Annotated in this window: 46 protein-coding genes; 31 read left to right on the forward strand and 15 right to left on the reverse strand. The window is 73.3% G+C overall.

Going from position 1 to position 57,671, the window contains the following annotated elements; all coding sequences use genetic code 11:
* Window positions 1–179: 179 nt before the first annotated feature.
* Together ACFOWE_RS27710 and ACFOWE_RS27715 are read right to left on the reverse strand one after the other, a co-directional pair.
* A complete protein-coding gene (locus ACFOWE_RS27710) occupies window positions 180–1,040 on the reverse strand; it encodes a class I SAM-dependent methyltransferase (protein WP_377292896.1) in 861 nt (286 codons plus the stop codon).
* 178 nt (window positions 1,041–1,218) lie between these two features.
* A complete protein-coding gene (locus tag ACFOWE_RS27715) occupies window positions 1,219–1,698 on the reverse strand; it encodes a peptide deformylase (protein ID WP_377292898.1) in 480 nt (159 codons plus the stop codon).
* 240 nt (window positions 1,699–1,938) lie between these two features.
* Here ACFOWE_RS27715 and ACFOWE_RS27720 point away from each other — a divergent pair, with 240 nt between their 5' ends.
* The 7 genes from ACFOWE_RS27720 (at window position 1,939) to ACFOWE_RS27750 (ending at window position 11,880) form a co-directional block, all read left to right on the forward strand.
* Complete coding sequence (locus tag ACFOWE_RS27720) at window positions 1,939–3,264, forward strand: MFS transporter (protein ID WP_377292900.1); 1,326 nt, start codon at window positions 1,939–1,941, stop codon at window positions 3,262–3,264.
* A 133-nt stretch (window positions 3,265–3,397) separates the two neighbouring features.
* Window positions 3,398–5,506 carry a molybdopterin oxidoreductase family protein gene (locus ACFOWE_RS27725; RefSeq protein WP_377292902.1) on the forward strand — a complete coding sequence of 703 codons (2,109 nt, stop codon included), beginning with the start codon at window positions 3,398–3,400 and terminating at the stop codon, window positions 5,504–5,506.
* Window positions 5,503–6,906, forward strand: a complete 1,404-nt coding sequence (locus ACFOWE_RS27730) for an FAD-dependent oxidoreductase (protein WP_377292904.1) — start codon at window positions 5,503–5,505, stop codon at window positions 6,904–6,906. The genes ACFOWE_RS27725 and ACFOWE_RS27730 overlap by 4 nt, the downstream gene beginning before the upstream one ends.
* Before the next feature lie 143 nt (window positions 6,907–7,049).
* Complete coding sequence (nirB, locus tag ACFOWE_RS27735) at window positions 7,050–9,497, forward strand: nitrite reductase large subunit NirB (RefSeq protein ID WP_377293173.1); 2,448 nt, start codon at window positions 7,050–7,052, stop codon at window positions 9,495–9,497.
* A 90-nt stretch (window positions 9,498–9,587) separates the two neighbouring features.
* Complete coding sequence (gene nirD / locus ACFOWE_RS27740) at window positions 9,588–9,953, forward strand: nitrite reductase small subunit NirD (RefSeq protein WP_377292906.1); 366 nt, start codon at window positions 9,588–9,590, stop codon at window positions 9,951–9,953.
* A 2-nt stretch (window positions 9,954–9,955) separates the two neighbouring features.
* A complete protein-coding gene (locus ACFOWE_RS27745) occupies window positions 9,956–11,131 on the forward strand; it encodes a uroporphyrinogen-III synthase (protein ID WP_377293175.1) in 1,176 nt (391 codons plus the stop codon).
* Window positions 11,128–11,880: a sirohydrochlorin chelatase gene (locus ACFOWE_RS27750; RefSeq protein WP_377292908.1), complete on the forward strand. Its 753-nt coding sequence runs from the start codon at window positions 11,128–11,130 to the stop codon at window positions 11,878–11,880. Before ACFOWE_RS27745 ends, ACFOWE_RS27750 begins: the two co-directional genes overlap by 4 nt.
* Here the strand turns inward: ACFOWE_RS27750 and ACFOWE_RS27755 are convergent.
* From ACFOWE_RS27755 to ACFOWE_RS27765, 3 genes are all read right to left on the reverse strand, one after another.
* A complete protein-coding gene (locus ACFOWE_RS27755) occupies window positions 11,784–12,404 on the reverse strand; it encodes a hypothetical protein (RefSeq protein WP_377292910.1) in 621 nt (206 codons plus the stop codon). The genes ACFOWE_RS27750 and ACFOWE_RS27755 overlap by 97 nt on opposite strands.
* Window positions 12,405–12,625: 221 nt before the next feature.
* On the reverse strand, window positions 12,626–13,270 hold the full coding sequence (locus tag ACFOWE_RS27760; RefSeq protein WP_377292912.1) for a response regulator: 645 nt from the start codon (window positions 13,268–13,270) through the stop codon (window positions 12,626–12,628).
* A 67-nt stretch (window positions 13,271–13,337) separates the two neighbouring features.
* Complete coding sequence (locus ACFOWE_RS27765; RefSeq protein WP_377292914.1) at window positions 13,338–14,417, reverse strand: sensor histidine kinase; 1,080 nt, start codon at window positions 14,415–14,417, stop codon at window positions 13,338–13,340.
* Window positions 14,418–14,637: 220 nt separating this feature from the next.
* Here ACFOWE_RS27765 and ACFOWE_RS27770 point away from each other — a divergent pair, with 220 nt between their 5' ends.
* Window positions 14,638–15,744, forward strand: coding sequence for a hypothetical protein (locus ACFOWE_RS27770; protein ID WP_377292915.1), 1,107 nt, complete (start codon window positions 14,638–14,640; stop codon window positions 15,742–15,744).
* Between the two features lie 73 nt (window positions 15,745–15,817).
* Here the strand turns inward: ACFOWE_RS27770 and ACFOWE_RS27775 are convergent, their stop codons facing one another.
* Together ACFOWE_RS27775 and ACFOWE_RS27780 are read right to left on the reverse strand one after the other, a co-directional pair.
* Window positions 15,818–16,672: a PAC2 family protein gene (locus ACFOWE_RS27775; RefSeq protein ID WP_377292916.1), complete on the reverse strand. Its 855-nt coding sequence runs from the start codon at window positions 16,670–16,672 to the stop codon at window positions 15,818–15,820.
* 68 nt (window positions 16,673–16,740) lie between these two features.
* Window positions 16,741–17,196, reverse strand: coding sequence for a universal stress protein (locus ACFOWE_RS27780; protein ID WP_377292917.1), 456 nt, complete (start codon window positions 17,194–17,196; stop codon window positions 16,741–16,743).
* Between the two features lie 93 nt (window positions 17,197–17,289).
* Between ACFOWE_RS27780 and metH the strand changes: the two genes are divergently transcribed.
* The 13 genes from metH (at window position 17,290) to ACFOWE_RS27845 (ending at window position 34,719) form a co-directional block, all read left to right on the forward strand.
* Window positions 17,290–20,754 carry a methionine synthase gene (metH, locus tag ACFOWE_RS27785; protein ID WP_377292919.1) on the forward strand — a complete coding sequence of 1,155 codons (3,465 nt, stop codon included), beginning with the start codon at window positions 17,290–17,292 and terminating at the stop codon, window positions 20,752–20,754.
* Window positions 20,755–20,819: 65 nt separating this feature from the next.
* The gene (locus ACFOWE_RS27790) at window positions 20,820–21,473 is read left to right on the forward strand and encodes an HAD family hydrolase (RefSeq protein ID WP_377292921.1); all 654 of its coding nucleotides are present in this window, start codon (window positions 20,820–20,822) and stop codon (window positions 21,471–21,473) included.
* A gap of 190 nt (window positions 21,474–21,663) precedes the next feature.
* Entirely contained in the window at window positions 21,664–22,212 is a 549-nt protein-coding gene (locus tag ACFOWE_RS27795) for a cellulose synthase (RefSeq protein ID WP_377292923.1), read from the forward strand.
* Between the two features lie 266 nt (window positions 22,213–22,478).
* Window positions 22,479–23,489, forward strand: coding sequence for an ABC transporter permease (locus ACFOWE_RS27800; protein WP_377292925.1), 1,011 nt, complete (start codon window positions 22,479–22,481; stop codon window positions 23,487–23,489).
* Between the two features lie 61 nt (window positions 23,490–23,550).
* Window positions 23,551–25,323, forward strand: a complete 1,773-nt coding sequence (locus tag ACFOWE_RS27805) for an ABC transporter substrate-binding protein (RefSeq protein ID WP_377292927.1) — start codon at window positions 23,551–23,553, stop codon at window positions 25,321–25,323.
* 80 nt (window positions 25,324–25,403) lie between these two features.
* A complete protein-coding gene (locus ACFOWE_RS27810) occupies window positions 25,404–26,417 on the forward strand; it encodes an ABC transporter permease (RefSeq protein ID WP_377292929.1) in 1,014 nt (337 codons plus the stop codon).
* On the forward strand, window positions 26,414–27,469 hold the full coding sequence (locus tag ACFOWE_RS27815; protein ID WP_377292931.1) for an ABC transporter ATP-binding protein: 1,056 nt from the start codon (window positions 26,414–26,416) through the stop codon (window positions 27,467–27,469). The genes ACFOWE_RS27810 and ACFOWE_RS27815 overlap by 4 nt, the downstream gene beginning before the upstream one ends.
* A complete protein-coding gene (locus ACFOWE_RS27820; protein ID WP_377292933.1) occupies window positions 27,466–28,578 on the forward strand; it encodes an ABC transporter ATP-binding protein in 1,113 nt (370 codons plus the stop codon). Before ACFOWE_RS27815 ends, ACFOWE_RS27820 begins: the two co-directional genes overlap by 4 nt.
* A 377-nt stretch (window positions 28,579–28,955) precedes the next feature.
* Window positions 28,956–30,632, forward strand: a complete 1,677-nt coding sequence (locus ACFOWE_RS27825) for an ABC transporter substrate-binding protein (RefSeq protein ID WP_377292935.1) — start codon at window positions 28,956–28,958, stop codon at window positions 30,630–30,632.
* Between the two features lie 4 nt (window positions 30,633–30,636).
* A complete protein-coding gene (locus tag ACFOWE_RS27830; protein ID WP_377292937.1) occupies window positions 30,637–31,641 on the forward strand; it encodes an ABC transporter permease in 1,005 nt (334 codons plus the stop codon).
* Between the two features lie 31 nt (window positions 31,642–31,672).
* Window positions 31,673–32,569 carry an ABC transporter permease gene (locus ACFOWE_RS27835; protein ID WP_377292939.1) on the forward strand — a complete coding sequence of 299 codons (897 nt, stop codon included), beginning with the start codon at window positions 31,673–31,675 and terminating at the stop codon, window positions 32,567–32,569.
* Between the two features lie 3 nt (window positions 32,570–32,572).
* Window positions 32,573–33,553, forward strand: coding sequence for an ABC transporter ATP-binding protein (locus tag ACFOWE_RS27840; protein WP_377292941.1), 981 nt, complete (start codon window positions 32,573–32,575; stop codon window positions 33,551–33,553).
* Window positions 33,550–34,719, forward strand: a complete 1,170-nt coding sequence (locus ACFOWE_RS27845; RefSeq protein WP_377292943.1) for an ABC transporter ATP-binding protein — start codon at window positions 33,550–33,552, stop codon at window positions 34,717–34,719. Before ACFOWE_RS27840 ends, ACFOWE_RS27845 begins: the two co-directional genes overlap by 4 nt.
* Before the next feature lies 1 nt (window position 34,720).
* Here ACFOWE_RS27845 and ACFOWE_RS27850 read toward each other — a convergent pair whose 3' ends face one another.
* Window positions 34,721–36,616: a GGDEF domain-containing protein gene (locus ACFOWE_RS27850; RefSeq protein ID WP_377292945.1), complete on the reverse strand. Its 1,896-nt coding sequence runs from the start codon at window positions 36,614–36,616 to the stop codon at window positions 34,721–34,723.
* A gap of 129 nt (window positions 36,617–36,745) precedes the next feature.
* Window positions 36,746–37,564 carry a GNAT family N-acetyltransferase gene (locus ACFOWE_RS27855; protein ID WP_377292947.1) on the reverse strand — a complete coding sequence of 273 codons (819 nt, stop codon included), beginning with the start codon at window positions 37,562–37,564 and terminating at the stop codon, window positions 36,746–36,748.
* Between the two features lie 82 nt (window positions 37,565–37,646).
* Between ACFOWE_RS27855 and ACFOWE_RS27860 the strand changes: the two genes are divergently transcribed.
* Entirely contained in the window at window positions 37,647–38,501 is an 855-nt protein-coding gene (locus tag ACFOWE_RS27860) for a LysR family transcriptional regulator (RefSeq protein WP_377292949.1), read from the forward strand.
* Between the two features lie 156 nt (window positions 38,502–38,657).
* On the opposite strand, the gene ACFOWE_RS27865 is transcribed toward ACFOWE_RS27860, so the two are convergent.
* The 3 genes from ACFOWE_RS27865 to ACFOWE_RS27875 form a co-directional block, all read right to left on the reverse strand.
* On the reverse strand, window positions 38,658–39,341 hold the full coding sequence (locus ACFOWE_RS27865; protein ID WP_377292951.1) for a response regulator: 684 nt from the start codon (window positions 39,339–39,341) through the stop codon (window positions 38,658–38,660).
* Window positions 39,341–40,693 carry a sensor histidine kinase gene (locus ACFOWE_RS27870; protein ID WP_377292953.1) on the reverse strand — a complete coding sequence of 451 codons (1,353 nt, stop codon included), beginning with the start codon at window positions 40,691–40,693 and terminating at the stop codon, window positions 39,341–39,343. Before ACFOWE_RS27870 ends, ACFOWE_RS27865 begins: the two co-directional genes overlap by 1 nt.
* A gap of 253 nt (window positions 40,694–40,946) precedes the next feature.
* Window positions 40,947–41,816, reverse strand: a complete 870-nt coding sequence (locus ACFOWE_RS27875; protein WP_377292955.1) for a RecB family exonuclease — start codon at window positions 41,814–41,816, stop codon at window positions 40,947–40,949.
* Between the two features lie 245 nt (window positions 41,817–42,061).
* On the opposite strand from ACFOWE_RS27875, the gene ACFOWE_RS27880 reads away from it, so the two are divergent.
* From ACFOWE_RS27880 to ACFOWE_RS27895, 4 genes are all read left to right on the forward strand, one after another.
* Window positions 42,062–43,153, forward strand: coding sequence for a site-2 protease family protein (locus ACFOWE_RS27880; protein ID WP_377293177.1), 1,092 nt, complete (start codon window positions 42,062–42,064; stop codon window positions 43,151–43,153).
* A 157-nt stretch (window positions 43,154–43,310) separates the two neighbouring features.
* Window positions 43,311–44,846 carry a hypothetical protein gene (locus tag ACFOWE_RS27885; RefSeq protein WP_377292957.1) on the forward strand — a complete coding sequence of 512 codons (1,536 nt, stop codon included), beginning with the start codon at window positions 43,311–43,313 and terminating at the stop codon, window positions 44,844–44,846.
* Window positions 44,847–44,857: 11 nt separating this feature from the next.
* Window positions 44,858–45,295, forward strand: a complete 438-nt coding sequence (locus ACFOWE_RS27890) for a hypothetical protein (protein ID WP_377292959.1) — start codon at window positions 44,858–44,860, stop codon at window positions 45,293–45,295.
* The gene (locus ACFOWE_RS27895) at window positions 45,292–46,887 is read left to right on the forward strand and encodes an FHA domain-containing protein (RefSeq protein WP_377292961.1); all 1,596 of its coding nucleotides are present in this window, start codon (window positions 45,292–45,294) and stop codon (window positions 46,885–46,887) included. Before ACFOWE_RS27890 ends, ACFOWE_RS27895 begins: the two co-directional genes overlap by 4 nt.
* Before the next feature lie 157 nt (window positions 46,888–47,044).
* On the opposite strand, the gene ACFOWE_RS27900 is transcribed toward ACFOWE_RS27895, so the two are convergent.
* The gene (locus tag ACFOWE_RS27900; RefSeq protein ID WP_377292963.1) at window positions 47,045–49,087 is read right to left on the reverse strand and encodes a cation:proton antiporter; all 2,043 of its coding nucleotides are present in this window, start codon (window positions 49,085–49,087) and stop codon (window positions 47,045–47,047) included.
* Between the two features lie 128 nt (window positions 49,088–49,215).
* Between ACFOWE_RS27900 and ACFOWE_RS27905 the strand changes: the two genes are divergently transcribed.
* The 3 genes from ACFOWE_RS27905 (at window position 49,216) to ACFOWE_RS27915 (ending at window position 52,475) form a co-directional block, all read left to right on the forward strand.
* Entirely contained in the window at window positions 49,216–50,019 is an 804-nt protein-coding gene (locus tag ACFOWE_RS27905) for a serine/threonine-protein kinase (RefSeq protein WP_377292965.1), read from the forward strand.
* A 197-nt stretch (window positions 50,020–50,216) separates the two neighbouring features.
* Window positions 50,217–51,137, forward strand: a complete 921-nt coding sequence (locus ACFOWE_RS27910) for a carbohydrate kinase family protein (RefSeq protein ID WP_377292967.1) — start codon at window positions 50,217–50,219, stop codon at window positions 51,135–51,137.
* A 102-nt stretch (window positions 51,138–51,239) separates the two neighbouring features.
* Window positions 51,240–52,475, forward strand: a complete 1,236-nt coding sequence (locus ACFOWE_RS27915) for an aminotransferase class III-fold pyridoxal phosphate-dependent enzyme (protein ID WP_377292969.1) — start codon at window positions 51,240–51,242, stop codon at window positions 52,473–52,475.
* Between the two features lie 6 nt (window positions 52,476–52,481).
* On the opposite strand, the gene ACFOWE_RS27920 is transcribed toward ACFOWE_RS27915, so the two are convergent.
* Both ACFOWE_RS27920 and ACFOWE_RS27925 read right to left on the reverse strand, forming a co-directional pair.
* Window positions 52,482–53,123, reverse strand: a complete 642-nt coding sequence (locus tag ACFOWE_RS27920; protein WP_377292971.1) for a hypothetical protein — start codon at window positions 53,121–53,123, stop codon at window positions 52,482–52,484.
* Between the two features lie 232 nt (window positions 53,124–53,355).
* Entirely contained in the window at window positions 53,356–54,453 is a 1,098-nt protein-coding gene (locus tag ACFOWE_RS27925) for a GNAT family N-acetyltransferase (protein WP_377292973.1), read from the reverse strand.
* Window positions 54,454–54,629: 176 nt separating this feature from the next.
* Between ACFOWE_RS27925 and ACFOWE_RS27930 the strand changes: the two genes are divergently transcribed.
* Together ACFOWE_RS27930 and arc are read left to right on the forward strand one after the other, a co-directional pair.
* Entirely contained in the window at window positions 54,630–55,496 is an 867-nt protein-coding gene (locus ACFOWE_RS27930; protein WP_377292975.1) for a tRNA (adenine-N1)-methyltransferase, read from the forward strand.
* Between the two features lie 226 nt (window positions 55,497–55,722).
* Window positions 55,723–57,486, forward strand: a complete 1,764-nt coding sequence (gene arc / locus ACFOWE_RS27935) for a proteasome ATPase (RefSeq protein ID WP_377292977.1) — start codon at window positions 55,723–55,725, stop codon at window positions 57,484–57,486.
* Window positions 57,487–57,671: the final 185 nt, after the last annotated feature.

Consider the following 57,671-nt stretch of genomic DNA (forward strand, 5'->3'; position numbering starts at 1 on the left):
GGTCGTCGACGCCTGGGCCGAGCGGGCGCTCTCCGAGGGCGGCACCGATCCACAGGCGCCCGCCCTCGTCCGGGACGTCGTGGACGCGCTGCTCGGCGTCACGCTCTGACCGCTCCGCCTCAGCGGACGGCTCCGGGCCTCAGCGGACGGCTCCGGGCCTCAGCGGACTGCGTCGGGCCTCAGCGGACGGGCACGGCCGCGCGGACCAGGCGGCACAGGTCCGCGGGGCGCAGCACGTCGGAGCGGCGCCACAGCGAGGGGTCGACGCAGTCCGCCTGCCGCACGTGCCCGGCCGTCTCGAGACCGTGCCGCTCCAGCGCGTCCGACAGCTCGCCGGGGGTGAAGAAGGTCAGCCAGGGCTCGCCGCGCTCGGCGGCGGCGGGCAGGGCGAAGCCCGCGTAGGCGTCGCCCTGCTCGTCCCGGAGGCCGGGCGGCAGGGCGTACTCCATGACCAGCTCCGTGCCGGGGGCCAGGCGGCCGACGGCGGCGAGGACGGCGTCGACCGCCTCCCGTGTGAGGTACATGGACACCCCGAGCCAGCTCACCAGGGCCGGTCTGGACGGGTCGAACCCCGCGGCGGCCAGGCGGGCCGGCAGGTCGTCGGTCTCGAGGTCCGCGGGCACGAGGACCGGCCCGTCCGGGCGGGCGATGCCCGCGGCCGCGAGCAGGCCGCGCTTCCACCGCTGCGTGGCGGGGTGGTCCACCTCGAAGACCCTGACCGGGGCGGCCGGCTCCGGGCGGTGGGCGAAGGTGTCGAGACCCGCGCCGAGGACCACGTACTGCTCCAGGCCGTTCCGGGCCAGTTCGGCCAGGCGGCGTTCGGTGTAGTGGCTGCGTGCCGTCACCTGGGCGCGGGTGCCCGCCAGGATGAGATGGTCACCGTAGGCCCGGTGGTAGCCGATGAGCTCCTCGGCGCGCTCGCCGAGCAGGGCCGCGGCCACGGTGTCGCGGAAGATGAAGGGCTCACGGTCCACCACGAGGTGGGCCGCGCGGGCGGCCGCAGCCATCATCGCGGTCTGGCTCGGCTGTTCTCCGTGCATGAGACGTCGTTCCTTCCTGAGTGCGGGGAACGACAATGCTAAATGCGAGAACGCGCCATTTCTTACATCATATCATTTACAAATAAATTCCCGATAACGGGCTGATGAATGTCCTGTCGCGAGAATGTCCGCGAGGTTCCGGCGGCGTCCGCACCGACGTCCGGCCGTGTCCCGGAGGTCAGGACGGGACGCTTCTCAAGAAACGCTCCCGTTCCGGGCCGGGGAGGCGGTCGGGGAGCAGCACGCCGTCGAGGTGGTCGGCCTCGTGCTGCAGGACGCGGGCGAGCATGCCGATCGCGCGGACGGTGACGGGCCCGCCGTACATGTCGCGTCCCCGGGCGGTGACCATGTAGGAGCGCTCCAGTGGCCACCAGAGGCCCGGGGCGGACAGGCAGGCCTCGTCGGCGGTGATCTTCCGCTCGGACGGCTCCAGCCGCGGGTTGACGAGATGGCCCGCCCTGCCGTCGAGCTCGTAGACGAGCACCCGGAGGGGGACGCCGATCTGCGGGGCGGCCAGCCCGGCGCGGCCCGCGCCCGCGCGCAGGGTGGCCCGGAGGGACTTGACCAGGCCGCGCAGCTCGCGGTCGAAGGCGGCGACCGGCTCGGCCACGGTCCGTAGCACGGGGTCGTTGAGCGGACGGATCGGCTGGACGGCCACGCGCACTCCCCGAAGTGGGCGGATCCTGACAGGCGTAACGATTCCCCACGTCGGGGAAGCCCAATCCCAACCGGGAATCCGGTCATGTTTCCTCCATGTTGCGGACGTGCGGCGTGTGCATCGCGTATTTCAGCGGTTAGACACACGTAACCGGTGCACCATCACAGAACGTGAATGTGCGTAACGCCCTCCTCCTAGCTTTCGGTACCGGACCCCCCGAGAACCGCAGCAGGAGGAAGAATGACGGCCCAGCGCTGGATCACCGACTGGCGGCCCGACGACGCCGCCTTCTGGGAGGGCGGCGGGAGGAAGGTCGCCCGGAGGAACCTGGTCTTCTCCATCTTCGCCGAGCACCTCGGCTTCACGCTCTGGACGGTCTGGAGCATCGTGGCCGTCAAACTCGGCGACTACGAGTTCTCCACCGACCAGCTCTTCTGGATCGTGTCCGTGCCGAACCTCGTCGGCTCGGCGCTGCGCATCCCCTACACCTTCGGGCCGGCGAGGTTCGGCGGCCGGAACTTCACGGTGGCCAGCGCCCTGCTCCTGCTCGTCCCGGCGGTGCTGCTGGCCGTCGCGGTGAGCGACCCCGCCACGCCGTACTGGGTCTTCCTGGCGATCGCGGCCACCGCCGGCCTGGGCGGCGGGAACTTCGCCTCCAGCATGGCCAACATCACCTACTTCTACCCGCAGAGCAAGCAGGGCGCGGCGCTCGGCCTCAACGCCGCGGGCGGCAACATCGGCGTCAGCTCCGTCCAGCTCGTCATGCCGCTGATCATCGGCGCCTTCGGGCTGGCCGCCGCCGGGCTGTTCTGGATCCCGTTCATCCTGGCCGCCGCCCTGGGCGCGTTCTTCTTCATGGACAACCTGACCACGGCCAAGGCCGACCCGAAGGAGCAGCTGAAGATCGCCGGGCGGGCCCAGACGTGGATCATGTCGGTCCTCTACATCGGCACCTTCGGCTCCTTCATCGGCTACTCCACCGCCTTCCCCCTGCTGATCAACAGCCAGTTCCCCGAGTCGGCCTCCCTGGTCTCGCTGGCCTTCCTCGGCCCGCTGTTGGGCTCGCTGATCCGCCCGGCCGGCGGCTGGCTCGCGGACAGGATCGGCGGCGCCCGGGTGACGCTCGTCAACTTCGGCGCGATGGCCGGCGCGGTGGCGCTGGTCTGGCAGGGGCTCGCCCAGCACTCCTTCGCCCTGTTCTTCGGCGCCTACATGCTCCTGATCGCCACCACGGGCATCGGCAACGGCTCCACCTACCGGATGATCCCGGCGATCTTCCGGGCCAAGGCCACCGCCGGGGTCCCGGCCGGCACGCCCGCCTACGAGGCCGCGCTCGCCACCGGCAAGCGCGACGCCTCGGCCGCGATCGGGATCATCTCCGCCGTCGGCGCCTTCGGCGGCTTCTTCATCAACCGCGGCTTCGGCAGCTCCATCGCCGCGACCGGCGGCGCGGGCGCCGCGCTGGCCGCCTTCGCCGGCTTCTACGCGCTCTGCGCGGTCGTGACGTGGGCCTGCTACCTGCGGACCGCCGGATCGGCGCCGAGCCTGGCGGCCGCCCGCGTCTGAGACGGCCGGGCCGTCCGCCCCGCCGGGGGCTCACACCCGGGTGGAGGCGAACGTGAACGCGGTTAGCGGCTTGTAGCACAGCGGTAACAGGAGGGACCCAGCGGTGAAACCGCCTGAAAGCACCATCGGACCCATGCCGATCTCACTTCCCGCCCGGGAGCCTGTGAAGGCCCCCGCGGCGACCCACTGCCCCTACTGCGCCCTGCAGTGCGGCATGAACGTCGCCGCCGGGACCGGCGGGACCGGTGCGGTGGAGATCACCCCGCGGCTGGACGTCCCGGCCAACTCCGGGGGACTCTGCCAGAAGGGCTGGACCGCCGGGGAGCTCCTGACCGGCGGCGCGCGGCTCACCACCCCGCTCCTGCACGGCGAGCCGGTCGGCTGGGACGAGGCGCTGGACTTCGTCGCGGACCGGATCCGCGCGCTGCAGGCAGAGCACGGCCCCGACGGCGTGGCCGTGTTCGGCGGGGGTGGCCTCACCAACGAGAAGGCCTACCTGCTGGGCAAGTTCGCCCGGGTGGTGCTGGGGACGAGCCAGATCGACTACAACGGCCGGTTCTGCATGTCGTCGGCGGCCGCGGCGTCGAACCGAGCCTTCGGCCTGGACCGCGGGCTGCCCTTCCCGATCACCGACCTGGCCGAGGCCGGAGCGGTGCTGCTGGCGGGAGGCAACATGGCCGAGACCATGCCGCCGTTCGTCCGCCACCTGACCGAGATGCGCCGGCGGGGTGGCCGGCTGGTCGTCGTCGACCCCCGCCTCACCGCCACCGCCCGCCTGGCCGACCTCCACCTGCAGCCCACCCCGGGCACGGACCTGGCGCTCGCCCTCGGCCTGCTCCACCTGGCGGTCGCCGAGGGCCACGTGGACGCCGCCTACGTGGCCGGGCGGACCAACGGCTTCGAGGCGGTCGCCACCTCGGTGGCGGCCTGGTGGCCCGAGCGGGTCGAGCGCGTCACCGGCGTGCCGGTCGCGCAGATGCGCCTGGCCGTGGAGATCCTCGGCGCGGCGGACCGGGCGGTGATCCTCACCGGGCGCGGCGCCGAGCAGCACGCCAAGGGCACCGACACGGTGACCGCCTTCATCAACCTGGCCCTGGCGCTGGGACTGCCCGGCCGGCCGGGCTCCGGCTACGGCTGCGTGACCGGCCAGGGCAACGGGCAGGGCGGCCGCGAGCACGGCCAGAAGGCCGACCAGCTCCCCGGCTACCGGAAGATCGACGACCCGGCCGCGCGCGAGCACGTCGCGAAGGTCTGGGGGATCGACCCCGCCGAGATCCCGGGCCCCGGGCGCTCGGCCTACGAGCTGCTCGACGCCCTCGGCACGCCGTCCGGGCCGCGCGCTCTGCTGCTGTTCGGCTCCAACCCGGTGGTCTCCGCCCCGCGCGCCGGGCACGTCACCGACCGGCTGCGCTCCCTGGACCTGCTGGTGGTCTCCGACCTCGTGCTGTCGGAGACCGCCGCCCTGGCCGACGTCGTCCTCCCCACCGCGCAGTGGGCCGAGGAGGAGGGCACCATGACCAACCTGGAGGGCCGGGTCCTGCTCCGCCGCCGGGCGCTGGACCCGCCGCCGGGGGTCCGCACCGACCTGGAGATCATCCAGGGCCTGGCCGTACGGCTGGGCGACGGGACCGGCGGGCCGAGGGGGGCCGGCGGCTTCCCCGCGGAGGCGCGCGCGGTCTTCGACGAGCTCCGCCGCGCCAGCGCCGGCGGGACCGCCGACTACTCCGGCATCACCTACGAGCGGATCGCCGCCGAGACGGGCGTCTTCTGGCCCTGCCCGGGCACCGGCCACCCCGGCACGCCCCGCCCCTTCCTGGACGGCTTCGCCACCCCCGACGGGCGCGCCAACTTCGTACCGGTCGAGCACCGCCCGCCGGAGGAGGACGCCGACGCCGACTACCCGCTGTACCTGACGACCGGCCGGGTGCTGGCCCACTACCAGAGCGGCGCCCAGACCCGCCGGATCGCCGCCCTCAACGCGGTCGTCTCCGAGGCGTTCGTGGAGGTCCACCCCGACCTGGCCGAGCGCCTCGGCGTGTCGGCCGGGCAGCGGCTGAGAGTGGTCAGCCGCCGGGGCGAGACCGAGGGCGTGGCCCGGGTGAACCCGGCGATCCGGGCCGACACGGTGTTCATGCCGTTCCACTGGGCCGGAGCCAACCTGCTGACCAACCCCGCACTCGACCCGGTGTCCCGGATGCCGGAGTTCAAGGTGTGCGCCGTGAGACTGGAGCGTGTCGGATGACCCGGCTGGTGGTTGTGGGCAACGGGATGGCGGGCGCCCGCCTGGTGAGCGAGGTCCGCGCCCGTGACAAGGACATGAAGGTGACCGTCTTCGGCGCCGAGAGCTGGCAGCCGTACAACCGGGTGCTGCTGTCGAACGTGGTGGCCGGGAGCATGGTCCCGGACCAGGTCCGGCTGCTGGACCCCGCCTGGTACGCCGACCACGGGGTGACGGCCATGCCGGGCGTCACGGTCACCGCGATCGACCGGGAGACGCAGGCCGTGGTCACCGCCGACGGCGGGCGCGAGCCGTACGACGTGCTCGTGCTGGCGACCGGGAGCGAGGCCGTGGTGCCGCCGGTGCCCGGCGCGGAGCGGGCCGTCACGTTCCGCACGCTGGACGACTGCCAGGCGATCCTCGCCGCGGCGCGGACGGCGCGCGGCGCGGTGGTGGTCGGCGGCGGGCTGCTCGGCGTCGAGGCGGCCCGCGGGCTGGCCGGGCGCGGCCTGCCGGTGACCCTCCTCCACCTGGCCGGGCACCTGATGGAGCGCCAGCTCGACCCCGAGGCGGGGCTGGTGCTCGCCGAGACCCTGACGGATCTGGGCGTGCGCACCCGCACCGGCGTCGTGGTCGAGGAGATCGGCGAGCACGGCGTACGGCTGGCCGGCGGCGAGGAGATCGACGGCGACCTGGTGGTGCTCGCCTGCGGGGTCCGCCCGGTGACGGGCCTGGCCGCCGCGGCCGGCCTGGAGGTGGAGCGCGGCGTCGTCGTGGACGACGAGATGCGCACCGACGATCCGGCGGTCTTCGCGATCGGCGAGTGCGCCCAGCACCGGGGCACGGTCTACGGGCTGGTCGCCCCGGCCTGGGAGCAGGCGGCCGTGGTCGCCGACCTGGTCACCGGCGCCGACAAGACCGCCCGCTACCGCGGGTCGCGGCTGGTGACCCGGCTGAAGGCCGCCAGCGTCGAACTGGCCGCGATGGGCGAGACCCATCTGACGGAGGACGACGCCGAGGTGGTCCGGTTCAGCCACCGGGCCCGCGGCACCTACCGCAAGCTCGTCATCCGCGACGGCCGCCTCGTCGGGGCGATCCTGCTCGGCGAGACGGCCGCGGTGGGCACCCTCACCCAGCTGTTCGACCGGGGGGCGCCGGTGCCCGGTGACCGGGCCGGCCTGCTCTTCCCGGGCCTGGCCGCCGCGCCGGTGGCCGACAGCCCGGTCCGGATGCCGGACGCGGCGAAGGTCTGCCAGTGCAACAACGTGACGAAGGGCCAGATCCGGGCGTGCTGGGAGTCCGGCGCCCGGGACGTGGAGGCCGTGGCGGCCGCCACGCGGGCCACGACCGGCTGCGGCGGCTGCCGCGACGCGGTCGAGGGCATCGTCGGCTGGCTGTGCGAGCAGGAAGGGGTCTCGGCGTGAGCGGGGCGGCGGGCGGCGCGCCGGGCAGGGCGCCGGGCGGCACGGCGGACGGTGCGCTGGACGGCGCGGCGGGCGGCGTGGCGGACGGTGCGGTGAACAGGGACGGCACGGCCGCGGGAAGGGCCGCGGGGGCGGAGGAGAGCATGAGAAGGCTTGTCGTGGTGGGGCACGGGCCGACGGCGTACCGGCTGGTCGAGACGCTGACCGATCGCGGGTTCGACGGGCGGATCACGATCCTGGGGGAGGAGCCCCGGCCCGCCTACGACCGGGTGGCGCTCACCTCCTACCTGGCGGGCAAGAGCGCCGAGGACCTCACCTACCCGGTGCCCGAGGGCGTCGTGCTCCGGCTCGGCTCCGCGGTCACCGCGATCGACCGGGAGCGCCGGACGGTGACGACGGCCGACGGGCACGCCGAGCCGTACGACGTGCTCGTGCTCGCCACCGGCTCCAGCCCGTTCGTGCCGCCGGTGCCGGGCCGGGAGCTGGACGGCTGCTTCGTCTACCGCACCCTCGACGACCTGGACGCGATCCGCGAGGCCTCGCGGGGCGCCGCGGCCGGCGTGGTGATCGGCGGCGGGCTGCTCGGCCTGGAGGCCGCCGACGCGCTGCGCGGACTGGGCCTGGACACCCACGTGGTGGAGATGGGCGGCTGGCTCATGCCCCGCCAGGTCGACGAGGGCGGCGGATCGGTGCTGCGCGGCCACATCGAGGCGCTGGGCCTGCACGTGCACACCGGGGCCGGGGCCGCCGAGATCGCCGCCGGCCCGGACGGCCGCGTCGCCGGCCTCGTCAAGCCGGACGGCGAGACGATCGAGGCGCAGGTCGTGGTCTTCTCCGCGGGCGTGCGTCCCCGTGACGAGCTGGCCCGCGCCAGTGGCCTCGCGGTCGGCGAGCGCGGCGGCGTCGCGGTCGACGACGGCATGCGCACCAGCGACCCGGCGATCTACGCCGTCGGCGAGTGCGCCCTGCACGACGGCGTGGTCTACGGCCTCGTCGGCCCGTGCTTCACCATGGCCGAGGTGGCCGCCGACCGCATCATGGGCGGCGAGGCGGTCTTCACCCGCGCCGACCTGTCCACCAAGCTCAAGCTGCTCGGCGTGGAGGTCGCCCAGTTCGGCGCGATGGACGGCGCGCTCGACGTGACCTTCATGGACCCGGTCACCGGCGTCTACCAGAAGCTGTTCGTCAGCGACGACGCCCGCACCCTGCTGGGCGGCATCTGCGTCGGCGACGCCGCGCCGTACAACACGCTCAAGCCCTTCGTCGGCCGCGAGCTGCCGGCCGCCCCGGGCGAGCTGCTGTTCACCGGCGGCCCGGCGAACATGGACCTGCCCGACGACGCGCAGGTCTGCTCCTGCAACAACGTCACCCACGGCGAGATCTGCACCGCCATCGCCGACAAGGGCCTGACCGACGTCGCGGAGATCAAGGCCTGCACCCGCGCCGGCACCACCTGCGGCAGCTGCGTGCCGATGCTCAAGCAGATCCTCGTCAAGTCGGGCGTCGAGGTCTCCAAGGCCCTGTGCGAGCACTTCGCGCACAGCCGGGCCGAGCTGTTCGACATCGTCCGGGTCCGCGGCATCACGACGTTCTCCCAGCTGATCGCCGAGCACGGCACCGGGCGCGGCTGCGACATCTGCAAGCCCGTCGTCGCCTCCATCCTGGCCTCGCTCGGCACCGGCCACATCCTCGACGGCGAGCAGGCCGCGCTGCAGGACACCAACGACCGCTACCTGGCCAACATCCAGCGCAACGGCACCTACTCGGTGGTGCCGCGCATCCCCGGCGGGGAGATCACCCCCGACAAGCTCATCGTGATCGGCGAGGTCGCCCGCGACTTCGGCCTCTACACGAAGATCACCGGCGGGCAGCGCATCGACCTGTTCGGCGCGCGCGTCGAGCAGCTCCCGCTGATCTGGAAGCGCCTGGTCGACGCCGGCTTCGAGTCCGGCCACGCGTACGGCAAGGCGCTGCGCACGGTCAAGTCCTGCGTCGGCTCCACCTGGTGCCGGTACGGCGTGCAGGACTCGGTGGGCCTGGCCATCGCGCTGGAGCTGCGCTACCGGGGCCTGCGCTCGCCGCACAAGCTGAAGTCGGCCGTCTCCGGGTGCGCCCGCGAGTGCGCCGAGGCCCGCGGCAAGGACTTCGGCGTCATCGCCACGGAGCAGGGCTGGAACCTCTACGTCGGCGGCAACGGCGGCTTCACCCCCCGGCACGCGGACCTGTTCGCCTCCGACCTGTCCACCGACGAGCTGATCCGCGTCATCGACCGGTTCCTGATGTTCTACATCCGCACCGCCGACCGGCTCCAGCGCACCTCGGTCTGGCTGGAGAACCAGGGCCTCGACTACGTCAAGCAGGTCGTCCTGGAGGACTCGCTGGGCATCTGCGCCGAGCTGGAGGCGCAGATGGAGCGGCACGTCGCCGGCTACGCCGACGAGTGGCGCGCCGTCCTGGAGGACCCCGACCGGCTGCGGCGCTTCGTCTCCTTCGTCAACGCGCCCGGCACCCCGGACCCGTCGATCGCCTTCGAGACCGAGCGCGACCAGGTCAAGCCGGTCCTGATCCCGCTGGAGGCGGTCCGCTCCTGACCCGCCCCACCGACCTCGCACCGACCTCGCACCGACCTCGCACTGATCTCGCACCGACCTCGCACCGACCGGAAAAGGAGGGGTTTCCCGATGACCATCCTGCGTGAGGGCCCGGCCACGGGCACGGAGACCGGCGGCTGGACCGCCGTCTGCTCCTACACCGACCTGATGCCCGAGGAGGGCGTCTGCGTCCTGGTGGACGGGCACCAGGTCGCGGTGTTCCGCACCTTCGACGGCGCCCTGTACGCGATCGGCAACCACGACCCGTTCAGCGGGGCCTGCGTCCTGTCCCGCGGCATCGTCGGCACCCGCGGCCCGGAGCCGACCGTGGCCTCCCCCATGCACAAGCAGGTCTTCTCGCTGGTGACCGGGGTCTGCCTGGACGATCCGGCGGTGGCCGTACCGACCTATCCGGTCCGCCGCGGCGGCGGCGCGGTGGAAGTGAGAGTCCCTTGAGCATGCCGGCGTCCCCGGCCCCGTCCGTGCCCCCGGAGACCTCCCCGGAGACCGAGCCGGACGCGCTGGCCGGCTTCACCATCGGGGTGACCGCGACCCGGCGGCGCGAGGAGTTCTCCGCGCTGCTGGAGCGGCGGGGCGCGCGGGTGGTGCAGGCCCCGGCGATCCGGCTGGTGCCCCTGGCCGAGGACGCGGACCTGTTGACGGCGACCAGGGAGGTCCTGGCGGGGCCGGTCGACGACGTGGTGATCACCACGGGGGTGGGCTTCCGCGGGTGGACGGCCGCGGCGGAGGGATGGGGCCTGTCGGGCGAGCTGGCGGCGCACCTGACCGGGGCCCGCCTGCTCACCCGGGGGCCGAAGGCCCGCGGCGCGGTCCGCGCGGCGGGCCTGAACGACCACTGGACGCCGGCCACCGAGTCGTGCGAGGAGGTCAAGCAGTACCTGCTCGCCCAGGACCTGCGCGGGCGCCGGATCGTCGTGCAGCTGCACGGGGAGCCGCTGACCGGCTTCGTGACCGCGCTGCGCGAGGCGGGAGCCGAGGTCATCGAGGTGCCGGTCTACCGGTGGCTGCCCTACCGGGACCCCTCGCCGCTGCGCCGGCTGATCAGCCAGACGGTCTCCGGAGCGGTGGACGCGGTCGCCTTCACCAGCGCGCCCGCGGTGCTGGCGATGCTGGGCGCGGCCCGCGCCGACGGGCTGGAGGAGGCGCTGCTGGCGGCCTTCGCCGGGCCGGTCGTCGCCGCCTGCGTGGGCCCGGTCACCGCGGCGCCGCTGACGGCGCGCGGGGTGCCCGTGGTGCAGCCCGAGCGCTCCCGGCTCGGCGCGCTAGCCCGCACCCTCGCCCGGCACCTGCCCGCCCACAGCGTCACCCGGCTGGTCGCGGGCGGGCACACCCTGGAGATCCGCGGCCACGCCGTCGTGGTGGACGGCGAGCTCAAGCCGCTGCCGCCGGCCCCGATGGCGGTGCTCAAGCGCCTGGCGGACAAGCCCGGCCACGTGGTGGCCCGCGCGGAGCTGCGGACCGTCCTGCCCGGCGGCCCGTCCCGCGACTCGGCCGAGCACGCCGTCGAGATGGCGATCACCCGGCTCCGCCGGGCCCTCGGCCCGGCGGGGATCGTCGAGACGGTGGTCAAGCGCGGCTACCGCCTGGCCTGCGAACGCGGCGAGGTCGCGTGACGACGCTCGTCCTGGCCGCGCACGGCACGCGCAGCGCCGCGGGGGAGGAGACGCTCGCCGGCCTGCGGGACGCGGTACGGCGGGCCCGCCCCGGGCGGCGGGTGGAACTGGCCTACTTGGAGATCAGCTCGCCCCTGCTGGCCGACGTGCTGCCCGCGCTGCCCGGTCCCGCGGTGGTGGTCCCCCTGCTGCTGGCCGGCGGCTACCACGTCCACCTCGACCTGCCGGCCGTGGTCGCCGCCGCGCGGCCGGACGCGACGGTGGCGCCCCCGCTCGGGCCGCACCCGCTGCTGACCGCGGTGCTCGCCCGGAGGCTGGCCGCCGCGGGCCTGCGGCACACCGACGCGGTGGTCCTGGGCGCGGCCGGCTCCTCCGACCCCGCGGCGCTGGACGACGTGCGGGCGGCGGCCAGGCTGCTGGCGGCGCGGCTCTCCCGCCCGGTGACGGCCGCGTTCGCCTCGGCGGGCAGCCCGCCGGTGGCGGGGGCGATCCGGGCGCTGCGGGCCACTCCGGCGCCCCGGATCGCGCTGGCCTCCTATCTGCTGGCCCCGGGGTTCTTCCAGGGGAGGATGGAGGGCTCGGGCGCCGACCTGGTCAGCGCCCCCCTGGGCGTGGACCCCGACCTGGCCGAGCTGGTCTGGCGGCGTTTCGATCAGGCGGCGTGGGGCTCCAGCCTCAGCTCCCGGATGATCTCCTCTGCGCTGTCGTCGCGCGAGGGGACGGACCCGGCGCCGACGAGGAGCTCGTAGTAGGCGTGCCGGAAGCATCCGGCGAGCAGGAGGCGGGCGCTGGCGGACGGGTCCACCCGGGCGGCCACGCGGCCCCGGCTCTGTTCGGCCGCGAGGTAGCCGGCCAGGGGGCCGACCTCCGGGGTCGGGCCGAGCAGGCTGTCCTTCACGGCCTCGCGGAACCTGACGGTGACCGCCGGGGAGGTGAAGGCGGGCAGCGCCGCGGACTGGACCTCCGCGTAGTAGTCGATGCCCGCCCGGGCGATGGGCAGCAGGTTGTCGGCGACGGTCCCCTTGCCGACGAGGTGCATCAGGTCGTCGAGGATCTTCAGCCAGACGGGGAGCCTGTCCTGCAGCAGGGCGAGGAAGAGGTCGACCGCGGGCCCGGAGGCGGCCGGCCCCCGCAGCGCCGCCGGGAGCCCGCCCTCCTCGCCGTCCTGGCGTTTCATGAGCACGGCCATCTCGAGAACGCTGCGGCGTGTGTCCTGTGCTCTCCGGTGCGGGTCGAGTTCTCGCTGGTACGGGTCGAGCTGGGGAGTCGCCATGGTTGCCCTAACGTGCGCAGTCACATGGACAGGGTTTCGGTCTGGGGGTGGCGCCGTCGGCGGGGTTTGCCGAGCCGTGTTTCTCCTGGTGGTGCAATCGTTGCGGACTCGCGACCCCGGCCGGGTGCGTTCCGGCCGGAATCCGGTGAGCACTGATTATCACCCGGAAGTGGCAAAAACTGGGGTAAATGTTGATAACGGGGTGCCGCGTGTCCTCCGGCTCACCCGGTCGGCCCGCCCATGTGGCCGCCGCTCCAGGCCCAGGCCGCGATGCCGACGCGGTTGGCCGCGCGGGTCTTGCGCTGGATGTTGGCGATGTGCGTCTTGACCGTACCGGGACTGATCATCAGTTCGGCGGCGATGCCGGCGTTCGTCCTCCCGTGCGCCACGAGCCGGGCGATCTCCAGCTCCCGGTCCGTCAGCGGCTCGGCGGGCGGCCGTCCAGGCTCCGCGGGGACGCCCAGGCGGCGCAGGAGGCGGACGGTGACCTGCGGGCTGATCAGCGTGTCACCGGCCATGGCCGCCCGGACCGCCTCGACGAGCAGCGCCGGCCCCGACCGTTTCAGCAGGAACCCGCAGGCGCCGTTGCGCAGCGCCGCATGGACGTATTCGTCCAGGTCGAAGGTGGTCACCACGATCACCCGCGTCTCGGGCGCCAGCAGCCTGGTGACCTCCAGCCCGTCCAGGCGCGGCATGCGGATGTCGGCGAGCACCACGTCGGGGCGCAGGTGGCGGGCCTGCTCGAGCGCGCTGCGCCCGTCGGCGGCCTCGGCCACGACGGTCATGTCGGGCTGGGAGTCGAGGATGAGCCGGAAGCCGATCCGCACGTCCTCCTGGTCGTCGGCGATGAGGATCCGCGTGGTCATGCCGTCTCCGCGCCGGCCGGGACCGGTCCGCCCGTACCGCTCCGGGGGAGGACGGGGCCCGGCGCCGTCATGCCGTCGCCTCCGCGGGCGGCAGGGCCCGTGCGGGCAGCACGGCGGTGACGTGCCAGCCGTTCCGGGTGGGACCCGCCGACAGCGAGCCGCCCAGCATGCCGACCCGCTCGGTGAGACCGGCCAGCCCGAACCCTCCTCTGCCGGCGGACGCTCCGGGACCGCCGGCGGAGGCGGCCCCGGAGCGTCCGCCCCCGTCGTCGGAGATCCGCACCCGCACCGATGACCCCTGCGCGCCGACCTCGACCTCGACGCGGCCCGCCTCCCCGGCGTGCCGGCGCACGTTGGTCAGCGCCTCGCTCACCACGCGGTAGACCGTGGCGGACGCCTCGCGGGACAGGCCGAGACCGGCGGCGACCGTGAGCCTCACCGGCGGGGAGAACCCGTCGACCAGCCCCTCCAGGGCTTCGACGCCCGGCAGGTGACGGTCGTGGCCGCCGCCCGGCCGCTCATGGAGCATCTCCACCATCCTGTCCATGGACGTCAGCGCCCGCAGGCCGGCCTCCTCGATTCGCCGCAGCGCGTCCGCCACCGCGGGGGGCAGCGGGCCGGGCACCGAGCGGGCGGCCTGGGCCTGCACGAGCATCCCGTTGACGTCGTGGGCGACGTAGTCGTGCAGGTCGCGGGCGATCGCCAGGCGCTGCGCCCGCCTGGCCCCGGCCACCGCGCGACGGCGGGCCGCGTCCAGCGAACGCGCGTACAGGCCCATCGCCGCGGCCGCGACGGCCGGCAGGGACCAGCCCGCGCATCCGGCGGCCATGAGCGACGGCTCGCCCGGCCACAGGACACGCAGGAGCGTCAGGGCGACCGCGGCTCCCGGCAGTCCTGCCGCCGCCACAACGCGGCGGCCCGGCGCGTACCGGGCCGCCAGCACGACCAGTACGAGCAGGGCGAGCACCTCGGCCAGCATCCACGGCACGGAGGCCTCCCGCCGCCCCAGCAGGGGATGGGCGGCGGTGACCGCGAGCGAGACGGCGCCGGCCGCCCCCGCCGCCAGGGCGGCGGACACCCTCGGCACGAAGGCGCAGCCCAGCGCGGCCAGCGCCGCGAGAGCCGCGAGAGCCGCCATCACATCCATGGGACCGACCCTAAAGGGGATCACCGGCGGGCGGATCCGCCGAACGGCCGATCAGCGGAGGCGGCGGGCGCACCGGATCCGCCGAACGGCGGATGGGCCGCGTGCCCGGTCCCGGCGCAGGCTGGACGGCATGGACGCAACGGACGCAACGGACGCGACAGACGCGACAGGCACGACGGATACAACGGGCACGGCAGGCGCGACGGACACGGCAGGCGCGATGGCCACGACGGACACGACGGACACGACAGGTGTGACGGACGCGACGGGCACGACGGCCGGCCGGGCGGCGGCGCGCTGGATCCGGTGGGCGGCGCCCGCGGCGGGCCTGTGGTCGCTCGGGTACGGCGGGCTCGGGCTGTGGTGGTCGCTCGGCGGATCGGGCTTCCCCTTCGGCGAGGGCGACGTCCCGGACGCGCGCGCCGAATCACTCCTCGGCTCGGCGACGGCGGCGGGGACCGCTCCCGTCATCGCGGTGCTCGGGGCCGCGGGCGCGCTGCTGGCGCTCGTCCTCGTTCGGGCGCGGCCGCGCGGCGTCTCCCGCGCCGCGGTGCTCGTCCCCGCGTGGGCGTCCACCCTCACTCTCGTCGCGCTCATCCCCGACGGGCGGGTCCTGCTGGCGCTGGCCTACGCGCCGATCGCCCTCATCGGGGCGTCCTGGGACTGGCCCGGCGTGGACTACTTCGCGGTCGCGTTGCCCTGGCCGGTGGTGAACATGCTGATCTGCCTGGCCGGCGGACTGCTGTGGGCGGCGGCGGCACTGGCCTTCCAGCGGCGTACCCGCGGCGCCTGCGGAAGCTGCGGCCGCATCGACGGACGGGCCGCCGGGTGGGCGCGTCCCGCCGCGGCGGCGCGGTGGGGCCGCCGGGCGGCGTACGCCGCCTTCGCCGTGCCGCTGCTGTACGCCGCGGTGCGATGGGCGTGGGCGCTGGGGATCCCGCTGCTGATCTCCGGACGGGAACTCGAGGAGCTCCACCGCAGCGGGCTGGTCTGGGGAGGAGCGGCGCTGGCGACGCTGGCGACGCTCGGCGGGATCCTCTCACTCGGGCTGACGCAGCGCTGGGGGGAGGTCTGGCCGCGCTGGGTGGTGGGCCTGGCCGGCAGGCGGGTGCCCGCGGCCGTTCCCGTCGTCTCCGCCTCGCTGGCCACGGCCGTGCTGGCGTCGGCCGGCGCCATGATGGTGCGCATCACGGACTGGGGCGACCCGGCCGCCTGGCTGCCCGACCCGATGGCGTATTGGCCCGTGTGGGCCGTCGCGCTCGGTGCCGCCACGCTGGGGTACCACCTGCGCAGGCGGGGCGGGTGCCGCCGCTGCGGAGCGGCGTGAGGGGGCTCACGGCCGCCCCGCGCGACGGCCGGGAAGTCCGCGGGAACGATGGCCGGGAACCCGGAGGAACGGCTCAGCCGTCCGTGTCGCGGTCCCGCCGGCGCAGGTAGCGCTCGAACTCCGCGGCGATGGCGTCGCCGCTGGCCTCGGGGAGCTCGGAGGCGTCCTTGCGCTCCTCCAGCTCGCGGACGTACTCGGCGACCTCGGTGTCCTGGGAGGCGAGCTCGTCCACCCCGTGCTCCCAGGCCCTGGCCTCCTCGGCCAGCTCGCCCGGCGGCATCGGGATGTCGAGCAGGTCCTCCATCCGGCGCAGCAGCGCCAGGGTCGCCTTGGGGTTGGGCGGCTGGGCGACGTAGTGCGGGACCGAGGCCCACAGCGAGACCGCGGGCAGGCCCGCGGTGCCGAAGGCGTGCTGGAGCACGCCGACGATGCCGGTCGGGCCCTCGTAGCGGCTCAGCTCCAGGTTGATCGCCCGGGCCAGGCCCTCGTCGGTCGCCGAGCCGACGATCGGCACCGGGCGGGTGTGCGGGGAGTCGTTGAGCAGCGCGCCGAGCAGCACCGCCAGCTCCACGCCCAGCTCCCGGCAGACGCCGATGATCTCCTCGCAGAACGAGCGCCAGCGCATGTTGGGCTCGATGCCGCGCAGCAGGACCACGTCGCGGGAGGCGCCCGGCGGCCGGGCCACGGAGAGCTTCGTGCTCGGCCAGGTGATCGACCGGGTCAGCCCCTCGCCCATCTCGACGATCGGCCGCGTGACCTGGAAGTCGTAGTAGTCCTCGGAGTCGAGGGAGATCAGCTCGGTGGCCTTCCAGGCGGTCTCGAGGTGCGTGATCACTCCGCTCGAGGCCTCGCCCGCGTCGTTCCACCCCTCGAACGCGGCGATCAGCACCGGATCGACGAGCTCGGGCAGACCCTCGAATTCGATCACGCGCCGCCCCTCCCTCTCACGCCTGGCGTGCCTTCCGGCTAAGCCTATGCGCTACGGGCGGCTCCGCGTCACCTCCCGGAGGTGGTGTGGACGATCAGCACGTCGCAGTCCGCCCGGTGCGAGACGCTCGACGGGACCGAGCCGAGCAGCCGGCCGGCGAGGCTGTTGAGCCCCCGGTTGCCGACGACCAGCAGGTCGGCACGGCGCCGTTCGGCCAGGGAGACCAGGACGTCGACCGCCTCGCCCTCCTCGGCGACCAGCTCGACCTCGGTGGCGCCCGCGGCGACGGCGTGCTCGCGCGCGGCGCGCAGCGCGTCGTCGGCGGGCGTGGAGCCGGTCACCTTGTAGGACAGCTCGCCGAGCGCGTCGGCGGCCGCGCTGCGCTCGCGCCCGCGCATGGGGAGGTAGGCGCAGGCCAGCAGCAGGGTGGCGCCGGTGGCCCCGGCGAGGGCGCCCGCCGCGGTCACCGCGCGGAAGGAGGAGGGGGAGCCGTCGGTGCCGACGACGATCGTGCGGTAGGCCATGGGGCACCTCACAGGGGCGAAGGTAATTGGACCCGAAGTTCAATTGCCACTGTGAACGATAGCGCCCGCGGCCTTCCCAGTAAGCTTCCGCCTATGACAAACGCACCGTCTTTCCGTGACGTCCTGGCCGAGCGCGTTATGGTCGCCGACGGGGCCATGGGGACGATGCTCCAGGCCCACGACGTCACGCTCGACGACTTCGAGGGGCACGAGGGCTGCAACGAGGTCCTCAACGTCACCCGCCCCGACATCGTCCGGGCCGTGCACGACGCCTACTTCGCCGTCGGCGTCGACTGCGTGGAGACCAACACCTTCGGCGCCAACCTCGCCGCGCTGGGCGAGTACGACATCGCCGACCGCGTCTTCGCCTACTCCGAGGCCGGCGCCCGCGTCGCCCGCGAGGCCGCCGACCACTGGTCCACCCCGGACCACCCCCGCTTCGTGCTCGGCTCCATCGGCCCGGGCACCAAGCTGCCCACCCTCGGGCACAAGCCGTACGGCGAGCTGCGCGACGCCTACTACGACAACGCCGCCGGGCTGATCTCCGGCGGGGCGGACGCGCTGATCATCGAGACCTGCCAGGACCTGCTCCAGGTCAAGGCCGCGGTGGTCGGGGCGAAGCGGGCCATCGCCGACGCCGGCCGGGACGTGCCGATCATCGCCCAGGTCACCATCGAGACCAACGGCGCGATGCTGCTCGGCTCGGAGATCGGCGCGGCGCTCACCGCGATCGAGCCGCTCGGCGTCGACGTCATCGGGCTCAACTGCGCCACCGGCCCCGCCGAGATGAGCGAGCACCTGCGCTACCTGGCCCGCCACTCGCGGGTCCGCCTGTCGTGCATGCCCAACGCCGGGCTGCCCGTGCTGACCTCCGACGGCGCCTACTACCCGCTCAGCGCGGACGAGCTGGCCGACGCGCACGACACCTTCACCCGCTCCTACGGCCTGTCGATCGTCGGCGGCTGCTGCGGCACCACGCCCGAGCACCTGCGCAAGGTCGTCGAGCGGGTCCGCGGCCGCGAGACCGCCGCCCGCCGCCCGCGCCCCGAGGCCGGCGCCTCCTCGCTCTACCAGCACGTGCCCTTCCGGCAGGACACCTCCTACCTGGCGATCGGCGAGCGGACCAACGCCAACGGCTCCAAGGCGTTCCGTGAGGCGATGCTCGCCGGCAACTGGGAGGAGTGCGTCGAGATCGCCCGGGCCCAGGCCCGCGACGGCGCGCACATGCTCGACCTGTGCGTCGACTACGTCGGCCGGGACGGCACGCAGGACATGCGGGAGCTGGCCTTCCGCTTCGCCACCGCCTCCACGCTCCCGATCATGATCGACTCCACCGAGCCCGCCGTGATCGAGGCCGGGCTGGAGGCGCTCGGCGGGCGCGCGATCGTCAACTCGGTCAACTACGAGGACGGCGACGGCCCGGACTCCCGCTTCACCCGGATCATGCGGCTGGTCCGCGAGCACGGCGCCGCCGTGGTCGCCCTGACCATCGACGAGGAGGGCCAGGCCCGCACCGCCGAGCACAAGGTGCGCATCGCGACCCGCCTCATCGAGGACCTGACGGGCAACTGGGGCATGCGGGTCGAGGACATCGTCGTCGACTGCCTGACCTTCCCGATCGCCACCGGACAGGAGGAGACCCGGCGCGACGGCCTGGAGACCGTCGAGGCCATCCGTGAGATCAAGCGGCGCTACCCGGGCGTGCAGACCACGCTGGGGCTGTCCAACATCTCCTTCGGCCTCAACCCGGCCGCCCGCGTGGTGCTCAACTCGGTCTTCCTCAACGAGTGCGTCAACGCCGGCTTGGACTCGGCGATCGCGCACGCCTCCAAGATCCTGCCGATGGCGCGCATCCCCGACGAGCAGCGCCAGGTCGCGCTCGACATGGTCTACGACCGGCGCCGCGAGGGCTACGACCCGCTGCAGCGCTTCATGGAGCTGTTCGAGGGCGTCGACAGCGCGGCCGGCGCCGCCTCCCGGGCCGAGGAGCTGGCCGCGCTCCCGCTCTGGGAGCGCCTCAAGCGGCGCATCATCGACGGCGAGAAGAAGGGCCTGGAGGCCGACCTGGACGAGGCGCTCGCCCAGCGCCCGGCCCTGGAGATCGTCAACGACGTGCTGCTGGACGGCATGAAGACCGTCGGAGACCTGTTCGGCTCCGGGCAGATGCAGCTGCCGTTCGTGCTCCAGTCGGCCGAGGTCATGAAGAGCGCCGTGGCCTACCTGGAGCCGCACATGGAGCGGGTCGAGGGCGAGACCAAGGGCCGCATCGTGCTGGCGACCGTCAAGGGCGACGTGCACGACATCGGCAAGAACCTCGTGGACATCATCCTGTCCAACAACGGCTACGAGGTCGTCAACCTCGGCATCAAGCAGCCGGTCTCGGCGATCCTGGAGGCCGCCGAGGACAGCAAGGCCGACGTCATCGGCATGTCCGGCCTGCTGGTGAAGTCCACGGTGGTGATGAAGGAGAACCTCGAGGAGATGAACTCCCGGGGCATCTCCGGCCGGTACCCCGTGCTGCTCGGCGGCGCCGCGCTCACCCGCGCCTACGTCGAGCAGGACCTCGCCGAGCTGTTCGAGGGCGAGGTCCGCTACGCCCGCGACGCCTTCGAGGGACTGCGCCTGATGGACGCCTTCATGGCGGTCAAGCGCGGGGAGGAGGGGGCGAGCCTGCCGCCGCTGCGCGAGCGCCGGGTCAGGACCGGCGCGACCCTCAGCCGCACCCCGGTCGAGGAACTGCCCGCCCGCTCCGACGTGGCCGCCGACAACCCGGTCCCCACGGCGCCGTTCCTCGGTGACCGCGTCGTCAAGGGCGTCCCGCTCGCCGACTACGCGGCGTTCGTCGACGAGCGGGCCCTGTTCATGGGCCAGTGGGGCCTCAAGCCCGCCCGGGGCGGGGAGGGCCCCTCCTACGAGGAGCTGGTGGAGACCGAGGGCAGGCCCCGGCTGCGGATGTGGCTGGAGCGGCTGCAGACCGAGAACCTCCTGGAGGCGGCGGTCGCCTACGGCTACTTCCCGTGCGTCAGCGACGGCGACGACCTGATCATCCTGGACGAGGCCGGGAGCGAGCGCACCCGGTTCACCTTCCCGCGCCAGCGCCGCGACCGGCACCTGTGCCTGTCCGACTTCTTCCGCTCGAAGGACTCCGGCGAGACCGACGTGGTCGCCTTCCAGATCGTCACGATGGGCAACCGGATCTCCGAGGCCACCGCGGAGATGTTCGCCAAGGACGCCTACCGCGACTATCTGGAGCTGCACGGCCTGTCGGTCCAGCTCACCGAGGCGCTCGCCGAGTACTGGCACGCCCGGGTCCGCGCGGAGATGGGGATCGGCGGCGACGAGTCGCTGGAGGACATGCTCAAGGTCAACATCACCGGCTGCCGCTACTCCTTCGGCTACCCTGCCTGCCCCAACCTGGAGGACCAGGTCCAGCTGACGGAGCTGCTCGACCCCACGCGGATCGGCGTGAAGCTCTCGGAGGAGTTCCAGCTCCACCCCGAGCAGTCGACGTCGGCGCTGGTCGTCCACCACCCAGAGGCCAAGTACTTCAACGTCTGAGCATTCGACGTCCGAGGGACGTCCGGGTACTCCGACGTCTGACACGAGAAGGGGCGCCAGGGGGCGTGGACGCGGTTCTCTTCGACATGGACGGGCTCCTCGTCGACAGCGAGAAGATCTGGTTCCAGGTCGAGACCGAGGTGATGGAACGGCTGGGCGGCCACTGGGGCCCCGCCGACCAGGAGCATCTGGTGGGCGGCTCCATGCCGTCCACCGTCGCCTACATGCTCCGGGTCTCCGGCTCGCAGGCCGACCCCGCCGACGTGGCGGCCTGGATGCTGGAGGGCATGGTCCGCCGGCTCGCCGGGGACGTGGAGATGATGCCGGGCGCCGCCGAGCTGCTGGCGGCCGTACGGCGGGCGGGCCTGCCCGCGGCCCTGGTGACCTCCTCGGCCCGGCCGATCGCACAGGCCTGCCTGGAGCGCATCGGCGGGCACCACTTCGACCACGTGGTGACCGGTGACGACGTGGCGCGGACCAAGCCGGACCCCGAGCCCTACCTGACGGCCGCCCGCGCGCTCGGCGCGGACCCGGCCCGCTGCGTCGCGCTGGAGGACTCCCCGAACGGGGTGACGGCGGCCACCGCCGCGGGCTGCCGGGTGGTGGCGGTGCCGAGCGTGCTGCCGATCCCGCACGCTCCCGGCCGTCTCGTCGTGTCCTCCCTGCGCGAGGTCGACCTGGCGGCGCTGCGGGCGCTGGCCGCCGGCCCCGCGGAGTAGGCCCGGCGGACGCCGCCCGCCCGCCGGGCCGCCCGCTCCCGGGATCCGCGGCTCCCGGGGTCCACGCGTCCCCTGAGAGCGCGCGCCTCCGACCCCTAGGGGACGATCCCTCCCTCCGAAGGAGGAACGGTCCCCGGTCCGAGTGCCAGGATGGGAAGCGGGTACACGAGACGCGAGGGGGCGATCCGCCATGACATACGAGCAGATTCCGTGGCTGGCCGTCTGCGCCGGGCTGACCGGCGTGGGGCTGGTGCTGAGCTTCCTGCTGCTGCGCCGCAGGGGGGCGGCGGCGGGCCTGCGGGCCCTGGCCTGGTCCCTGCTCCCGGTCGCCGCCTACCTGACCGGCGCGCTGCCGACGCTCTGGCAGATCGGCACGGCGGTCACCGGGTTCGTCACGGGCCTGGTGCTCAACCCGACGGTCTGGGCCGGGGTCGCGGTCGCCGGGGTCTCGGCGCTGCTCTTCGCGGTCTCGGGCTTCATGCGGGGACGCCGCCTGGCCGCGGCGCGGGCCGGCCGTACCGAGGCTCCTACGGCTCCCGCGGCTCCCGCGGTGCCGGCCCGGGGCGCTCCCGCGGTGCAGGCGGGCGCGCCCGCCGCGCCCACCCAGCCGCTGCCGACGCGCCCGTCGGGGCAGGGCCGGCCGGCGGGACAGCCGGAGGGGCGGCCGCCGGCGAAGCCCGCGGCCGACGACGACTTCTCGGACATCGAGGCGATCCTCAAGCGCCGGGGGATCGGCTGAGGCAGGAGGTTCGTCCGGGTAGTGTCACAGAATCGGGACAGAAGTAATACGTGCCTCAGACATTCTGATCATGATCAGAACGAATGAATTTCACGTGAATCACAGTTAAGCCACATAGCCCCCCAAAGTACTAGTCACCGCAGATCAGCCCATAGATTCTGCGGGGCGGGCCCACCAAAAGGGCCCGTAGACTTCAGGGCGCGACACCCCGGATCGGGGACACGCGTCCGTTGGACAACGTCGTCTGGGACCCAGGGGGCCACTGTATGACCGCACCGCTCGATGTCTCCGGCCAGGCCATGGAGGCCCAGCCGGAGGCCGTGGTCCAGGGAGCGGGGGGAAAGGCCATCGAGGGCCGTTCGCTCGGTCAGATCGCATGGGCGCGTCTGAAGCGCGACAAGGCCGCCATCGCGGGCGCCGTCGTCGTCGTTCTCCTCACGCTGATCGCGATCTTCGCCGAACGGCCGTTCGGCGGGCTCATCGCGCTCTTCGGCGACTCGCCGAACACGCCGAACAACGACCTCATCGACCCGATGACCAGCGCCCCGATCGGGGCCTGGGGCGGCATGAGCCTGGAGCACCCGTTCGGCCTGGAGCCGGTCAACGGCCGTGACATCTTCGCCCGCATCCTGTCCGGAGCGCAGATCTCGCTGCTGGTGGCCTTCCTGGCCACCGTGGTCTCGGTGGCGATCGGCTCGCTGCTCGGCGTCGTCGCCGGTTTCTTCGGCGGCTGGGTCGACATGATCATCAGCCGCCTGATGGACATCTTCCTGGCCTTCCCGCTGCTGCTGTTCGCGATCGCCATCGTCGGCGCCGTCCCGGACCAGGCGTTCGGCCTGAAGGGCAACGCCCTGCGCATCGCGGTGATCGTGTTCATCATCGGGTTCTTCAACTGGCCCTACATCGCGCGCATCGTCCGAGGGCAGACCCTCTCGCTGCGTGAGCGCGAGTTCGTGGACGCCGCGCGGTCGCTCGGCGCGAGCCGGAGCCACATCATCTTCCGGGAGATGTTCCCGAACCTGGTGGCGCCGATCCTGGTCTACGCCACGCTGCTCATCCCCACGAACATCCTCTTCGAGGCCGCGCTGTCGTTCCTCGGCGTGGGTGTGGCCGAGCCGCAGGCCTCCTGGGGAGGCATGCTCACCCGTGCGGTCGACTACTACCAGTCGGCTCCGCACTTCATGATCGTCCCGGGCCTCGCGATCTTCATCACCGTGATGGCCTTCAACCTCCTGGGCGACGGGCTTCGGGACGCCCTCGACCCGCGCGCGCGGTAGCGCGACCACGCTGCCGTTCCGCTATATCACCGTCACTCACGACAAGGGGTGGACAACCACGATGAGGAAGACCAATGCCCTGGCGCTGGCTGCGCTGGGTACGGCGCTGACCATGGGTCTGGCCGCCTGCGGCGGCTCGGCCGGCGGCGGGAACACCGGTTCCGGTGGCGGCGACACGGGCGCCGCCTCCGCGGCCAAGCACAACGACGCCTACACCAAGGTCGTCAACGCCTCCGACGCCAAGGGCGGCACCCTCAAGTTCGCCCTGACCGACGAGCCGGACTCGATGGACCCGGGCAACACGTACTACGCGTGGAACTGGAACTTCTCCCGCCTGTACGCCCGTCCGCTGATGACCTACTCCGCCAAGCCGGGCCAGGCCGGTCTCGAGCTGGTCCCGGACCTCGCCGAGGGCCCCGGCGTCGTGAGCGAGGACGGCCTCACCTGGACCTACAAGCTCAAGAAGGGCATCAAGTACGACGACGGCACCGAGGTCAAGGCCGCGGACGTCAAGTACGCCATCGCCCGGAGCAACTTCACCGACGAGCTCACCGACGGTCCGAAGTACTTCGCCCAGTACCTCGACGCCGAGGGCTACAAGGGTCCGTACAAGGACAAGGACCTCGACAACTTCAAGGCCATCGAGACGCCGGACGACCACACCGTCGTCTTCAAGCTCAAGCAGCCGTTCGCCGAGTTCGACTTCCTCGTCGCGAACCCGCAGTCGGCCCCGGTCCCGCAGGCCAAGGACACCGGTCTCGACTACGAGAAGACCGTCGCCTCGACCGGTCCCTACAAGATCGAGAACCACGAGGTCGGCAAGCAGTTCGTCCTCGTGAAGAACCCGAACTGGGACCAGGCCACCGACACCACCCGCAAGCAGCTGCCGGACCGCATCGAGGTGCAGTTCAAGCAGAACGCCGAGGACATCGACAACCGCCTGATGGCCGGCCAGATCCACGTCGACCTCGGCGGCACCGGTGTGCAGCCGGCCGCCCGCGCCAAGATCGTCGGCAGCCAGCAGCTGAAGGACTCCACGGACAACCCGTACACCCCCTTCAACCGCTACGCGATGATGTCGACCAAGGTTGCGCCGTTCGACAACATCGACTGCCGCAAGGCCGTGCAGTACGCCGTCGACAAGGTCGCCACCCAGGCGCCGTGGGGCGGCCCGCTCGGCGGTGACATCGCCACCACCGGGATGACCCCGACCACCGTCGGCTACAAGCAGTTCGACCTGTACCCGAACGGCGCCGACAAGAAGGGCGACCTGGCCAAGGCCAAGGAGCACCTGGCGGCGTGCGGCCAGCCGAACGGCTTCGAGACCAACATCGCGGTCCGCGGTGACCGGACCAAGGAGGTCCAGGTCGCCGAGGCCCTGCAGGCCTCGCTCGACCGGGTCGGCATCAAGGCCACGATCAAGAAGTACCCGTCGGGTGACTGGAGCGCGCAGTACGCCGGCAAGCCGGACTTCGTGCACCAGAACAAGCTCGGCCTCATGATCGCCGGTTGGGGCTCCGACTGGCCCTCGGGCTTCGGCTTCCTCTCGCAGATCGTCGACGGCCGCTTCATCAAGCCCGCCGGCAACTACAACATGATGGAGCTGAACGACCCGACGGTCAACGAGCTGCTCGACAAGGGCATCCAGACCACCGACCCCGCGGCCCGCAACGAGATCTGGGCCCAGGTCGACCAGAAGGTCATGGAGTCCGCCGCGTTCCTGCCGTTCGTGTACGAGAAGACTCTGATCTTCCGTCCGGCCAGCCTCACCAACGTGTACGTGCACCCGGCCTACGGCATGTACGACTACACGTGGCTCGGCGTCAAGCAGTAGTCCTCTCCAGCTAGCCAAAGGCAGGTGAAGGCCTGAAGGTGCCCGGGAGCGATCCTCCCGGGCACCCCGGCCGAACGATCGTGTTCGCTTTCATCGTCCGCCGCGTGATCGCCGCCATGCTGATGCTCGTCATCGTCAGCGTGGCCACGTTCGCGATCTTCTTCCTCATCCCGCGTGCCCTGGGACAGACCCCCGAGGGCATGGCCTCGCGTTACGTCGGCCGGGATGCCACCCCCGAGGCGATCCAGGGCGCCGTCAAGCGGCTCCACCTGGACGACCCGCTCATCGTGCAGTACGGGCGGTTCGCGCAGGGCATCGTCATGGGCCAGGACTACTCCCTCGGCCCGCGCAAGGCCGAGTGCCCGGCACCCTGCTTTGGCTTCTCGTTCAACAACAACCAGCCGGTCTGGCCGACCCTGCTCGACCGGCTCCCCGCGACCATCTCGCTCGCCATCGGCGCCTCGGTCATCTGGGTCGTCGGCGGCGTGAGCATCGGCGTCATCTCCGCGCTGAGACGCGGAACGGTGGTGGACAAGGCGGCCATGACGGTGGCGCTCGCCGGCGTCTCGCTGCCCATCTACTTCACCGGTCTGGTCTCGCTCGCCCTGTTCGCCTACACGCTCGGCATCTTCCCCGGCGGCGGCAGCTACACCCCGTTCACCGAGAACCCGGTGATGTGGTTCCAGTCGCTGGTGCTGCCCTGGGTCACGCTGGCGTTCCTGTACGCCGCGACCTACGCCCGGCTCACCCGGGCGGGCATGCTGGAGACCCTGGGCGAGGACTACATCCGCACCGCCCGGGCCAAGGGCCTCAAGGAGCGCACGGTGGTCACCAAGCACGCCCTGCGCGCCACGCTGACCCCCATCCTCACCATCTTCGGCCTCGACCTCGGCCTGCTGCTGGGCGGCGCGGTGCTCACCGAGAGCACCTTCTCCATCCCCGGCATCGGCAAGCTGGTCATCGACGCGATCCGCGGTAACGACCTGCCCGTCGTGCTGGGCGTGACCATGTTCGCGGCGTTCTTCATCGTGCTGGCCAACTTCATCGTGGACGTTCTGTACGCGGTGGTCGACCCGAGGGTGAGGCTGTCATGACGACTGCGCACACGTCCCAGGCGCCCGGCTCCTTCCTGGAGCTGCGCGACCTGCGCATCCACTTCCCGACCGAGGACGGCCTGGTCAAGTCCGTCGACGGCCTGTCGTTCAAGCTGGACCGGGGCAAGACCCTGGGCATCGTCGGCGAGTCCGGCTCCGGCAAGAGCGTGACCAGCCTCGGCATCCTGGGCCTGCACAAGGGCGGCCGGGCGAAGATCTCCGGCGAGATCTGGCTGGACGGCGAGGAGCTCGTCGGCGCGAGCCCCGACCACGTGCGCACGCTGCGCGGCAAGAAGATGGCGATGATCTTCCAGGATCCGCTCTCCTCGATGCACCCGTTCTACACGGTCGGCGACCAGATCATCGAGGCTTACCGGATCCACAACCCGGTCAGCAAGAAGGTCGCGCGCAAGCACGCGATCGACATGCTGGGCCGGGTGGGCATCCCGCAGCCCGACAGGCGCGTCGACAGCTACCCGCACGAGTTCTCCGGCGGCATGCGCCAGCGCGCCATGATCGCCATGGCGCTCTCGTGCGACCCCGAGCTGCTGATCGCCGACGAGCCGACCACGGCCCTCGACGTGACGGTCCAGGCGCAGATCCTCGACCTCATGCTGGACCTGCAGCGCGAGTTCAACTCCGCGCTGATCGTCATCACCCACGACCTCGGCGTGGTCGCCGAGCTGTCGGACGACATCCTGGTGATGTACGGCGGCAAGTGCATCGAGTACGGCACGGCCGAGGACATCTTCTACCGTCCCGAGCACCCCTACACGTGGGGTCTACTGGGATCGATGCCGCGGCTGGACCGCGAGCCCACCGAGCGGCTGATGCCGATCAAGGGCACCCCGCCCTCGCTGATCAACGTGCCGTCCGGGTGCGCCTTCAACCCCCGGTGCCCGTACTCCGAGCGCACCGCCGGCAAGGCCACCACCGTGGTGCCCGAGCTCGCCGAGTCCGACGGCGGTCATCTGGTCCGCTGCCACATGCCCGTGGCCGAGCGGCGGGCCATCTGGGAGAACGAGATCAAGCCGATGATGGAGAGCGCGTGACTGTCGACGACAAGGGCGCGGTGCTGACCGACCCCGAGGCGCTGCTGTCCGTCCAGGGCCTGAAGAAGCACTTCCCGGTGACCAAGGGCCTGCTCAAGAAGCAGGTCGGCGCGGTCAGGGCGGTCGACGGGATCAGCTTCGACGTGCGCAAGGGCGAGACGCTCGGCCTGGTGGGCGAGTCCGGCTGCGGCAAGAGCACCACCGGCCGGCTGATCACCCGGCTGATGGACCCGACCGAGGGGCGGATCCTCTTCGAGGGCAACGACATCACCCACATGTCGCAGTCGAGGATCCGGCCGCTCCGCCGCGACCTCCAGATGATCTTCCAGGACCCGTACTCCTCGCTGAACCCGCGCCACACGGTCGGCGCGATCGTCGGCGCGCCCTTCCGCATCCAGGGCGTGCGGACCGAGCAGGGCACGAAGAAGGCGGTCCAGGAGCTCCTGGAGCTGGTCGGGCTCAACCCCGAGCACTACAACCGCTACCCGCACGAGTTCTCCGGCGGCCAGCGCCAGCGCATCGGCATCGCCCGCACGCTCGCGCTCAAGCCCAAGCTGATCATCGCCGACGAGCCGGTCTCCGCCCTGGACGTGTCCATCCAGGCCCAGGTGGTCAACCTCCTGGAGGACCTGCAGAACGAGCTCGACCTGACCTACGTCATCGTCGCGCACGACCTGTCGGTCATCCGGCACATCAGCGACCGCGTCGCCGTCATGTACCTCGGCAAGATCGTCGAGCTGGCGGACCGGAAGGGCCTGTACGAGTCGCCCATGCACCCGTACACCAACGCCCTGATGTCCGCGGTGCCGATCCCGGACCCGGCCCGGCGCAAGGACCGCGAGCGCATCCGCCTGCAGGGCGACGTGCCCAGCCCGCTCAACCCGCCGCCCGCCTGCCGCTTCCACACCCGGTGCTGGAAGGCGCAGGTGATCTGCAAGACCGAGGAGCCGCCGCTGGTGGAGCTGGCCCCCGGTCACCAGGTGGCCTGCCACTTCCCGGAGAACGCCGACAAGGTGACGGGCGCGCCCGCCGCGAAGCTCGCGCAGAACACGCGGGACGGGGGCGGCCTGCTGCACCCGAAGGGCACGGCCGGCGGCACGGCCGGCTGACGCCCCGCGGCCCGGCGGACGCCCGCCGGGGCACGGCTCACACGGGCCGTGCCCCGGCGGGCGTTCCCCTTCCCGGCCGGTCCCGCCCCGGCCGGTCGGCTCCCGCGTCCGGAGCCCTCCCGTACGGAGCCGCGCCGCGACCCGCAGCGGAGAGCTCCATCAGGTCCGGGCCCGGACGGGGCGGAGGGTTTCCACGCCCGGAACCCGGATGAAACGTCCCGCCGGTCACTTGACCGCCGACTGTCACATTTCCGCCACAGCCTCTCGCCCGGGGGTGGTCAGCCGCCCGGTTCCCATGGATTCTGCGATCACTGGGAAGTCCGCGCGCGGCCGTGAACCGGCCGCGCGGCGGCGACGAGGCGGCGATGAGGTGCAGCATGCGACGAGGCGGTATGCCCCTGCGCAGGACGGCGGCGATGATCGCGGGCTCCGCCCTGGTCATGTCGGCCGCGGCCTGCGGCGGAGACGATCCGGGACCGGAGGGCGGCGGGACGGAGACGGCGAAGGGCTCGACCCTCATCTTCGCCTCCTCGGCCGACCCGGCCATCCTCGACCCGGCCTTCCACAGCGACGGCGAGTCGTCCCGGGTGACCAACCAGATCTTCGAGACGCTCGTGGCCACCGAGCAGGGCGGCACCGGGGTCGCGCCCGGCCTCGCCGAGAGCTGGAAGGTCAGCGAGGACGCCAGGACCTACACCTTCACGCTCCGCAAGGGCGTGAAGTTCCACGACGGTGAGCCGCTGAACGCCGCGGCCGTCTGCGCCAACTTCGAGCGCTGGTACAACTTCACCGGCCTGGCGCAGTCGGACTCCGTCTCCTACTACTGGGTGACGGTCTTCCGCGGGTTCGCGAAGAACGAGTCCGACACCCTCGGCAAGAGCCTGTACGGCGGGTGCGAGGCCGATGGCGAGAGCACGGTCGTGCTCAAGCTCACCGAGCCGTCCGCCGTCGTGCTCTCGGCGCTGACGCTCTCGTCGTTCGGCATCGCCAGCCCCAAGGCGCTGAAGGAGCACAAGGCCGACGAGGTGAGCGGGACCGCCGAGTCGCCGCAGTTCACCGGGACCTTCGGCACCCAGCACCCGATCGGCACCGGGCCGTTCAAGTTCGCGAGCTGGACCCGCGGTGACAAGCTGGAGCTGGTCCGCAACGACGACTACTGGGGCGAGAAGGCCAAGCTCGAAAAGATCATCTTCCGGCCGATCGAGAAGGCCGCCGACCGGGCGCAGGCGCTGCGCGCCGGCTCGGTCCACGCCTTCGACTACGCCGACCCCGCCGACCTGGAGTCGTTGAAGAGCTCCGGGGCGCAGGTGCTGGAGCGCGCGCCGTTCAACATGGGCTACCTCGGCTTCAGCCAGAAGACCGAGATCATGAAGAACCAGAAGATCCGCCAGGCGATCGCGCACGCGATCAACCGCGAGAACGTGGTGAAGACCAAGTACGGCGCCGGAGCCAAGGTCGCCCACGCGTTCATGCCGGACAGCCTGTGGAGCTACAGCGAGGACTTCACCAAGTACGGCTACGACACGGCCAGGGCCAAGCAGCTCATCGCCGAGTCCGGCGTGGCGGACCCGACCCTGGAGTTCTGCTATCCCAGCGGCGTCAGCCGCGCCTACATGGTCGACCCGGCCGGCAACTTCCAGCTGATGAAGGCCGACCTCGAGGCCGCCGGCTTCAAGGTCGTCCCGAAGACCTCGCCCTGGAGCCCCGACTACCTCAACACCACCCAGGCCGGTGACTGCCCGCTCTTCCTGCTCGGCTGGAACGGCGACTTCGGCGACCCCGACAACTTCCTCGGCACGTTCTTCCAGTCCTACTCCAGCCAGTGGTCGTTCCGGAACGAGGAGATCTTCACGGTGCTGGGCGACGCCGAGAAGGAGCCCGACCAGGCTGCGCGGGAGGAGCTGTACAAGAAGGCGAACGCGCTGATCGCCGACTTCGTGCCCGGCGTGCCGTACGCGCAGAGCCCCTCGTTCTCGGCCGCGGCCGCGAACGTGACCGGTTGGGTGCCGAGCCCGGTGCTCAACGACACCTTCGCCACGATCGAGCTGAAGTAGCGCGATGGCGGCGTTCGTCGCCAGGAGGCTGCTCCTGCTCGTCCCGATCCTGCTGGGCCTGTCCGTCCTGCTGTTCCTGTGGGTGCGGGCCCTGCCGGGCGGGCCCGTGGAGGCCCTGCTGGGCGAGCGGGCCACGCCCGAGGCCGTGGCCCGCGTCCGCAGGCTGTACGGTCTCGACCGGCCCTGGTACGAGCAGTACCTCGGCTGGATCGGCGGCGTGTTCGGCGGTGACCTGGGCGTCTCCAGCAGGACCCAGCGCCCGGTCGCCGAGGAGCTGATGAGGACCTTCCCCGCCACGGTGGAACTCGCCCTGACCGCGCTGGTCTTCGCGGTCGGGGCGGGCGTCCCGCTCGGCTACCTCGCCGCCCGCCGCCACGGCACCTGGCTCGACCACCTCACCGTCACCGGCTCGCTGTTCGGCATCACCGTCCCGGTCTTCTTCCTCGGCTACATGCTCAAGTTCGCCTTCGCAGAGAAGCTGGGCCTGCTCCCCACCGACGGGCGGCAGGACCCGCTGATCGACGCCGAGCACCCGACCGGGTTCTACGTGCTGGACGGCCTGCTGACGCAGAACATGGAGGCGTTCGGGGACGCGCTGGCCCACCTGGTCCTGCCCGGGATCGCGCTCGGCACCATCCCGCTGGCGATCGTGGTGCGCATCACCCGGGCCTCGGTGCTGGACGTGCTCCACGAGGACTACGTGCGCACCGCGGAGGCCAAGGGCCTGGCGCCTGCGACGATCCGCGGCCGGCACGTCCTGCGCAACGCCCTGCTCCCCGTCGTCACGGTCATCGGCCTGCAGGCCGGGCTGCTGCTCGGCGGCGCGGTGCTGACCGAGACCGTCTTCGCCTTCCCCGGCTTCGGCAAGTTCGTCGCCGACTCGATCACCGCCAGGGACTACGCGGTGCTGCAGGGCTTCATCCTGTTCACCGCCGTGGTCTTCGTCCTGGTCAACCTGCTGGTGGACGTCGCCTACGGGCTCATCGACCCGCGGGTGAGGGCCGCGTGAGCCGCCCGCCCGGTCCGGAAGGGAGCAGCCGATGAGCCTGGCCCAGGTGGAGGGCGCCGCGGTGGAGGAGGCGACCGGCGGCCTCGGCAGGGACGCCTGGCGGCGGCTCCGCCGCGACCCCGTCGCGATCGCGGGCTTCGTGCTGGTCGTCGCGTTCGTCGCGGTCGCCCTGCTCGCCCCCTGGCTCGCGCCGTACCCGCCGGACAAGCCGGTCGGGCAGGTCACCCCCACCTCCATCCCCGGCCCCTCCGCCGAGCACTGGTTCGGCCTGGACGACCTGGGCCGCGACGAGTTCAGCCGGGTGCTGTGGGGGGCCCGCTGGTCCCTGGTCATCGGGGTGGTCTCGCTCCTGCTCGGCCTGGCCGGCGGGACGCTGATCGGCCTGCTCGCCGGGGCCTTCGGCGGCTGGGTGGACACCGCGGTGATGCGCCTGGTCGACATGATGCTCTCCATCCCCGGCCTGCTGTTCGCCATCGGCGTCGCCGCCATGCTCGGCGCGGGACTGGATGCGGTGATGATCGCCATCGCGGTGGTGAACGTGCCGATCTTCGCCCGGCTGCTCCGCGGCCAGATGCTGGCCCAGAGCCGCTCCGACTACGTGCTGGCGGCCACGGCGGTGGGGGTGCGGCGCCGGCGGATCGTGCTCGGCCACGTCCTGCCCAACTCGCTGACCCCGGTCATCGTGCAGGGCACCCTCACCCTGGCCACCGCCATCGTCGAGGCGGCCGGCCTGGCCTTCCTCGGCCTGTCCGGCAACGACCCGAGCATCCCCGAGTGGGGCCGGATGCTCGCCGACACCCAGCGCTACCTGGCCAGCGCACCGCTGCTGGCGGTCTTCCCCGGCCTGGCCATCGTCTTCGCGGCGCTCGGCTTCACCCTGCTGGGCGAGTCGCTGCGCGAGGCCCTCGACCCCAAGTACCGGAGGTGACGTGTGAGCCTGCTCGAGGTCGAGGACCTGACCGTGGTCTTCCGGCGGCGCGGCCGCCCCGACGTGCGCGCCGTGGACGGTGTCGGCTTCACCGTCGCCCCCGGCGAGACCGTCGGCCTGGTGGGCGAGTCGGGCTGCGGCAAGTCCGCCACGGCCATGGCCGTCATGGGGCTGCTGCCCAGGCGCGGGGTGCGGGTGGGCGGGAGCGTCGTCTTCGACGGCGCCCGGCTGCTCACCCTGCCCGCCGACAAGATGCGCACCCTGCGCGGCCGCGACCTGGCCGTCGTCTTCCAGGACCCGATGACCTCGCTCAACCCCGTGGTGCCCGTCGGCACCCAGGTGGCCGAGGTGCTGGTGCGCCACCGCGGCCTGGCCCGGGGCGAGGCGCGCGAGGAGGCGGCCGACCTGCTGCGCCGGGTCGGGATCCCGGACCCGGCCCGGCGGCTGAAGGAGTACCCCCACCAGCTCTCCGGCGGCATGCGCCAGCGCGCGCTCATCGCCGCCGCGCTGGCCTGCCGGCCCCGGCTGCTCATCGCCGACGAGCCCACCACCGCCCTGGACGTCACCATCCAGGCGCAGATCCTGGAACTGCTCCGGACGCTGGTGGCCGAGTCGGGCACCGCGCTCATCCTCATCACCCACGACCTGGGGGTGGTCGCCGGGATGTGCGACACCGTGCACGTCATGTACGCCGGGCGCATCGTGGAGCGGGCGCACCGCCACGACCTGTTCGCCCGCCCCCGCCATCCCTACACCGGCGGGCTGCTCGCCTCGGTGCCCCGCCTCGACCGGCCGCGCGGCACCCGGCTGCGGCCCGTCCAGGGCTCGCCCCGCGACACCGTGCCCTGGACGGAGGGCTGCGCGTTCGCCCCCCGCTGCCCGAACCGGACCGGCGCGTGCACCGAGGGGACCCCCGAACTGCTGGGCGTGCCGCACGCACTGCGCTGCTTCAACCCACTGGAGGCGGAGGTGGTCCCGCGATGAGTCCCGCTCCCGCGGCAGGCGGTTCCCCCGCGCAGGACCCGGCGGGCGCTCCCCCCGCCCAGGGGCCCGCGGGGACGGGCGCTCTCCGGACCGCGGCGGATCCGGACGGCGGCGCCGCGGACGCCCGGCCGCTGCTGTCCGTGCGCGGCCTCCAGGTCCACTTCCCGATCCGCTCCGGCGTCCTCCGGCAGCGGGTCGCCGGCGTGGTGCGCGCCGTCGACGGCGTCGACCTCGAGGTACGGCGCGGCATGACCTACGGCCTGGTGGGGGAGTCGGGCTGCGGCAAGAGCACCCTCGGCAAGGCCGTGCTCCGCCTGGTGGAGCCCACGGCGGGCACCGTGGCGTTCGACGGCGTCGACGTCGCCACGCTGGGCCGCGAGCCGCTGCGCCGGCTCCGGCGGCGCATGCAGATGGTCTTCCAGGACCCGCTCGCCAGCCTCGACCCCCGGCAGAGCGTGGAGTCGGTGCTCGCCGAGCCGCTGCACGCGCACGGTTTCACCGGGAACCGGCCCGCCCGGGTACGCGAGCTGCTCGACCTGGTGGGCCTCCCTTCGGGGGCGGCGGGCCGCTACCCGCACGAGTTCTCCGGAGGCCAGCGCCAGCGCGTCGGCATCGCCCGGGCGATCGCCCTGAACCCCGACCTGATCGTCGCCGACGAGCCGGTCTCCGCCCTGGACGTGTCCATCCAGGCGCAGATCGTCAACCTCCTGCAGGACCTGCAGGAGCAACTCGGCCTCACCTACGTCGTCATCGCGCACGACCTGGCGGTCGTCCGCCACGTCAGCGACGTCATCGGAGTGATGTACCTCGGCACGCTGGTGGAGGAGGCGCCCTCCGACGACCTGTACGCCGAACCGCTGCACCCCTACACGGTCGCGCTGATGTCGGCCATCCCGATCCCCGACCCCGAGGTGGAGGAGCGCCGCAGGCGGATCCTGCTCGCCGGGGACCTGCCGTCCCCGGTGGACGTCCCGCAGGGCTGCCGTTTCCGCACCCGGTGCTGGAAGGCGCAGCGGATCTGCGAGACGCGGGAACCGCCACTGGAGGAGACCGTCCCCGGGCACCGGGTGGCCTGCCATTTCCCTGAGTTCCCTGAGTTCCCTGAGTCCTCTGGGGACATCCCGGCCTTCGGCGGGGACCGGGAACGGCGCCCCGGCGGCCGCTGAGTCAGGCCACCGGACGGAAGCGGTCCGTTCCGGACCCGTCGGCTCCGGCCGCGACCAGTTCCAGGAAGGCGTCGACGATGACCGGGTCCAGGTGGGTCCGGCCGCAGCGCCGCAGCTCCTCGGCGGCCTGCCGGACCGGCCACACCGGACGGCCGCCGACGCCGGTGCGCATCATCGCCCAGGCCAGGCAGACGCCCTGGACGTGCAGGCGGGAGGCCGGTCCGTTCCCGTCCGCGCCCATGGCGCCGGTCAGGGCCGCCGCCCAGCGGGCGACCTGCTCCTGCGTCCCGGCGTCCGTCCCGGGGGCGGGCTCCGCGGCGGGGTCGCATGCGGGCCCGGGTCCGCGTACGGGCCCGGGCTCGGCTGCCCCGGTGTCCGGCGGCGGGACCTCGGCGGGGCCCAGCACGACCCGGTCGCGGCCCGCGCGCTTGGCCTCGTACAGGGCCGCGTCCGCGGCCTGGAAGAGCTCCTCCACCGTCCGCACGTGCAGGGGCACGGCCGCGCCGCCCACGGAGACGGTGACGGGCACGGCGACGGATCCGCCGACGGTCACGGGTCCGGCCGCCACCGCGGCGCGGATGCGTTCGGCGAGCGCCGCCAAGCCGTCCGCGGTGGTCCGCGGGACCAGGACCGCGAACTCCTCACCGCCGAAGCGGGCGACGAGGTCCTCCGCGCGGCAGGCCGCCCGGATGCGCCGGGCCGTCTCGGTGAGGACCTCGTCCCCGGCCGGGTGCCCGTAGGTGTCGTTGACCCGTTTGAAGTGGTCCACGTCGATGACCAGGAGCCCCGCGGCGGTGCCGCGGCGGACCGCCCGGGCGGCCTCGTGCCGGATCCGCTGTTGCAGGGATCGGCGGGTGCTCAGCCCGGTGAGCGCGTCGGTCATGGCCAGCCGGCGCTGGGCGGCCACCAGCCCCGACATGCGGACGAGCACCAGCAGGAACAGGGTGGCCGAGGCGGCGGCCAGTACGAGCAGGTCCAGGTCGCCCTGCCGGCCGTACTGCAGCACCAGGACGGCGGGGGCCATGAGGGTCGCGCCCGACATCAGGACGAACCTGGTGCGGCCGAGCTCCGGCGGTCCCTGCTCCACCCGTTCGTCCAGCCGCGTCATCGACGGGTGCAGGGCGGAGGCGCCGAGCAGCAGGTAGCTCGTCAGCCAGCCGAGGTCCAGCCAGCCGCCGGGGATGTACTCGCCGGTCAGGGACTGCAGGCCGTACCCGGTGTCGGCCAGCAGGACCAGGCCGAGGACGGCGGACAGCAGGTGGTAGGACCGGTTCCGCACGCCTCCGCCGAACACCAGGCGCACCGCCACGGTCAGTACGAGCAGGTCCATCACCGGGAAGGCCACCGAGGCGAACCGGTCGGCCGGGGAGATGCCCGGGGTGGTCATCGTGGGGCCGATCAGGAACACCCAGTACAGCAGGGTGGCGCCGACCGTGACGACCGAGGCGTCGATCATGGCGGGGCCGTCGCCCCCGGGCGTGCGCCGTCTGATGAACAGCACCAGGGCCAGTCCCAGGATGGGGTACTGCAGCAGGTAGAGGACGTTGGACAGGGCCGGGTAGGCGGTGTCGCCGCGGAGCGCGGTGATCACGTAGTAGGAGGCGTCGGCGACGGTGAACATCACCTGGCTCGCCGCCACCAGCCACCAGGGGAGGGCGGAGGGGGGTCTGTGCACGCGGACGCCGGCCCCGACGGCCACCGCGGACCCGCCGCTGATCAGGCAGTACACCGCCGCCTGCCATCCGCCGGGCGCGCCGAGCGCCGGCAGCGCGTAGTGCAGGCCGATCAGCGCGGCCCCGAGGAGGAGCCAGCCGGCCCACAGCGGCGGCCTGCGCCGGGGCGGTGCCTGCGGCGGAGCGGCCCCGGGCGCGGCCGAGGAGGAGATGGTGTGGTTCATACTTCTCGTCCAGAAGACGTCACGGCCGTCACGCGACCGCCGGAGCACCCGTTACGGCAGGGAGGTCCTCCAAGGGAACCCGCCGACGCGGGCGTCCCGGGTGCGGAACGGGTGCGCCGCGCCCCGCGCTCAGCCCAGGGCCGACATGACCGGGGCGAAGAACCGGCTCCGGTCGCCCGGGAGCGGCCCGCCCCCGAGGACCATGTCCGAGGTCCGCATCCCGGCGGCCACCCCGCGGGCCTCCAGCCACGCCGCCAGCTCCGGGCGGTCGTCGGCGACCTCCAGCCGGACCGGCCCGTCCGTCCGGGCCGCGAGGTCGGCGACCAGAGCCCGGGCGGCGGAGAGGTCCGCCGCGACCACCGGACCGATCACCGTGTTGGTCGCGTTGCGCCACCTGCCCCCGTAGCCGGTGATCCCGCGGCCGTCGTCGATCACCCGGATCTCCTCGGCGAAGTCCAGGTACCTGCCCAGCAGGGCGGAGCGGTCGGCGCCCACGACCTCCGCGTCCAGGTCCGCGAGCGCCTTCAGGTCCTCGCGCGCGGCCGGGCGCGAGGCGCCGGAGGGCGCGCCGGAGAAGACGCCCACGTGCATGGCCGCCCCGTTCGTCGTACGGAAGCCGAGCCGCTCGTACACCGGACGGCCCATCGCGGTCGCGTTCAGGAAGACCGTGGCGTCCCCCGCCCGCTCCACCAGGTGCCCGACCAGGCGGCCGCCCAGTCCCCGGCGCCCGGCCCGCTCGGCCACCAGCACCATGCTGACCGCCGCGGTGCGCGTGCCGTACCGGGTCAGGACGGCCGTCGCCACCAGCCGGCCGTCCGGGCCGGCGATCCCGTGGCCCTCGCCGACCTCCAGCAGGAAGCGCCACTTGCGCTCCTCGCGCCCCCACCCCCGGCTCTCCGCCAGCTCCAGGCACGCGTCCAGATCGTCCGTGGTCAGTTCTCGGATCATCACGTGACGATCATCCGTTCCGGTGCCGCGCCGCGTCCGATCGTTTCCGGCTATGTCCATAGGCGATGGCTATCGTTGCAGGATGAGCATCACCCTGCCCGCCGTACGGGCGTTCGTGGAAGTCGCCAGGGCCGGTTCCTTCCGTGCGGCGGCCACCGCCCTCGGCGTCAGCCAGCCGACCGTGAGCGCCGCCGTCAAACGCCTGGAGGAGGCGGCGGGGGAGCGGCTGCTGGTGCGCGACCGCGACGGCGTGCACCCGACCGGGCAGGGCGTGCGGGTGCTGGCTCACGCGGCGAGCCTGGTCAGCGCCGCCGACGAGCTGGAGGCGGAGCTGGCCGGGCGCCCGCGGGAGCTCACCGTGGGCTTCATGGGCGAGGCGGCGGGCGCGCTCACCGCAGGACTCCTCGACGAGGTGCGCCGCGTCTCCGGCCGCCAGGTACGGCTGCGCCGCTTCGACTTCGACGACCCGTCCTGCGGGCTGCTGACCGGGGTCAGCGACCTGGCCGTGGTGTGGCCGCCGCTGACCACCGGCGACGTGCTGGAGGTCAGGCCGCTCGGCACCGACCGGCGAGCCGTCGCGGTGCCGGTCGGCGACCCGCTGGCCCGGCGGGAGGAGGTGGGCCCGGCCGACCTGGCGGGACGGGTCTGGGTGGTGCCGCGCAGCCCGGACGAGATCTGGCGGGCCTTCCGGCACCCCGCCTCCATCGGGGTCGCCGACGTCGCCGGCGAGGTGGACTCCGGCGCGATCGAGGAGACGCTGGAGCTCGTCGCGGCGGGCCGGGGGATCGCCCTGCTCTCGGAGAGCACCGACGAGCACTACGCCCGGGCCGGGGTGGCCTTCGTCCCGCTCCCCACCGACCAGCGGTGCGCCACCGCCGTCGCCTGGCGGCGCGGCGACACCCGCCCGGTGCTGGCCCGCCTGGTCGCGGAGCTGTGAGGAACCCGTGCCCGGGCGGCGTGCCCGGACAACGGCGTGCCCGGACAACGGTGTGCCCCGGCGGCGGCGTGCCCGGGCGTGCGCGGCCCGCCGCGCGGGGCGCCCGGAACGCCGGCGTGCTCCCGGGGCCGTCCGGGGGACCCGTCTCAAGCCGTCTCAGGGAATGGCGCCCGGCGTGATCAAGCCCGTCTCGTAGGCCAGGACCACGGCCTGGACGCGGTCGCGCAGGCCCAGCTTGGTGAGCACGTTCCCGACGTGGGTCTTGACCGTCGTCTCGCTCACCACCAGCTCGGCGGCGATCTCCGCGTTGGACATGCCGCGCGCGATCAGCCGCAGCACCTCCAGCTCCCGCTCGGTGAGCCGGTCCAGCCGGGCCGGGGCGGACTGCGGCCGGGCCGAGGGCAGGCGGGAGCCGAACTTGTCCAGCAGCCGCCGGGTGACGCTCGGCGCGACGATGGCGTCCCCCGCGGCGACCACTCGGATGGCCTGCACGAGGTCGTCCGGTGGGACGTCCTTCAGCAGGAAGCCGCTGGCACCGGCGCGGAGCGCCTCCACGATGTACTCGTCCAGGTCGAAGGTGGTCAGTACCAGCACCCGCGGCACGTGCGCGCCGCCGGGCGACTCGCGGACGATCCTGCGGGTCGCCTCGATGCCGTCCACACCCGGCATCCGGATGTCCATCAGCACCACGTCGGGCAGGAGCGCCCGCGCCTGCTCCTGGGCGACCTTGCCGTCGCCCGCCTCGCCGACCACGGTGATGTCCGGCTCGGCCTCCAGGATGAGGCGGAAACCGGTGCGGAGGAGCGGCTGGTCGTCCACCAGCAGCACTCTGATCGTCATCACACGTCCTTGAGGGGGAACCGGGCCGTCACCTCGAATCCGCCCCCGGGACGCGGGCCGATCCGCAGGACTCCACCATAGAGGGCGACGCGCTCGCGGATGCCGACCAGCCCGTGGCCGACCCGCTCCTGACCGGGGCCGGCCGCCGGGCCCCGCCCGTCGTCCTCGACCCGGACGGTCAGCTCGCCGGGGCCGCGCCGTACGGTGACCCACGCGCGGGCTCCCTCGCCGGCGTGCCGCAGGCAGTTGGTGAGCGCCTCCTGGACCAGCCGGTAGACGGCCAGGTCCACCCCCGGCGGGAGCGGCGCGATCCCGTCCGGGCCGCCGCCCGGCTCTCCATCGGCGGACGCGTCACCGGCCCCGCCACCGGTCGCGTCACCGGTCGCGTCACCGGCCGCGCCGCCGGCCGCGCCGACGGCCCCGCCACCGGTCGCGGCGCCGACTCCGGCGGCCCCGTCCGGGCCGCCGGTCCGGACGGGACCCTCGATCCGCAGCCGCGTGCGCAGGCCCGCCTCGCACATCTGCTCGACCAGGGCGGGGACCGAGCCCAGGCCCGGCCGCGGCTCCCGCTCGGCGGGGGCCCCCTCGGTCCGCAGCGCGCCCACGATGCCGCGCATCTCCGCCATCGCGGCCCGGCCGGTCTCCTCGATGGCGGACAGCGCCTCGCGGACCCCGTCGGGGTTGCTCCCCAGCACCCGCCGTGCCGCCGCGGCCTGGACGGTCATCACGCTCACGTGGTGGGCGACCACGTCGTGCAGTTCGCGGGCGATGCGGGAGCGCTCCTCCGCCCGGGCCGCCCGGGTGTCGGCCGCCCGGGCGAGCTCGGTGCGGGCCACCCGGTCGCGCAGCTCCGCCAGGTAGGCGCGGCGCAGCCGCAGGCTCCGGCCCACCAGCCAGCACGTCAGCGTCAGGACGACCGTGAGCAGGTGGGCGGGCCAGTCACCGGGGTCGCTCCGCAGTGCCGCGGAGGCGAGGCGGCCGGCCAGGGCCACCGCCAGCGCGCAGAGGCTGACCGCCAGCCCGCGCCGGGCGGCGATCGTGTGGACGAGCCAGAGCACGACGAGCCAGAGCGGCGAACCGGCGTCGGCGGCCAGCAGGGCCGGCGCCAGGTCGGCGGCGATGACCAGCCAGAGCGTCAGGAACGGGCGGGAGCGGTGCAGCGCCGTGGCCAGGCAGCCGAGCACCGCCGGGAGCAGGCCGGCGCCGTCCGGCACCTGTGTCCAGGCAGGGACGGGCAGGGTGAGCCGGGCGCAGGCGACCGCAGCGACGGCCAGCAACGCCGCGACGGCCGCGTCCACGACCCGGGGACGTTCGTGGAGCCGGGGCCGCGGGCTGCCCGGGGTGGTACTCACACCACAAATCTAGGGGGCCGGTCCCGGCCGCCACCCTGCTGAAGAGTGAGATCCGCCTCATCCCCCCGGAGGACCCCGCGCGGCGGCACCACCGTGCGACGGCCCCGCCCAGGCCCTGCCGGAGTCTCCGCCGGGCTCGGGCAGGAACCCGGGCGGGGCCTGGGCTGGACCGGACCGCGGGCGTCGGATCTCGTCGGTGGCGGGCCGGACCGCGGGCGTCAGATCTCGTCGGTGGCGGGCCGGACCGCGGGCGTCAGATCTCGTCGGTGGCGGGCCGGACCGCGCGGCGGGTGCTGCGCACGGTGTCGCCCGGCTGCCGCGCGGGCAGGGGCGGAGGGGTGCCGCCGAACTCGGGGCAGAACTCCTTGTAGTTGCACCAGTCGCACAGCCGGCTGGTGCGGGCGACCCACTCCCCGCTGTCCAGCGCCCGCTCGATGGCCGCCCACAGGGCCTGGACCTTGCGCTCGGTGGCCCGCAGGTCGGCCTCGTCGGGGGCGTAGCGGAGGATCTCGCCGCCACCCCCGAGGTACATCAGCTGGAGCAGCCGGGGCACCGAGCCGTGCAGCCGCCACAGCACCAGCGCGTAGAACTTCATCTGGAACAGCGCCTTGCCCTCGAAGGCGGGCCCCGGCGCGCTCCCGGTCTTGTAGTCGACCACGCGGACCTCACCGGTGGGCGCGACGTCCAGCCGGTCGACGTAGCCCCGCAGGACCAGGCCGTTGTCGAGCACCGCCTCGACGTACAGCTCCCGCTCGGCGGGCTCCAGCCGGCTGGGGTCCTCCAGGGTGAAGTAGCGCCGCAGCAGGGCGCGGGCCTCCTCCAGCCACCGGGCCTGCTCCTGCTCGCCGGCGAACATGCCGGCGTAGGCCGGCTCCTGCTCCAGCAGCCGGCTCCACGCCGGCTCCAGCAGGTCCAGGGCGGCGTCGACGGTGCGCGCCGGGGCGGGCAGGTCGTAGAGGCGCTCCAGCACCGAGTGGACCACCGTGCCGCGCACGGCGGCGGGCGACGGGGGCTCCGGCAGCTGGTCGATCACCCGGAACCGGTAGAGCAGCGGGCACGTCATGAAGTCACCGGCGCGGGACGGCGACAGCGCTCCGATGATCGTGGGCTCGGTCAGCGACATGTCCGCACTGTAGGCCACCCCGGCGACAGTTCGCGTCCGGTGCGGTGGCGCGGGACGATGCGGGACGGGTGCGGAGCCGGTGCGGGAGCCCGGGGAGCACGGGGAGGCGTGCGGGGAGCACGGGGAGGCGGCGGGACGGCGCGGAAGCGCCGGATCTCCCGCGGCCGCGTAGCATCAGGGGCTGAAGGCGGCACGCGAACAGGAGTGGTGAGCCAGCGGTGAGCAGCGACAGCCCGGGCCTGAGGATGGGGCGCCCGTTCGGCATCCCGGTCTACGTCTCGCCGACCTGGTTCATCGTGGCGGCCCTGATCACCTTCAGCTTCCAGGGGCTCTTCCTGTCCTTCCTCCCGCAGCTGGGCGAGGGCGCGGCCTACCTGGTGGCCTTCGCCTTCGCGGTGCTGCTCTACCTGTCGGTGCTCCTGCACGAGCTCGCCCACTGCGTGGTCGCCAAGGCGTACGGCCTGCCGGTCCGGCGCATCACGCTCTACCTGCTCGGCGGGGTCTCGGAGATCGAGCGCGAGGCGCAGACCCCCGGCAGGGAGTTCGCCATCGCCTTCGCCGGGCCGCTGCTCTCACTGGGCCTCGGCGGCGCGGGCTTCGCCCTCCAGCAGGTCCTGGAGCCCGGCACCGTGCCGGGCGTGCTCGTCTGGCAGCTGTGGGTCTCCAATCTGATCGTCGGAGTCTTCAACCTCCTGCCGGGCCTGCCGCTGGACGGCGGGCGCATGCTCCGGGCGGGCGTGTGGAAGGTCACCCGCAACCCCCTGTCGGGCACGGTCGCCGCGGCCTGGGCGGGCCGGGTGCTGGCGGTCGCCCTGGTCGTCTGGGCCGTCGGCCTGTCGCTGGCGAGCGGGCAGGAGCCGAGCACGGTGACGCTCGTCTGGTCGGTGCTGCTGGCCTCCTTCATCTGGTTCGGCGCCACCCAGGCGCTGCGGGGCGCCCGGCTGCGGGCCCGCATCCCGCAGCTCAACGCCCGCTCCCTGGCCAGGCGGGCCGTCCCGGTCACCGCCGACGTGCCGCTGGCCGAGGCGCTGCGCCGGGCGGCGGAGGCGCAGGCGGGCGCGCTGGTCGTGGTGGGCCACGACGGCAGTCCGACCGGGATCGTCAGCGAGGTGGCCGTCGAGTCGACCCCGGAGAACCGCCGCCCCTGGGTCACGGCGGGCTCGCTGGCGCGCAGCCTGGAGCCGTCGCTGGTGCTGTCCGCGGACCTGACGGGCGAGGCGCTGATCGACGCCATGCGCGGCGCCCCGGCCGGGGAGTACCTCCTGGTCGAGCGCGGCGGGGAGATCTACGGCGTGCTCGCCACCGCGGACGTGAACCGGGCCTTCACCGGCGTCTGACGGGATCACGCGAACCCCTCGGGCGTCCCGGGCGTCTCACCGGGTGCGGACCGGGGACGGGGGAAGAGATCGGTTCGCCCCCCTCGTCTTCGGAGCGCGCCGGGACTAGTGTTTGGCCCAACCGGACCGGTTGGCCACGTACGTTAGGGACGCGACTTTGGCACCCCCCCACACGCCGGCCCAGGCCGGTGACCTCACTCCCGAGCTGCTCGGCACGTCCGTGTGGACCGACCAGATGGTCGCGGCGGCCGGCATCCCGATTCAGGACATCCCCTTCCTCACGGTCGGCGGGGGCATCGGATCCTTCGTCACCCTGGACTACCTGCGCGTCTACGGGGTCCCCACCTCGCAGATGCGGGTCGTCTCCAACATCGACCACCCGTGGCAGACCTACGAGTTCCTCACCAGGTGCTCGCAGATCCCCCGCCCGGAGCGGATCCGCTCCGACTCGTCCTCCCGCCCGGACAACCTCTGGGGCTTCCCCTCCTACGCGCTGGAGGAGGCGTGGAGGGAGAAGAAGCCGGCCTACCTGTGGCAGATCCTCACCGAGCCGCTGATCAACGACTACTGGACCCCGCGCGCCGGGACGGTCTTCGCCAACCTGGAGCGCGAGGCCAAGCGCATCCGCTACTGGGACATGCTGGTCAAGGGCCAGGTCCGCATGGTGCGGCGCAGGGCCGGCGGCGGCTACTTCACCGTGGTGACCCCGCCGGAGGGCGCCGCGCCCACCAAGCGCGTGGTCTTCCGCTCGCGCTTCGTGCACATCGCGGTCGGCTACCCGGGCCTGAAGTTCCTGCCCGACCTGCAGGAGTTCCGCACCAAGTACGGCGACTACCAGCACGTGGTGAACGCCTACGAGCCGCACGAGCACGTCTACGAGTTCCTCAAGACCCGGCCCGGCACGGTGGTCATCCGGGGCGGCGGCGTCGTCGCCTCCCGGGTGCTCCAGCGGATCTTCGACGACCGGGAGAGGCACGGGCTGAGGACCCAGGTCATTCACGTCTTCCGGACCTTCGTCACCGGCTCGCACGGCCCGCACGCCTGGGCGCGGCGCAAGGGCGGCCACGGCTGGGCCTACCAGGGCTTCAACTACCCCAAGTCGGTCTGGGGCGGCCAGCTCAAGGCCGAGATGCGCAAGCTCGAGGGCGCCGAGCGGGCCAAGAAGTACAAGGAGATGGGCGGGACCAACACCCCCTACCGGCGGCGCTGGCAGGAGCAGATGCGCGCAGGGCGCGAGGGCGGCTACTACCACGCCGTGCAGGGCACGGTGGACCGGGTGGAGCGTTCCCCCGACGGCCGCCTGGTCAGCTATGTGCGCGGAGCCGACGGGACCGTCCGCGAGCCGGTCTCCGACTACATCATCGACTGCACGGGCCTGGAGGCCGACATCGCCGAGCACCGCATCTTCGCGGACCTGCTCGAGCACGGCGGGGCGGGCCGCAACCCGGTCGGGCGCCTGGACGTGGAGCGCCACTTCGAGGTGAAGGGGACCGCCAGCGGCGACGGCGTCCTGTACGCCTCCGGGTCGGCCACCCTCGGCGGCTACTTCCCGGGCGTCGACACCTTCCTCGGCCTGCAGATCGCGGCCCAGGAGATCGCCGACGACCTGGCCAGGCGCGGGTTCGTCAGGAAGATGGGGCCGCTGCGCTCGACCGCGCAGTGGTTCAAGTGGGCCCTCAACTCACCGGTGTAAGGAGTCGACCCGTGGTTCCGACGTTGATGGGACGCATCCAGACGCGCCTGTTCCTGCTCGCCACGGCGGGCGTGGTCGTCACCCTGCTGCTGATGCCCCTGCTGCCGGGGATGGGGGCCTCGCTCGGCGACCGCTACGGCACCGGGCTGCTCGTGCTGGTGGCGGTGGGGGTGCTGGGGGTCGGCTGGGAGCTGGTCTACCACTTCCTCATGCAGTTCCGCTGGGAGAAGGATTGGCCTACCCTGTTCGGGCTGCTGACCCTCGTCCCCGAGGGCTTCTTGCTGTTCTTTTTGCTACGGTCTGGTGCGATTGATGTAATCGGGCCGATCCCAGCGGGCACCTTCTGGACGCACTTCACCGTCGTCTGGGTATGCATCTGGCTGGTGGCGAACGGGCCGATGCGCGTGCCGTTCATCCGGTGGCGCTTCCGGGGAGGGAGAGTTCTGTGACCGACCAGGGCTTCGGAGCGGTGCGTCCGCTGCCGGGCAACGGGGTGGTCGCCCATATGGGCGGGCTGCTGCTGGTGTGCGACGCGGCCGAGGCCGTCATGGAGGACCTGCTGGGGGCGCTGCGGGAGACCGCCGCCTCGGGCGGCGACGGGCGGGCGCTGGCCCGCAGGGTCGCCCAGGTCCTGGCCGCCATGATGGGCGAGCCCGTGGCGTGCGCCGTCGCCGGTCCCGTGCCCGAGGGGGTGGCCGTGCTGGTCAGCGGCCCCGCGTCGGCGGCGGTCACCGGGTCCGGAGGCGAGGTCCGCCTCGCCGGGCGGGACGCGCTCACCTGGTCGGACCGGCTGGTGCCGGGCCCCGTCACGCAGGTGGAGCTGCGCCTGCCCGGCGCGGGGGAGGCGCACCGGTTCACCCGGCTGGACAGCGGCGTGATCGTCGGTGGCGGCGTGTGGTGCGACCCGTCCGAGACGGGCGGCTCCCCGCCGCGACCGGCCGGGCGGCTCGAGCCCGTCCCGGCCGAGGCGTCCGCCGCGCCGCCCGCTCCGCTGCCCCCGGTGCCGCAGCCTCCCGCCCCGGCGCAGCCCGCCGACTGGGGGTCGCCGCCGGCCGAGGCCCCCGCCCCTCCGGCCCCCTCCGAGTGGTCCGCGCCGCCGGCGGAGTCCGCGCCCGCTCTGCCGTACCCGATGGGGGCGATGGCGCCGCCCGCCGGGCAGGACGCGATGAGCCCCGTGGGCTCGCACGCACAGCCGGACTCCATGGGGGCGATGGCCCCGCCCCCCGCCCCGGACCCGATGGCCGCGCACGCGCCGCCGGAGCCGATGGCGCCGATGGGCTCGCACGCGGCCCCCGACCACTACGTGCCGCCGCCGGGCCCGCCGATGGAGCCGCAGGCCCCCGCCCCGTGGGACTCCGGTCCCATGGCCGCGGTCCCGCCGCCCTCGGCCCCCGGCTTCGGCTCGCAGGACGACCTGGCGCCCGCCCGGTCGAACGGCACGGGCGACCACCCCGCGGACCTGCGCAACGAGTCGTTCGAGTACGAGCTGCTGACCCCCGGCGGCGGCCCGCAGACCGCGCCGGATCTGCTGCCGTCCGCGCCGGCCGACTCCGAGCCCGGGTCCCGGCCGCTGGTCCACGGCGTCGACTGCAAGAACAACCACTTCAACGACCCGCGGGTGCCGTACTGCGCGGTCTGCGGCATCGCGCTGGTGCAGCGCACCCTCGTGCCCTACAAGGGGCCGCGCCCGCCGCTGGGCGTGCTCCTGCTGGACGACGGCATGACGCTCCGGCTCGACGCCGACTACCTGCTCGGCCGCGACCCCGAGCGGGCCCCGGAGGTCGTCGACGGCTCGGCCCGCCCGGCCAAGGTCACCAGCCCCGACGGCTCGGTCTCCCGCCGCCACCTGCGGGTGGCGCTGGACGGCTGGGACGTCAACCTGGTCGACCTCGGCTCGGTCAACGGCACCCAGGTCCAGCCGCCCGGCGACCCGAACTTCTACGACATCCCGCCGAACGAGCCGGTCACGATCATGCCCGGCACGACCGTGCGCATCGGGGTCTCGCGCACCATGCGCTACGAGTCGCACCGCAACCACTGACGCGGGAGTCCCTCCGGCGCGGCCGGCCGGAGAGGGCCGAGGGGCCGGGGTACGGCGGGCGCCGTACCCCGGTCCCTCGGCGTCTTCCCGGGGCGGCCGCGGGCACGCCGTCCGGCCGGGGACTGCCAGGAAGGGGCCGCGCGGGCACGCCGTCCGGTCAGGGACGGGCCGCGGGCACGCCCAGCGCCGCGACGGCGGCCTCCCAGTCGACCGGGTCCGGGTCCTGCTCGGCGCGGACCAGCAGATGGGCTCCGGCCGGGACGGCCCCGCCGTCGGGCGCCACGACCAGCGCGCCGGGCGGGACCTCGCCCGCCGCGGCCGCCACCCCCAGCTTCGCCAGCCGCCGGGCCAGCGCGGCGGCCCGGCCGCCCCCGGCGAGGACCAGCGGCCGGCCGGAGAGCAGGGCGAGGACCAGCGCCACGTGGACGGCGGCGTCGGCGCCCGCGCCGGAACCCCTGGAACCCCTGGAGCCCCTGGAGCCCCTGGAGCCCCTGGAGCCCCTGGGGCCAGGGTGGACCGCGACCGGCCCGTCCCCGGCGAGGTGCGGCTCGTCGGGGGAGAGCACGGTCAGCACGCGGCACGCGGTGGCGGCGTGCACCTCGGCGTATCCCGGCACGCCCGCCGGGAGCACCACGAGGTCCGGCCGGGCGCCGGACACCACCTCGGGCAGTTCGGCGGCCGCGTCGGCGGCGAAGCGGCTGACGATCCTCGTCTCCGCGCCCCGGTCGCGGGCCGTCGCGGCGAGCGCCTCCAGGTCGTGGAGCGTCTCGGCCATCTCGGCGAGCTCGGACGACAGGCCGGTGCCGACCTCCAGCCGCTGCCGGGGGTAGGGGCGCAGGTGGACCAGGGCGACCTCGCAGGGGGAGGAGGCGCGGGCGAGCACGGCGGACAGGTCCACCAGCGGGCCCTGCCCGCCCGGCGGCCCGGGCACCACGGTCAGCACCCGGTGCGCGGCCGTCTCCCCGAGGGCGGCGCGCTCGGCCTCGGCGATGTCGCGGGCGACGCGCCGGTCGGGGTAGACCCTGCGCAGCAGCGGCCCGGTCATCCCGGTGGTGACCAGCGCCATCACCACCATGAGGGAGTACAGCTCGTTGTCGAGCACGCCCTTCTCCAGGCCGACGGTGAGGATGACGATCTCGGTCAGTCCCCGGGTGTTGAGCAGCGTGGCCAGGGCCCACGACTGACGGGCGGGGACCTTCTGCGCCCGGGCCGCCGCGTACGAGCCGAGCAGCTTGCCGCCGACCGCCACCGCCAGGATCGCGGCCAGGGTACCGAGGCTGGACAGGTCGAGCGCGCGCAGGTTCACGTTGAGCCCGGCCACCACGAAGAACATCGGCAGCAGGAGCAGGACGGCGAGCTGCTCCAGCCGCTCCAGGATCTCGTGGGTGAGCCGCTCGGCGCCCTCGCGGGGCATCACCGCGCCGAACAGGAAGGCCCCGAAGATGAAGTGCACGTGCATCCACTCGGTCGCCCAGGCCGAGGCGATCAGGCCCAGCAGCACCAGCGAGAGCAGGCCCGGCGTCAGCCGCCCCGCCCGCTCGTGGGCGGGCACCAGCCGGGCCAGCAGCGGCCGGACCACGGCGAACATGAGCACCGCGTACGGCAGCGCCAGCAGGACCTTCCACTGTCCCTCGGCGTCCCCGGCGCCCGCGACGGCCACGACCACGGCGAGCACGGTCCAGGCGAGCACGTCGATCACCGCGGCGGCGGCCAGTGAGAGGCCGCCCACGGTGATGCGCTGCATGCCGCGGTCGGTGAGGATGCGGGCCAGCACGGGGAAGGCGGTGGCGGCCATCGCCGAGCCCATGAACAGTACGAAGGGCAGGGTCCTGTCCCCGCCGACGTGCTCGCCCGCGATGGCCAGCGCGAGCACGCAGCCCAGCGCGAACGGCACGACCGTGGAGCCGAGCGCGACGGTGACCGCGATCCGGCCCTTGCCCCGCACCAGCTTCTGGTCCAGCTCCAGGCCGACGACGAACATGAACAGCACCAGCCCGACGTTGGCCAGGGCCTGCAGCGGCGGCTTCATCTCCGGGCCGAACAGGGCGTCGCCCAGCAGCGGGCCGAGCAGAGTCGGGCCGAGCAGGATGCCCGCCAGGATCTCGCCGACCACCGGCGGCTGGCCGATCCGCCTGGCCGCGGCGCCCAGCAGCCGGGCCGCCGCCAGGACGATCACCAGGTCGAGGAGGAGGAGGTCCATGTGGAGCACAGGCAAGCACGCTTCCCGTAAGTCATGAAAAGCCCCGACAATGACCATGGCGACGTTACCGTGTGCGGGATGCCGTCGCGAGGGTCGTGCGAGGGTGCGGCACGGAGGGGAGACGCAGCGTGGAAGGCATCGCCGACTACGAGTTCGTCCGCTCGCTGGGGGCGGGGAACCACGGTGAGTTCTACCTCGCCAGGAGGCCCGCGCGGCTGCCGGTGGAGGCCGAGTTCGTCGCGGTGAAGGTGCTGGGCGGGACCGGGGCGGACGCGTTCCGGCGCGCGACCCGGGAGCTGAAGGCGTTCGCCGCGGTGCGCTCGCCGTACCTGGTGACGCTCTACGACGCCGGCCAGCAGGGCGGGGTGTTCTACTACTCGATGGAGTACCTGCCCGGCGGTTCGCTCGGCCGCCCGGCCGCGCCGCCGTCCCGGGAGCGGGCGCTGCGCGCGGTCGCCTGCGTCGCGCACGCCGCGCAGGCGCTGCACGAGGAGGGGATCGTGCACCGCGACATCACCCCCGGCAACGTGCTCCTCACCGACCTGGGGGGCAAGCTGTCGGACCTGGGGCTGTCGCAGGTGCTGACGCCGGGCGCGACGGTGACCGGGATGGGCGGGATCGGCTCGGTGGAGTTCACCGACCCGGCGCTGCTGCGGGGTGAGCGGCCGACGCCGGCCGGCGACGTCTGGTCGCTCGGCGCGACGCTGCACTGGGCGGCGACCGGCGCGGGCCTCTACGGCGAGTTGCCCGTCCACGACCCGCTGCTGACCCTGCGGAAGATCAACAGCACGCCGCCGGCGATCCGCGAGGACCTGGAACCGGAGCTGGCCGAGCTGGTGGCCGCCTGCACCGGGGAGCCCGCCGGGCGGCCCACCGCCCGGGACCTGGCCGACCGGCTCTACGCCCTGATCTCGTCGGCGATCCGCCCCTGAGGGCCGGGACCCGGGGCGCTCCTTCCGCGGGCCCCGGCCCTCGAGGGCGGTCCCGGGCCCGTACGGCGAGTCCTGGTCTCGGGGTGAGCCCGGGGCCGTTCCCTTGCCGTGCGCGGGCTCCGGCCGGACGGTCCGTTGACAGCGCCTCCGGGTGCGCGTCATCATCCGCTGAGGCGGAAAACATGAGGAGGGCTCGCATGACTGTCGTCACGCTCGGAGTGCACATCGTGGACGTGCTCGCCCGGCCGGTGGAGTCCATCCCGCAGGGACAGGACACCCTCCTGCTGGAGCAGATCCGCCTCACCGCGGCGGGCGCCGCGGCGGGGACGGCCGTCGACCTGGCCAAGCTCGGCGTCCCGGTCGCCTCCGTCGGGGCGGCGGGGGACGACGAGCTGGGCGACTTCCTGCTCATGGTCATGGAACGGCACGGCGTGGACGTGACCGGGATCGTCCGCAAGCCGGGGGAGCAGACCGCCGCCTCGATCCTGCCGATCCGCCCGGACGGCGGCCGCCCGTCCTTCCACGTGCCGGGAGCCAACCTGGCCCTGACCCCGGCGGACGTGGACCCCGGCAGGCTGCGCGCGGCCGAGGTCGTGCACCTGGGCGGCATGGACGTCACCTGGGCCCTGCACGACGCGGCCTTCCTCGCCCTGCTGGACGAGGTGCGGGCGGCGGGCACGGTCGTCACGATGGACCTGCTGTCCAACATGCCCGACCTGGTGCGCGCGGCCCGCGTCTTCCTGCCGCACGTCGACTACGTCCTGCCCAACGAGGAGCAGGCGCTCATGATGAGCGGGGAGACCGAGGCGGAGAAGGCCGCCGCCGCGCTGCTGGCCGAGGGGCCGCGCGGGGTGCTCGTCACGCTGGGCGGCGAGGGCAGCCTGGTCGCCACCGCCACCGCCACCGCCACCGAGACCGCCCGCCTGCCCGCGCGCGACGTCGCGGTGGTGGACACCACCGGCTGCGGCGACGCCTACTGCGCCGGGTTCATCGCCGGCCTGGTCGCCGGCCGCGGGGTGCTCGACGCCGCCCGGCTCGGCACCGAGGTCGCCGCCCGCGTCGCCGGAGGGCTCGGCTCCGACGCCGGCCTCGACGGCCTGGACGTGACCCGCCTGTAGATCCGCCCCGGGCCGCGGCCCCGCCCGGGCATGGCCCCCGCCCCAGCCCCTGCCCCAGCCCCCGCCGCGCGGCGCGGGCACCACGAGAGGGATGTTCCCCAGATGTCGATGGATGCGAGTCTTCGCGAACGGGCCGCCAGGGTCGTCCCCGGCGGCATGTACGGGCACCTCAACGCGGCCCTGCACGGCCCCGGCTACCCGCAGTTCTTCGTGCGCGGCGAGGGCTGCCGCCAGTTCGACGCCGACGGTCGCGAGTACGTCGACCTCATGTGCTCATGGGGCCCGATCGTGCTCGGCCACCGCCACCCGGCCGTCGAGTCCGCCGTGGCGGCGGCCCTCGCCGAGGGCGACTGCCTCAACGGCCCCGGCCCGGTCTACGTGGAGCTCGCCGAGCTGCTGGTGGAGACCGTCCCGCAGGCCGACTGGGCGATGTTCTCCAAGAACGGCACCGACGCCACCACCCAGGCCCTGATGATCGCCCGCGCGGCCACCGGCAGGAACAAGGTCCTGCTCGCGCACGGCTCCTACCACGGCGCCGCCCCGTGGTGCACGCCGAGCACGGCCGGGACGACCCCCAGCGACCGGGCCGACCTGGTCGAGTTCACCTACAACGACCTGGCCAGCGCCGAGGCGGCCGCGGCGCGGGCCGAGGGGCCCTCCGGCTCCGACGTGGCCGCGATCATCGTCACGCCGTTCAAGCACGACTCGTTCGAGGACCAGGAGCTTGCCGAGCCGGAGTTCGCCCGCGGGCTGCGGGCCCTGGCCGACCGGATCGGCGCGGCTTTGGTCATCGACGACGTGCGCGGCGGCTGGCGCCTGCACCTCGGCGGCTCCTGGGAGCCCCTGGGAGTCCGGCCCGACCTGTACGCCTTCAGCAAGGCCATGGGCAACGGCCACCCGATCGCGGCCGTCACCGGCGTGGACGCCCTGCGCGACGCGGCCCAGACGATCTACTCCACCGGCTCGTTCTGGTTCAACGCCGCCCCGATGGCCGCCGCGAAGGCGACCATCGAGACCCTGCACGCCGTCGACGGCGTCGCCCTCATGGAGCGCGCCGGCGCCCGCCTGCGCGACGGGCTCGCCGCGCAGGCCGCCTCGTACGGCTTCACGGTCAACCAGACCGGCCCGGTCCAGATCCCGTGGCTCTCCTTCGCCGGGGACGCGACCCTGGCCAAGGGCGTGTTCTGGGCGTCGGCCTGCCTGCAGGAAGGCGTCTACCTCCATCCCTGGCACAACTGGTTCCTGTCGGCCGCGCACACCGACGCCGACATCGACCGCGCCCTGCAGGGCACCGACGCCGCCTTCGCCAAGCTCAGGACGGAGTTCGGCGCCGACTGACCGCGCTCAGGACGGGGTCCGGCGCCGGCCGACCGCCTCCGCCGCGCCTTCCGGGAGCGCGCCCTCCGGACCCGGAGCGCCCCGGCCCGGTACGGCGGGCCGGGCGAAGGCGTGCACCGCGCGGAGCATCCGGACGGCGGCCTCGAACCCGTGGGCCGCCTCCATCGCCCGGCCGGCGGCGGTCGCGAACCGCACCAGCAGGTCCTCGTCCCAGTGGTCGAAGCACCGCCCGGCCACCCACAGATACGCTCGGCCCCGGGCGGCCAGCGGCACCGGGACCGCCAGGAAGCCCGGGCGGTCCGCGGCCTCCTCGCCCGGCAGCCGGATCGGGTCGGACCGGGCCGCCAGGGTCGTCAGCACCGCGCTGTCGCGCAGCCACCGCCGCAGCGCCAGCGGATCGCCGGGCGGGGTGTGCACGTGGACCGGGTGTGCGCTCTCCGCCACCGGGTCGACTTCGACCAGTCCGGCGTAGCCGGCCGAGCACACCGTGGCGGCCGCCGCCACGACCTGTTCGACGAGGCGGTCCGGGCCGGGGCGGGCGAAGGACTCGATCAGGACCCGCAGGCGGTCTCCGGACTCGCCGCGGCGGGGTTCGCCGCATGTGAGGACGGCGCCGGGCGCCGCTCCGATCTGCCGGGTGGTGCTCATCCCTTTTCCCCTCTCTTCGTGGAGCCGGGTGCCCGCGTGAGACGGCGGGCGGGGTGGCGATTCCGGAGTATTACCGCTAAAAACGTGCTTTGACCAGCCGGTTGATGTCTCATATGGGGTTAATGGGACAGGCGAATCTCCCGGGCCGCCAGGAGGGACCGGGGCGCGCCAGGCCCCCGCCAGGCCCCCGCCATGCCCCCGCCATGCCCCTGTCGAGCCCCTCAGATGGAGGTCAGCCCCGCATCCGGTACCACTGCAGGTCGTCGCGGCGGGTCCCGTCCGGGCGGGGCAGCAGCCCGTGCAGCAGTGCCTCGCGCGCGAAGCCCGCCTTCTCCAGCACCCGCTGCGAGGCGGTGTTGTCCACGTCGGTGCCGGCCACGATCCGGGCCAGCGGCGTGTGCCCGAGGGCCCAGTCCACCACCAGCTCCACCGCGCGGGTGGCGAACCCCCGGCCGCGGAACTCCGGCAGCATGCTGTAGCCGACCATCGCCTGGCCCAGCGGCGGGACGATGTTGCTCAGCTGGACGTGCCCGGCGAAGGCGCCGTCGGCGGCGTCGCGGATCGCGAGCTCCACCCGGGCGCCCTCCAGCCAGCGCATGCCCGCCTCCCGGCAGAACCGCTCGCTGTCCTCCGGGTCGGGGACCTGCGCGGGGACGGTGTGCTCCACGGTCTCGGGCAGGCTCCGCAGGGCGTGGTAGTCGTCGGCGTCCTCGACGGCCAGCGGCGTCAGCCGTACCACGCCGTCGCTCAGCGACCCGCCGGGGAAGAAGGGCAGGTACGGCCGGACCGGCTCGCCGGAGTCGGTGCTCAGGCGCGCGAACGCGGCCAGGTCGCCCCGGGTGCCGTCGCGCCGGGGCTCGGCCTCGCGCTGCACGCCCTCATGCCGGAAGCCGGCCGCCAGCGCCACCCGCTGGCTGGCGAGGTTGTCCACCTCGGCCAGGAGCGCCATGCGGTGCACCCCCCGGGCGAAGGCCCACTCGGTCAGCGCCCGGGTGGCGGCCGTGGCCACCCCGCGCCGGCGGGCCCAGGGCGCGATCAGATAGCCGATCTCGCCGTTGCCGCGCGGATCGGGCGCCTTGAGCCCGATGTTGCCCAGCCACTCGCCGGTGCCGGGGTCGGCGACGGCGAAGGAGGCGCCGCCCGCCGCCCAGAGCCGCTCGGCCACCTCCAGGTAGTGGAGCGCGTCGCCCCTGCCGTACGGCACGGGCACGGTGGGGATGAAGCGCACGATCTCCGGATCGGCGCAGGCACGGGTCATCGGCCCGACGTCGGCGCCGGTGAGGCCGCGCAGCAGGACGGGCCCGGCGGGGATGACATCTCGGGTGAACACCCTCCACTGCTATCAGGTGCGGGCACGGGCGGGCCAACCGGTTCGGCGGCCCTTTCGGGGCGGGAGGCGGGCCGGACCTCCGGGCGCGGGCGGCGGGGCGGGCCGGGCCCGGAGGCCGGGGCGCGGGCGGGAAGACCGGAACCGGCCAGGGCCCGCGCGCCGATACCCTTGCGCACATGGGTTTTCGCAGGCATGGCCCGTTCCGGGCCGGGGATCAGGTACAGCTCACCGACCCCAAGAACAAGCGCCACACGGTGACGCTGAAGGAAGACGGCGTCTTCCACACGCACAAGGGGTTCATCCCGCACAGTGACCTGATCGGGCAGCCCGAGGGCTCGGTGGTCCGCTCCTCCGGCGGCACGCAGTACCTCGCCTTCCGCCACCTGCTGCCGGACTACACGCTGTCCATGCCGCGCGGCGCGGCGGTCATCTACCCCAAGGACTCCGCGCAGATCGTCGCCATGGCCGACATCTTCCCGGGCGCGCGCGTCGTCGAGGCGGGCGTCGGCTCCGGCGCGCTCACCTGCTTCCTGCTGCGCGCGGTCGGCCCGGAGGGCAAGGTCACCTCCTACGAGCGCCGCGAGGACTTCGCCGAGGTCGCCCGTAAGAACGTGGAGAAGTTCTACGGCGGGCCGATGGAGCAGTGGCGCCTGGTCGTCGGCGACTTCGTCGGCGCGCTCGACGAGAGCGACGTCGACCGGATCATCCTGGACATGCTGGCCCCGTGGGAGTGCGTGGACGCGGCCGCCAAGGCCCTCACGCCGGGCGGCGTGATCTGCTGCTACGTGGCGACGACGACCCAGCTCTCCCGCACGGTCGAAACTTTGCGCGAACATGGAAGTTTCACCGAGCCCCATGCGTGGGAGACCCTGGTTCGCGACTGGCACGTCGAAGGGCTCGCCGTGCGGCCCGACCACCGGATGGTCGGCCACACCGGGTTCCTCGTCACCGCCCGTCGCATGGCGGACGGGGTGACACCTCCGCCTCGGCGCAGGCGTCCGGCGAAGGGGGCATATGGCGAGGAGTCCACGGCGTCTCCGTGATCCTCTCCGTGATCTCGGCCACATGACGATTCGGCCACGACGGATGCCAGGCATTACATGGGAACAGAAGCCCATGTTCTGATGCTGGCAGCGCTAAACGCTACATAAGGGATTAATCGCTGAACACTTAATGTAGTCATACGAATACCGCCCGGCCAGGTAACGGACAGCCCCCAGATGGGTAGGGTCTTGAGTAGTCGGTCTCGACTGGGAAGGAGGTGACGGCGTGGCAGCTCGCGACGACGCTGAGGCTCGAGCCGCGCAGCGCGAACGGGAGGTCGCTGATCTCACAACACAGGTCTCCTTCCTGCAGGAGGAGATCACCGCGCTGCGTCGGAAGTTGGCGGAGTCTCCCCGGCAGGCCAGGATCCTCGAGGAGCATCTCCACGAGGCACAGGCGAAACTAGCGGCCGTCACCGGCCAGAACGAGCGTCTGGTCGCGACCATCAAGGAAGCCAGGGACCAGATCGTCGCGCTCAAGGAGGAGGTCGACCGGCTGGCGCAACCGCCGTCCGGGTTCGGCGTCTTCCTGGAGGCCAGGGACGACGGCACGGTCGAGGTGTTCACCGGCGGTCGCAAGCTCCGCGTGAACGTCAGCCCCGCGGTCGACGCCGAGCAGCTCAAGCGCGGCCAGGAGGTCATGCTCAACGAGGCGCTCAACGTCGTCGAGGCCCTCGGCTTCGAGGAGATCGGCGAGATCGTGATGCTCAAGGAGCTCCTCGAGGACGGCGAGCGGGCGCTGGTCATCTCGCACGCCGACGAGGAGCGCGTGGTCAAGCTCGCCGAGTCCCTGCTCGGCCAGCCGATCCGCGCCGGCGACTCCCTGCTGCTGGAGCCGCGCTCGGGCTACGTCTACGAGCGCATCCCCAAGTCCGAGGTCGAGGAGCTCGTCCTGGAGGAGGTGCCCGACATCTCCTACGAGGAGATCGGCGGGCTCATGCGGCAGATCGAGCAGATCAGGGACGCGATCGAGCTTCCCTACCTGCACTCCGACCTGTTCCGGGAGCACAAGCTCCGCCCGCCCAAGGGCGTGCTGCTGTACGGCCCGCCCGGCTGCGGCAAGACGCTCATCGCCAAGGCCGTCGCGAACTCCCTGGCCAAGCAGGTCGCGGAGAAGACCGGCCAGTCCGGCAAGAGCTTCTTCCTCAACATCAAGGGCCCGGAGCTGCTGAACAAGTACGTCGGCGAGACCGAGCGGCACATCCGCCTGGTCTTCCAGCGGGCCAGGGAGAAGGCCTCCGAGGGCACCCCGGTGATCGTGTTCTTCGACGAGATGGACTCGATCTTCCGGACCCGCGGCTCGGGTGTCTCCTCCGACGTCGAGAACACGATCGTCCCCCAGCTCCTGTCCGAGATCGACGGTGTCGAGGGCCTGGAGAACGTCATCGTGATCGGCGCCTCCAACCGCGAGGACATGATCGACCCGGCGATCCTGCGGCCCGGCCGCCTGGACGTCAAGATCAAGATCGAGCGGCCGGACGCCGAGGCGGCCAAGGACATCTTCTCCAAGTACCTCACGGCGGAGCTCCCGCTCCACCCCGACGACCTCACCGAGCACGGCAGCAGCCGCGAGGGCACCATCGCGGCCATGATCCAGCGCGTGGTCGAGCGGATGTACGCCGAGAGCGAGGAGAACCGCTTCCTGGAGGTCACCTACGCCAACGGTGACAAGGAGGTCCTGTACTTCAAGGACTTCAACTCCGGCGCGATGATCCAGAACATCGTCGACCGCGCCAAGAAGATGGCGATCAAGCAGTTCCTCGAGACCGGGCAGAAGGGCCTGCGGATCAACCATCTGCTGGCCGCCTGCGTGGACGAGTTCTCCGAGAACGAGGACCTGCCCAACACCACCAACCCCGACGACTGGGCCCGCATCTCCGGAAAGAAGGGCGAGCGGATCGTCTACATCCGCACCCTCGTCTCCGGCAAGCAGGGCACCGAGGCGGGCCGGTCCATCGACACGGTGGCCAACACCGGCCAGTACCTCTGAGGCACTCCGCCTGCGGCGCGGCTCCCTCCCCGGGGGCCGCGCCGTTCCGTGTCCGGACGGGGCCGCGCCGTTCCATGCCCGGATCCGGGGCCGGTCGCCGGCGCTCCCGCCCGCGAGACCTTCCGGCCCGGTCGGCGGCCTCCGCCCGGACCCTGGACTCCGGAGCTTCGGATCCGCCCGGATCC

This window comes from Planomonospora corallina (assembly GCF_042650625.1).
GTDB lineage: Bacteria > Actinomycetota > Actinomycetes > Streptosporangiales > Streptosporangiaceae > Planomonospora_B > Planomonospora_B corallina.

What these genes read in the sequence shown, in the direction of transcription:
- ACFOWE_RS27930 (WP_377292975.1), top strand. Translation starts at nt 54,630, where the DNA reads ATGGGTTTTCGCAGGCATGGCCCGTTCCGGGCCGGGGATCAGGTACAG.
- ACFOWE_RS27795 (WP_377292923.1), top strand. Translation starts at nt 21,664, where the DNA reads ATGACATACGAGCAGATTCCGTGGCTGGCCGTCTGCGCCGGGCTGACC.
- ACFOWE_RS27900 (WP_377292963.1), bottom strand. Translation starts at nt 49,087, where the DNA reads ATGGACCTCCTCCTCCTCGACCTGGTGATCGTCCTGGCGGCGGCCCGG.
- ACFOWE_RS27770 (WP_377292915.1), top strand. Translation starts at nt 14,638, where the DNA reads ATGGCCACGACGGACACGACGGACACGACAGGTGTGACGGACGCGACG.
- ACFOWE_RS27805 (WP_377292927.1), top strand. Translation starts at nt 23,551, where the DNA reads ATGAGGAAGACCAATGCCCTGGCGCTGGCTGCGCTGGGTACGGCGCTG.
- nirB (WP_377293173.1), top strand. Translation starts at nt 7,050, where the DNA reads ATGAGAAGGCTTGTCGTGGTGGGGCACGGGCCGACGGCGTACCGGCTG.
- ACFOWE_RS27730 (WP_377292904.1), top strand. Translation starts at nt 5,503, where the DNA reads ATGACCCGGCTGGTGGTTGTGGGCAACGGGATGGCGGGCGCCCGCCTG.
- nirD (WP_377292906.1), top strand. Translation starts at nt 9,588, where the DNA reads ATGACCATCCTGCGTGAGGGCCCGGCCACGGGCACGGAGACCGGCGGC.
- ACFOWE_RS27850 (WP_377292945.1), bottom strand. Translation starts at nt 36,616, where the DNA reads ATGAACCACACCATCTCCTCCTCGGCCGCGCCCGGGGCCGCTCCGCCG.
- ACFOWE_RS27865 (WP_377292951.1), bottom strand. Translation starts at nt 39,341, where the DNA reads ATGACGATCAGAGTGCTGCTGGTGGACGACCAGCCGCTCCTCCGCACC.
- ACFOWE_RS27875 (WP_377292955.1), bottom strand. Translation starts at nt 41,816, where the DNA reads ATGTCGCTGACCGAGCCCACGATCATCGGAGCGCTGTCGCCGTCCCGC.
- metH (WP_377292919.1), top strand. Translation starts at nt 17,290, where the DNA reads ATGACAAACGCACCGTCTTTCCGTGACGTCCTGGCCGAGCGCGTTATG.
- ACFOWE_RS27910 (WP_377292967.1), top strand. Translation starts at nt 50,217, where the DNA reads ATGACTGTCGTCACGCTCGGAGTGCACATCGTGGACGTGCTCGCCCGG.
- ACFOWE_RS27720 (WP_377292900.1), top strand. Translation starts at nt 1,939, where the DNA reads ATGACGGCCCAGCGCTGGATCACCGACTGGCGGCCCGACGACGCCGCC.
- ACFOWE_RS27920 (WP_377292971.1), bottom strand. Translation starts at nt 53,123, where the DNA reads ATGAGCACCACCCGGCAGATCGGAGCGGCGCCCGGCGCCGTCCTCACA.
- ACFOWE_RS27800 (WP_377292925.1), top strand. Translation starts at nt 22,479, where the DNA reads ATGACCGCACCGCTCGATGTCTCCGGCCAGGCCATGGAGGCCCAGCCG.
- ACFOWE_RS27835 (WP_377292939.1), top strand. Translation starts at nt 31,673, where the DNA reads ATGAGCCTGGCCCAGGTGGAGGGCGCCGCGGTGGAGGAGGCGACCGGC.
- ACFOWE_RS27880 (WP_377293177.1), top strand. Translation starts at nt 42,062, where the DNA reads ATGGGGCGCCCGTTCGGCATCCCGGTCTACGTCTCGCCGACCTGGTTC.
- ACFOWE_RS27830 (WP_377292937.1), top strand. Translation starts at nt 30,637, where the DNA reads ATGGCGGCGTTCGTCGCCAGGAGGCTGCTCCTGCTCGTCCCGATCCTG.
- ACFOWE_RS27765 (WP_377292914.1), bottom strand. Translation starts at nt 14,417, where the DNA reads ATGGATGTGATGGCGGCTCTCGCGGCTCTCGCGGCGCTGGCCGCGCTG.
- ACFOWE_RS27780 (WP_377292917.1), bottom strand. Translation starts at nt 17,196, where the DNA reads ATGGCCTACCGCACGATCGTCGTCGGCACCGACGGCTCCCCCTCCTCC.
- ACFOWE_RS27755 (WP_377292910.1), bottom strand. Translation starts at nt 12,404, where the DNA reads ATGGCGACTCCCCAGCTCGACCCGTACCAGCGAGAACTCGACCCGCAC.
- ACFOWE_RS27915 (WP_377292969.1), top strand. Translation starts at nt 51,240, where the DNA reads ATGTCGATGGATGCGAGTCTTCGCGAACGGGCCGCCAGGGTCGTCCCC.
- ACFOWE_RS27845 (WP_377292943.1), top strand. Translation starts at nt 33,550, where the DNA reads ATGAGTCCCGCTCCCGCGGCAGGCGGTTCCCCCGCGCAGGACCCGGCG.
- ACFOWE_RS27825 (WP_377292935.1), top strand. Translation starts at nt 28,956, where the DNA reads ATGCGACGAGGCGGTATGCCCCTGCGCAGGACGGCGGCGATGATCGCG.
- ACFOWE_RS27745 (WP_377293175.1), top strand. Translation starts at nt 9,956, where the DNA reads ATGCCGGCGTCCCCGGCCCCGTCCGTGCCCCCGGAGACCTCCCCGGAG.
- ACFOWE_RS27710 (WP_377292896.1), bottom strand. Translation starts at nt 1,040, where the DNA reads ATGCACGGAGAACAGCCGAGCCAGACCGCGATGATGGCTGCGGCCGCC.
- ACFOWE_RS27815 (WP_377292931.1), top strand. Translation starts at nt 26,414, where the DNA reads ATGACGACTGCGCACACGTCCCAGGCGCCCGGCTCCTTCCTGGAGCTG.
- ACFOWE_RS27855 (WP_377292947.1), bottom strand. Translation starts at nt 37,564, where the DNA reads ATGATCCGAGAACTGACCACGGACGATCTGGACGCGTGCCTGGAGCTG.
- ACFOWE_RS27725 (WP_377292902.1), top strand. Translation starts at nt 3,398, where the DNA reads ATGCCGATCTCACTTCCCGCCCGGGAGCCTGTGAAGGCCCCCGCGGCG.
- ACFOWE_RS27760 (WP_377292912.1), bottom strand. Translation starts at nt 13,270, where the DNA reads ATGACCACGCGGATCCTCATCGCCGACGACCAGGAGGACGTGCGGATC.
- ACFOWE_RS27860 (WP_377292949.1), top strand. Translation starts at nt 37,647, where the DNA reads ATGAGCATCACCCTGCCCGCCGTACGGGCGTTCGTGGAAGTCGCCAGG.